Origin of the sequence: Sulfitobacter aquimarinus, assembly GCF_040149565.1 — a bacterium.
Taxonomy (GTDB): Bacteria; Pseudomonadota; Alphaproteobacteria; order Rhodobacterales; family Rhodobacteraceae; genus Sulfitobacter; species Sulfitobacter aquimarinus.
Window position 1 is genome coordinate 56,255 of sequence record NZ_JBEFLO010000010.1, and the last position, 57,671, is coordinate 113,925.

Here is a 57,671-nt window from a genome sequence, read left to right on the forward strand (position 1 = left end):
CCTCGGCGTGGGAGTGAATGTCGATTGCGCGAATTTTGTTCAGGTCAATCATTTTGATGTCTTCTCCATCAGAAGGGTCGCGGGGTCCGCGTCGTCATAAAGCCGTTCCAGAAGGCCCGCGCGACGCGTCATGAGTTTCTTGAAATTGATGCTGCCTTTTGCCGTCACTTCTCCGTCTGGCATCGACAGGGGTTCGGTCAGGATCAGGGCACGCGCAATGCGGGTCGAGCTGGAGCCGCCGATGGCCGACAGCCTGGTGCGCAGGTCTTCGGCAACCGAGGGGCACAGCAGCGCGCCGTCCAAATCAACCGTATCGGGCGCTTCGCGCATGGCGACAGACGGCACGATCAGCAGGCCGATGTCGCCACGGTCCGCACCGGTGATGATGATATCGCCGACAATGCCCGCCAACGCGCCCAGCACATCCATGCGCACGTTGGCCGCCCGCACCCATGTGCCCGACACCAGCTTGAACTCCTCCGAGATGCGGCCATCAAAGCGCATCCCCAGATCGGCGTTGTCAGGGTCGACAAACAGCATCGCATCGCCGGTTTTGTAAAATCCTTCCTCGTCGAAAGCATCCGCCGTTTGTTCAGGCGCGTTCAGGTATTCTTTGAACACGCTTGGCCCGCTGATGCGCACTTCGCAGCGCATGTCTTCGTCGGGGATCAGCTTGATGTCCACTTGCGGCAGCGGCACGCCCACAACGCCCGAACGGTTGGTGGGCTGGTACTGCAACAGGCCCGCGGGCGCTGTCTCGGTCAGGCCCCAAGAGGAGGTAAAGAGAGGGATGTCACCGCGCACTTCGCGGGCCATGTCCTCCAGATCGGTCCAGACGTCCTGCCCCAGACTGGCACCTGCGTAGAACAGCATGTCCAGCTCGGCAAAGAAACTGTAGCGCAGGGCCGCGTCCGCCTTGAGCGCATCGCGTAGCATCGCAAAGCCGAGCGGAACGTTGAACGCCATCGTGGCCGATTTCAGCTTCATATTCTCAAGCGTCTTGCCCACCAGATGCCGGACGGGTTTACCACTGTCGATATACAGTGCGCCGCCATTGGCCAGCATCATGTTGAAATTATGCGAGCCGCCAAAGACGTGGTTCCACGGCAGCCAATCCACAATTACGGGCGGGCGGGTTGTGAGGAACGGCAAACCATAGGCAATCTGCGCCTGATTTACGCACATCATGCGGTGCGTAGTCGGCACGCCTTTGGGCGCCGAGGTGGAGCCGCTGGTCATCAAAATCTTGGCCACCGTGTCGGGGCCTACCTGTGCGTGGGCGTGCGTTATATCGCCGTTCACACGGGCCAGCGCAGCAAGCGGCTTTGCATCGGCCCCACCGCCACGTCCCACCAGCTTGTGGACACCCACAAAAACATCCCGCGCCAGCACATCAGCCAAAGCATCGCCATCGTCGGCAAAGACGGCAGCGGGCTTTACCAGTCCCGCGACGAAATCAATCTGCACGCGGGCGTCCGGGATCAGGGCGTATTGCTCGGCCAGTGGGACAATTGGCGCGCCGATGTATTGCGCGGCCAGCGCCAGCAGCCCGTGGTTCACGCTGTTACCGGACACAATCAGGATCGGCGCATCAGGCCCAAGCCCAAGATCCAGCAACCCCGCGGCAAGTCCGCGCGCCTGCGCACGCGCGCTGGCGAAGGTCACCTCGTGCCACCCCGCGCCAGAGCGTTCGGCAAGGAACACCGCATCTGGCGTCACCTCAGCCCAATGATCAAGCCAGTCTGTCGTCCGCTCTGCAACACTGCCAAGCGTCCCGTTTGACCGCAGCAAGATCGTGCCGTCAGCGCGGTCAATGCGGGTCACATCATGGGAACGGTACTTAGTATCCATCCTCAGCCTCCATCATTTCCATGTTTGCAGTGATAACGCCAAGAACCCTGTCCAATGTGTCCAGCTCACTTTTGGACAAACCGTCGATCAGTGCCTCATCATATTTACGGACCTCCCTATGGGTCCTGCGGTAAAGCTGCACACCTGCCTGCGTCGGTTTCAGCGCGTAGGCGCGTTTGTCGTCCGGCGCCCTTTCGCGCGACAGCAAATTAGCCTTCTCCAACTCATCCACGATCTGCACGAAGTTGGGCCGCTCGATCGCAAGGGCTTCGGCTACGGCACCTTGGTGCAGCCCGGGGTTTTCAACGACGACTGCCAACGTGGCAAAGGTGGTGCGACGCAGCCCGTGATCTGCAAGAACAGCATTCAGCCGCGGAACGATCGCTCTGTTCGTGCGCCACATTCTGTAACTTCTCAGACGACGAAGGCATGCATCGAGGTGTCGCATCAGCGAAACTTGGGGGCGCGTTTTTCCAAAAACGCGTGCAGCCCCTCTTGGGCGTCGGGCGTTGTTTGGGAGAGCGCGGCACACAGGCTTTCGGTGAACAGCCCGTCGGATTTCGACATGTCTTCGATCCGCGTCAAAGCCTGCACCATGAAGTAATTCGACAAAGGTGCATTGCGTGCGATTTTGCCTGCCAATGTGCGGGCCAGCTCCATCGCTTCGCCTTCCGCGACTGCGTAATGGGCAAGGCCCAGCCGCAGGCCTTCGTCCGCGTTGTATTTCCGGCCCGTCAGCATCATTTCCGTCATCCGGTCTGCCCCCAGGATGCGCCCCACACGAACAGACGCTCCACCACCGATAAAGATGCCGCGCCGCCCTTCGGGCAGTTGGAAAATCGTCGATGGCTCTGCAATGCGCACATGGGTCGCGGCGGCAATCTCAAGTCCGCCACCAATGACCGCGCCGAACATCGCACTGACGACGGGCCGGCCGCCCAGTTGGATCTGGTCAAGGATGCGGTGCCAGTTTCGGGAATGGTAAATCCCCTCCTCCGCGCTGCGCTCTTTGTGTTCTGTCAAATCCAAGCCTGAGCAATAATGCCCCGCCGTCCCTGTCAGGATAACCACCCGCACCGCGTCGGGCAGTGTGGTAAAGGCCTCCTCGAGCGCGTCGATGAAGGCGTCCGACATGGCATTGCGTTTTTCGGGCCGGTTCATCGTGATCGTAGCGATGGCGCCGTCGATTTCCCGTTTGATCAAAGTCATTACATTACCTCGGAGGCAGGCGCACAGCGCCGTCTAGGCGGATCACCGTGCCGTTAAGATAGGCGTTCTGCACAATGTCAGCGGCAAGATGCGCGTATTCAACGGGTTGCCCCAAACGGTGCGGGAACGGGATGTTGGCCACGATGCCTTCGACCGTTTCAGGTGGCAGACCTTCCATCATCGGGGTGTGGAACAGACCCGGTGCGATGGTCATCACCCGCACACCCATCTTTGCAAACTCACGCGCCGCAGGCAGCGACATCGCCGCAATCGCACCTTTGGACGCGGCGTAGGCGGCTTGCCCGATCTGCCCGTCCTCATAGGCGGCAGAGGCGGTGTTGATGATCACGCCGCGCTCACCTGTATCCAGCGGGGGCAGGTCCATCATCGCTTGGGCGGCATAAGTCATCACGTTGTAGGTGCCAAACAGGTTCACCTCGAGAACTTGACGGAACAGCGGGGTCGAGACTTTGCCCTCGCGCCCGACGATCCGCGCCGCAACACCGATGCCCGCGCAGTTCACGATGATGCGCGGTGCGTCACCGAAATGCGCTTTGGCTGCTGTGACGCCCGCCGCGACGGCCTGTTCGTCGGTAATGTCGCATTGTTGCGAAAAGCCGTTGATGTCCGCGGCCACCTTGGCTGCGCGTTCGCCGTCACGGTCCAGAATGGCGACTTGTGCGCCAAGGGATGCCAGATGGCGCGCCGTGGCTTCGCCAAGACCGCTGGCCCCGCCGGAAACAAGGGCAACCTGTCCTTCGATATTCATGTTCAAAAACTCCTTTAGATAGGTAACAGGATCAACGTGATGATCGGAAACGCGACCAGCACAACAACGCGCAGCAGGTCAGAGCCGACAAAATACATGACGGCTTTATACGTCTCGACCATGGGGGTTTTGCGGTCCATCGCGTTAATGACAAACAGGTTCATGCCCACAGGCGGCGTGATCAACCCGACCTCGACCACGATCAGGACCAGAATGCCGAACCAGATCGCCGTGCGTTCGATGTTGATGCGGTTCAGCGCCCCTTCGGATACGCCGCGCAATTTTATCTCGCGGGTCATCTCGCGGCTAAGTTCTTGGCCATTGGCAAGCATGGCTTGCGCCTCGGCCAGCAGGGCGGCAGGGATTTCCTTGCCTGCCGCGATCATATCAGACAGGCGTGCCGATTGCAGATCGACCATGCTGACAAGGTTGAAATCAAGCTCCAGCACGATGGGCCAGAAGATCGGGATTGTCAGCAAGATCATCGAGAGGCTGTCCATCAGACACCCCAGCAACAGATAGAAGACAAGGATGATGATCAGCACGGTCCACGGGCTGAACCCGCTGTCGCCCACCCATGCCGCCGCCTCTTGCGGCAATTGGGTGAGGGCGAGAAACCCGTTGTAGAATGCCGCACCCAACACGATGAAAAAGATCATCGCCGTTGAACGGGCGGTAACGTAAAAGCTCTCGGACAGGGTGGCACGGGTCAGGCCGCCCCCAAGGAACGCAATAAGGCCGGTGCCGAACGCGCCAACGGCTGCGCCTTCGGTCGGGGTGAACACGCCTTGGTAGATGCCGCCGACGACGGCGATGAACACCAGCAAAACGGGCCAGACCGCGATGATGGCGCGCAGCCGCTCGGCGTAGGGCGCGCGCGGACGGGTGCCTGCAGAATCGGGGTGCAAACGCACATAGATTGAGATGGTGATCATATACCCCAGCGCGGCAAGGATACCGGGGATGAAGGCCGCCAGAAACAGCTTTGCGATATTCTGTTCGGTCAGGATGGCATAGATCACAAGCACGATAGACGGCGGGATCAGGATACCCAGCGTGCCGCCCGCCGCCAGCGTCGCGGTGGAAAATCCACCCGAATATCCATAGCGGCGCAGCTCTGGCAGGGCGACGCGGCTCATCGTGGCGGCGGTGGCAAGGGACGACCCGCAGATGGCACCAAACCCCGCACAAGCGCCCACAGCCGCCATCGCCACACCACCGCGGCGGTGGCCCAGAAAACTCTCGGCGGCTTTGAACAAGGCTTTGCTCATCCCGCCCAAGGTCGCAAAATGCCCCATCAGCAAGAACATCGGAATGATCGACAGCGAGTAGCTGGAGAAGGTCGTGAAGGTTTCAGACTTGAGCCGCGCAAAGGCCAGTGTCGTATCACCCGAAATAACGGTCAGCCCGACAAGCCCCGCCAAAAACATCGCAAGCCCGATGGGCATACGCAGAAAGATCAGAACAAGAAGGGCAGGAAAGGACAGCAGCCCGATGGTGATATCGCTCAATGCTCTGCCTCCAGTTCGGTGGGTAGGATCTGGCGGCCGAGGGCAAGCTCTGCTACCCGCGAGGCGGCGACGTAGACCGCGATGATCGCAGAAGCGACTGCCGCGATCAGGCTCAGCGCGTAGGGCCACCAGACCGGAAATTCGAGGATAAGGGTCGTTTGGCCCGTGCGCAGTTTGCTTAGCATTCCGTGCAACAATTGCCATGCGATGATCACGATGACCAAGGCAAAGATGACCTCGATTATTGCGCGCAGGAATGTGTTGATCCTTGCGGGCAGTCGGGAGGTGAAGATGTCGACCGAGGCATGCGCCCCGCTGATCTGGCACAGCGGAAGGAAGGCAAAGATCACAAAGGCCATCCCCGCCTCGACCATCTCGAACGCGCCGTTGATTGAGCTGACACCCGTAGACAGCAGCGCGGACGCGAGATCCGGTGCGGCGGCTTGCACGACATCACTGTGCAAAATGGTGTTAATGGTGCGCCCCAAAATCGACAGACAGGTCTGCACTATCAAAAGGGACAGAACAATTCCGCCGAGGATAGCGAAAAAGCGGGCAAGCCGGTCCATAAGCTGATACATCGTCGCCCCTCCCCCAAGGCAGGCCAATGGGCGCCGCAACCCGTTATGGGCTGCGGCACATTCTTTTCAAAGCGGCTTTTTACAGCTTGCCTGTGGCGCCGGCGCATTCGCCTGTCATCAGACCTTTGGCCTGATCAATCAGCGCCTGACCATCAAGGCCCTTGCCCTTCATGTCAGCCAACCACGTGTCATAAAGCGGGTTCACCAGCTCAGACCAGGCGGCCGTGTCGGTCACTGTCACGATGTTGTTGCCCATCTCGACCGCGACTTCACGCGCAGGACCATCCGCGTCCGACTGCACACCACCTGCGAAGACAGAAAAGTTCATGCCGGAGTTTGCTTCGACGATTTCCTGAAGGTCGGCGGACATGCCGTTGAACACGCCTTCGTTCATGGCAAGCACGAAGCCGAGGTTATACAGTGCGGGGCCTTCAAACTCTGTGTGGTTCTCTACCAGCTCTGGCACTTTCAACGCGCCGGTCACTTCCCACGGGATTGTTGTGCCGTCGATCACGCCTTTGGACAGGCCCTCAGGCACCGCAGGCACCGGCATGCCAACAGGTGTCGCACCCGCAAGCGTCAGCAACTGGTTCACCAGACGCGAGCCGCCGCGGATTTTCATACCTTCCAGATCGGCAGGTGTCTCAACAGGATCAGCGGTGTGGAACATGCCGGGGCCGTGGACCCATGTGCCGAGGATTTTCACGCCTTTGAATTCGGTGTCTTCCATGTGCTCTTCGAACATCGTCCAATAGGCGCAGGACGCAGCACGCGCATCTTCGACCATGAACGGCAGCTCAAACACTTCGGTAGACGGGAAACGACCCGGCGTATAACCGACCACGGTCCAGACCACATCGGCCACACCGTCAATCGCCTGATCCAGCAACTCCGGCGGCTTGCCACCCAACTGCATGGAAGGGAAGCGGTCAATCTTGATCCGGCCCTCGGAGGCGGCCTCGATCTTGTCGGCCCAAACGTCCAGGATCAGCTTTGGCACATTGGCCTGCGCGGGCAGGAACTGGTGCAGCTTCAGTGTGACTTCTTGTGCCATCGCGCCTGATGCCATGATCGCAGTTGCAGCAACGCCGCCCAGCAATCCCTTGATAAATTTCGTCGTCATGTAAGTTCCTCCCTAGAACCGCAGTGGATAACATTGCATCCTGTTGCCAAAGCCGTTTCGCCCCGGTCATTTTTGTGCCCGCAGCTTTTCCAAGCTAAGCGAATAAATAGATATATGGCATAACTATTTTTACAGGTCATCCTTTTTTTTGCCAGCCGCAACAGGGGGCCCTGTTTATCTAATCTTGTCAAACCGGCAACGGCGCATATTATCCTGACATGTCCGATATATACTCAATGCCCGGTAATTTGATCCGGCGCCTTCAACAAATATCGTCATCGGTATTTGCACAGCATATGAAAAGCGCGGGCACCGATCTGACCTCACCGCAATACGCCGCGTTAGCGACGATTCACGACCACCCCAACATTGATCAGGCAACCCTTGCCGGCGCGATAGCATTCGACCGCGCCACCATTGGCGGTGTGGTCGACCGTTTAGTGAGCAAAGGTTTCGTGGCGCGGACGACAAACCCCGATGACAGGCGCGCACGCGTCTTGTCGCTGACGACCGACGGGGCACATGTTCTGGAACAGCTCAGACCTGTTGTAGCGCAATGCCAGGCGGCGATTTTCCCCAGCCTTACCGAACAAGAGCAAAAGGAATTCATCCGCCTTGCTGCCAAGATTGCGAAGGCAGAAAACGACAAATCACGCGCCCCGTTACACGTCATCGACTAGGATCACACAGGCAAGTGGCACGCAGAAATCGTCGCTTTAGAGCGGGGCGATGGCGCGTTCGTCCACCAGATGACAAGCAACCTTGTGACCCTTTCCCACCTCGCGCAGCGCGGGCTGTTCAGAGCGGCAGCGGTCTTGCGCGACAGGGCAGCGGTTGGCAAAGCGGCAACCCGTAGGCAGGGCAAGCGGGTCGGGCGGATCACCTGGGATGAGGATGCGCTTGGTCGCCTCGCGGCGCTTTTTATCCACCGATGGCACGGCAGACAGCAACGCCACCGTATAGGGATGCAGCGGGTTGTTGAACAGCGACAGACGGTCCGCGTACTCCACAACCTTGCCCATATACATGACGGCGATGCTGTCGCACATGTGCTGCACCACGCCCAAGTCATGGCTGATAAACAGGAAGGTAAGCCCGAAATCCGCCTGCAACTTGCGCAGCAGATTGAGGATCTGCGCCTGCACGGCCACATCCAACGCCGAGACAGGCTCGTCACAGATAATCAGGTCGGGCTGGGTGGCAAGCGCACGGGCAATCCCGATCCGTTGCCGTTGCCCGCCCGAGAACTGGTGCGGGAACAGGCGCTGTTGCTCAGGGTGCAGACCCACCGCTTCAAAGAGTTTGTCCACGATCTCCTGACGCTCGGCCTCTGGCACAGTGTCGAGGTTGTCGAGCGGTTCGCGCACGATCTTTTCGGCGCGCACGCGGGGGTTCAGGCTGGAATACGGGTCTTGGAAAATGAACTGCATCTTGGCGCGGGCCTGACGCAGATCCTCCTCCTCCAGCTTCAGAAAATCGGTGCCGTCCAGATCGACGCGGCCTTTGTAAGCCTCAACCAGACGCGCCACGGCCAGCGCTGCCGTTGTCTTGCCCGAACCGCTTTCGCCCACAATCGCCAGCGTCTCGCCGCGCTTGATCTGGAACGAGATATCATCGACGGCGTAAAGGTACTTCGGCTTGCCGAAAGTCCCCCCGCCCCCTACGGAGAAGCGCACGGTCAGGTCTTGGACATCCAGAAGATTATCTCCCATCACACCTCCTCCGCATGCCAGCAGGCCGACATCTGGCCACCGTCAAAGGCAACCTCGGGCGGGCGGGCGTCCAGACATTTCTGGCTGACCATGGTGCAGCGCGATGCAAACAGACACTGGTTTTTGCCGAACTCGCGCAGCGACGGAACGATGCCCGCAACCTCGGTCAGGGGCAGGCGTTCTTCGGTCAGCGTGGCCATGATGTGCGGCACGCACGAAATCAGGCCCCGGCTGTAGGGGTGGCGCGGGTGGTCGATGATCTGCTCGACGGGGCCTTGTTCTGCGTTGCGGCCCGCGTACATCACGACCATGCGTTCCGCCATTTCGGCCACTGCGCCCATATCGTGGGTGATCATAATGATCGCTGTGCCTGTCTGACGTTTTAGGTCATTGAGCAAATCGAAAATCTGCGCCTGCACGGTGACATCCAATGCCGTCGTCGGCTCATCCGCGATGAGGATCTTCGGCTCGCACGCCAGCGCAATCGCGATCATCACGCGCTGGCGCTGGCCGCCCGACATCTGGAACGGGTAGTCGTTCACGCGCCGCTGCGCGTTAGGGATGCGCACGGCGTCCAGCAGCTCAATCGCTTTGGCCCATGCGGCGGGTTTGCTAAGGTTCTGGTGGGCGCGCAGCACCTCGGCAATCTGCTCGCCCACTGTATAAACTGGATTGAGCGAGGTCATCGGTTCCTGAAAAATCATCGAAATGTCATTGCCGCGTATCTGGCGCATGCGGGCCTCTGGCGCGGTGCTCAGCTCTTCACCGTTAAACGCGATAGAGCCTGATGCGATGCGCCCGATCTTGTCCGGCAGCAGCCCCATAATGCCAAGGGCGGTCATGGACTTACCGCAACCGCTTTCGCCCACAAAACTGATGCTCTCGCCCGCGCCCAGTTCGAACGACAGATCGTCGATCACGGGGGCCACACCTGCGCGGGTCGTAAGCTCGATCCGCAGGTTTTCGACTTTCAGCAAGGGCGCGGTCATCTCTGTCTCAGTTTCGGGTTAAGGGCGTCGTTCAGGCCGTCACCGACCAATGAGATCGCAAGCACGGTCACAAAGATCGCAATGCCGGGGAAGGTCACGGTATAGCCCGCGTCGAGGATGTATTGACGGTTCGATCCGATCACCTGCCCCCACGACACGACGTTGGGGTCGGTGAGGCCAAGGAAGGACAGACCCGCCTCGAACAAAATCGCCGAGCCGACCATGAGGGCGGCCTGAACGATGATCGGGGGCAACGCGTTGGGCAGGATGATGCGGAACATCAGCTTGGCATTCTTTGCGCCCGAAGCCCGCGAAGCGGTGACGTATTCAAGACCCCTGATCCGCAGGAATTCAGACCGCGTGATCCGCGCCACGGCGGTCCAGCTGACGACACCAATGGCAAGCGTGATCATGGGCAGGGACGCGCCGAAGAGGGCGACAATGACCATGGCAAACAACAGCGTGGGAAGCACTTGGAAGAATTCGGTTATGCGCATCAGAACTTCTTCGACCCAGCCGCGATAGAACCCCGCCAGTGCGCCTACGGTCACGCCAATGAACACCGACATCAGCGCCGCCGCCAGACCGATCAAGATCGAAACGCGGGCCCCATGGATGATAGCCGCCAACAGGTCACGGCCCAAATAGTCAGTGCCTAGAATGAAGCCGTCGACACCAGGGGGCGAGAACGGCGCCCAGACCATATCGAATGGATCGGTAGGATAGATATAGGGACCGAAGATCGCCACCAGAATAATGCCAAACAGCACAACAAGCGCGATCATCGCCGCATGGTTGCGGCGAAACATCTCCCACGCTTCGGCCGCAGGATGGCGAGCAACGGGGGGGGCCTCGGTCTCGATGTTTACACGATCGCTCATCCCTTGCCCCTCATCCGTGGATCGACAAATTTCAGCGCGATGTCCGTCAGGATATTGCCCACGATCACCACCAACGCCGAGAAGAAAAGGATGCCCAGAATAGTCGGCGTGTCGCGTGCGATGATCGATTGGAACGCCAGCGTGCCAAGGCCCGGCCAGCTGAACACCGCCTCGACCAGCACCGCGCCCGAGATCACGGCAGAGAACTGCAAACCCGCCAGCGTGATCACCGGCGACAGCGAATTTTTCAGCGCATGTTTATAGACGACCTCACGCTCCGACAGGCCCTTTGCCTTGGCCGTGCGCACATAGTCCGAGCCCAAAACCTCCATCATCGTGGCCCGCGACAGGCGCGAGTAGAGTGCGAGGAAGATCGAGCCGAGCGTGATGACGGGCAGGACCATATGGCGGACCACGTCGATGAAATGCCTGAAAAAGCCGCCCTCGATGGTGACGTCGCGCATCCCCGCAACAGGGAACAGCGGGATCTTAAGCGAGAATGCAATGAGCAACAAAATACCTGTCCAGAATACCGGTGCCGAATAGCCAAAGAGCGCGAGGATCGTGACGAAGTGGCTGGCGATGCCGTTGGGCTTGCGGGCCGAGATCACGCCAAGGATCACACCGATGAACAGCGCGAGGATTTGCGCCACAAACACCAGCAGCAGCGTGGCGGGCAACCTCTCGAGGATCAGCGCGGTCACGGGTTTGTTGTAGAAAAACGAATAGCCCAGATCGAACTGCAGCACGCCACCGATGTAGCGGCCAAGCTGCACGATGAAGGGCTGGTCCAGACCGTAATCTGCGCGGATCTGATTCAATAGCTCCTCATCCGCGCCGCCCATCGACTGGCTGATCGTGTCGGCCACATCACCCGGCGCCAGATGCATCATCGAAAAGTTGAGCACCAGCACAGCCAGCAACAGGATCGCGGCATAGAACAGGCGCGTGAAAAGGCTCTGGAAAGATATCACAGGGGCGGGTCTTTTCTATCAGACGAAAGATTGCGCGGCAGACCTGAGCCCGCCGCGCACCAATGGGTTACTTCAGGTAGGTCTGGTCAATCGGCGTTGACGTACCCCAAATCCCGATCGGTGGGTTGCCTACTTTTTCCGTGTTATAGATCGTGTGATAGGGCACGGTGTTGACGTGATACACTGGCAGCTCGTCAGCGACGATCGCTTGGAACTCTGCATAAAGCGCCGTGCGCTTGGCGGGGTCGGCCTCAACCGCCGCCATCGCCATCAGCTCGTCCACGCGGGGGTTGGCGTAACCTTGGGTATTGGACCACACGCCTTTGAACACGTTCGTGCTGTCATATGTGCGGTGCACCCCGATCACCGGATCGCCCCAGTTGAACACGGTATCCCACGACAGATCAAAATCGCCCGAGCCCATCTTCTTGGCCCATGTGGGGAAGTCGGCAGAGGCGCGCACTTCAACGTCGATGTTCACCTTCTTCAGCGCCGCTTTGACATACTCAACCTCGGCTTTCACGCCGGGCCAGCCGAAGTCGATGGTCAGCGACATGCGCGAGCCGTCTTTGACGGGAAAGCCTGCCTCGTCCAGCAGCGCGGCTGATTTCTCCAGATCAACGTCATAGCCTTCTTGCGCAGCATAGAACGGGCTATCGGGGTGGATGCCCGATGTGCTGTCTGCGGCGGTGCCTTGCATCAACGCCTTATGCACAAAGTTTTTGTCTACCGCATAGGCAATCGCCTTGCGCACTTTCACATCCGTTAGCGGACCTTTGGTCGTGTTCATCGCCAGCCAACTGATCGGACCAATGGCACCATAGCCGTTTGGCGTGACCGTCAGGCTATCGACTTTCTTGAGACGGTTAATGATGCGGGGCAGCGATTCAAACGCGCCCATGTGCAGCTCTCCGTTCTCGTACGCAATAGCGCGGGCCGCAGGATCCGTGATGATCCGCATAACGATTTTGTCGAGGTAAGGACGGCCATCGATAAAGAAGTCGTCGAACCGCTCGAGAATAACATGCTCACCGCTTTTGAATTCGGTCAGTTTGAACGGGCCGGAGCCTACGACGTTTTCATTGTTGCGCGGGTGCGCCTTGACGTCTGAGATCGCACCGTCGCCGTAAATATGCTTGGGGATGATCGACATCAACTGACCCGACATTGCCAGCATAATGGCAGGGTGTGGTTTGGAAAGGTTCAGGACGGCGGTATGCGCATCAGGTGTGCTGACGCTTTCCACAGGCGCGAACATGGATTTGAACGGGTGGTTCGCCTTTATCACGTCGACGGAAAAAGCGACATCTTCAGAGGTCAGCGGCATGCCGTCGTGGAACTTGGCGTTCTTCACAAGGTTCAGCGTGATGGTCAGGCCGTCCTCTGACGTCTCCCACGATTCCGCCAGATAGGGCTGCGGGGTCCAATCGGTGTCATAACGCATGGGCGACGCAAAGAGCTGCGCACCTGGAAATCCTGTCACAATCCCAGACTGCACGGCCGAGTTCAGGTTCCGCGGATTTGACCCCAAAGTGGTCACAAGCGTGCCGCCCATTTTCGGCTCGTCCGCATAGGCGCCGCCCGCAAAGGTCGCGGCAATCGCCGTGGCCATGGCAAGATTCTTTACGATTCTATTCATTGGTTTTCCCCTATTTTTAAACATTTTTTATGTAATTGGGAAAAGCCTAGCGTAGCCCCGTTCTATCACAAAACAGTTTTAATACATTTCGTTCAAATATTTCATGGGGGAAGGCAAACTGCCTATTTGATAGTAATTTCCTCAAAGACTCCCGCGTTTTTCAGGTCGATACACTGATCAATGAAGGCTTTGACGATGGGCGGCTGGCGCGTATCGGCCATGGTGACAATGCCGAAAACAGGCGCACGCGTCTTGTCGCGCACAGGCAAAGCGCGAAACCGCGTGTCATCGCCGCGCCCGTCAGGTGGGCAGATATTAAGCAGCGAATACCCGTGCCCGCCCGAGACCAAAGCGCGCACAATCTCGACCGAACGGGTGGAATGCACAAGGTTGGGCTTTAGGCCCGCTTGCTCAAAAATGCCGCCGAAGTAGGCTTTTGTACGCGGCAGGTCCAACAGGATCATCGGCTTGTCCGCCAGTTCGGCCAATGACACAGAGCTGCCTTGCGCCAGCGGGTCATCCGCAGGCAACAACGCATAAGGCGGGGCGGAAAAAAGCGGGGTGAAATCCTGACGCTCTTCGAGCGATTCCTCATAGGTGAACGACAAATCGGCCTCGCCGCTTTTGAGGTAATTGGAGGTTGCGTCCATGTTGCCCTCCAAAAACTTGATCGAAGTTTTCGGATAGGCCGCCTTAAAGGTCTTGAGGATCGGCGGCAGAAAGGAGGCCGCCGCCGTGGCATAACACGCAATCCGGACCGAGCCTGTGGCATCGCCGCCAATGGCCAGCACCTCTGCCTCGAACTGGCGGCTTTGGGTGATGAAGGTGCGGATCAACTTCAGCGTCTCATGGCCTGCGGGCGTCACGCTGATCCCTTTGGCGGGCGTGCGCACAAACATGTCGAAACCGATCTGGCTCTCGAACGATCCGATCGCCGCCGTGACCGAGGATTGCGATATGTTCAGCTCTGTCGCAGCATTGGCGATAGAGCCAAGCCGCCCCGTCGCTTCGACATATCGCAGCTGCTTGAGGGTGAAATTCAACACTGGCCGCCTTCCCGCATAAAATGGTGGGTATCCACCTACCTAAGCGCATTTTCCGCGATAAAGGAAGACGCAGCGCAATCTAGGTCTTTGGATAGGCGCGCAAGCCATCTGCCAAGCGGTTCAGCCCTTGCTCCAGCTTGACACCCGCGCCGCCGCCCACGCCCAAACGGATATGATGCGGCTGGCCGTATGCGCTGCCTGGCAAGACAAAGGTGCGGTACGGATCGGCAAGCATGAATTGCACAAAGGCGTCGCTGTCGATGCCCTGCGGCAGGCGGCCCAACCCGATCAGACCCGCACGTGGACGGACCCACTCCAGCCCCTCTTGGGCCGCGATCCAAGTCTCGAGCTTTGCCAGATGCGCCTGCCCGTCTGCCCGCGCTTGGGCAAGGGCGGTATCATAGCGTGCTTCGCGCAAAGCCACCTCGGCAATGACCTCGCCCATGATGTTCATGATCTCGGACGCGTTCTCACGCAGGATCACCGCATCGCGGATCAGGCCTGCATCGGGGCATATGATCCAGCCCGTGCGCAACCCCTGCAACCCCAACGCCTTGCTGACCGAGCCTGTGGTGATGCCCCGCGCATACATCCCCGCCACCGACGGCGCACGCGGGCCGTCCCACTCAAGACCTGCGTAAACCTCATCCACCAACAGCCACGCGCCCACGCGGTCGGCCATCGCCACAATCTGCTCCAGCTCGGACGCGTCCAGCATATCGCCCGTTGGATTGTTGGGATTGGTCAGAAAAATCATTCTGGTCTTGGGCGTGATCGCATCGGCCAGACGGTCCAGCGGGAGACGCCAGTCGTTGTGCTCCTCGCGGGCAACCTCGACCACCTTTGCGCCAATCGCCTCGGCCAGCACTTGGGCCTGCGGCCAGCCGGGCCGCTCGATCACGATCTCGTCGTCTGGTTGCAGCAGTTGCATGACTGCCAGATAGTTCGCCTCGGCAGCCCCTGCCGTGATCAGCACATCGGCGGGCGAGCAATGACCCGTCAGTCCTGCCTGGCGCAGGATGTGGTCTTTCAGCTCTGGCAGGCCGCTGAAGTCGCGGTTGTTCCAATCAAGCGGCATATCAGGGTCGAGATCATCCAAGAAATCACCCAACTTTGGCGATTGTGCCAAAGAGAAGCCGACAATCGCCTCGGGCGCGGCCTGCGTGGTTTCCAGCAGATATTCAAACAACCTGTGTATCTTGACTTTCATGCCTGCCCCCCGTTTGCTTTGCCCATGAAAAACCATGTGCGCCTCAAGGGCAAACCCATTCGTCTTGCCGTGCTGGATTATGGCCTGTTCCAAGTCCATGCCAATGGCCGCGTGATCGGGATTTGCGGATACGTGATCCAGACCGACGCGGATGAGACAGTGCTGATCGACACAGGCTTTCCCGCAAAATACGCCATCGACGCGCAGGCCGCCACGGATGAGGACGCGTTGGGGAGCTTTGGCCGCGTGCTGTCGGTCACGCCCGACAATATGCCAGCCGCGCAACTGGCCAAGCTGGGGCTGACCCCACGCGACATCACCCTGATGATCCAAAGCCACACCCACATCGACCACGTCGGCCACATGGACCTATGCCCCCACGCCCCCATCCTGATCGCGCGGGCCGAGCGTGATTTGCCAAAGCCGATGTATTGGTCGGGCAAACAGCCGCTCGACTGGCCCGATGCGGAGTATATCACGGTGACGCAGGACTTTGCCTTGGGCGACGGGTTCGACGTGCTGCTCTGCCCCGGTCATGCGCCCGGACAATTGGCTTTTATGTTGGAGTTACCGCAGACGGGTGCTGTCCTGCTCACCTCTGATGCGATCAGCCGTGCGTCAGAGGTGGACGAGGGCTTTGCGGGGTCATGGGACGTACCACTCGCCATCCACCACGGAGCGCGGATACTTGAGATGGCCCGCGCAAAGGATGCCATGGTGATCTATGGCCACTCGCCCGAGCAATGGCCAACCCTGCGCAAAGCGCCCGACTGGTTCACCTAACGCACATCGCGGCCTTGATTGAGGATGATCACATTCCCGCTGGAGACATCTCCGGCGGGTGAGATCAGAAAACTCACCCATGCGGCAATCTCGGACGGCTGCATCGCACGGCCATGGGGCATTTGCGCAATGGCATTGTCCAGCACCTCTTTGCTCACCACTCCGAACAGCGGCGTTTCCGTCATCGCGGGTGCAATAGAGTTCACGGCGATTTTCTCCGTGGCATAGCGGCGGGCAAGGTCTTTTGTCAGCGTATCGAGGGCGGCCTTGGACGCACGGTAATGCGGCGGATCAAACGCATCGAAATTATACGCCCCGTTGGACGAGATGTTGACGATTTTGCGCACGCCGTCCCGCTCCGCCATCAGCTTGATCGCCGCCTGACAGCAATGGAACGCGCCCGAGAAGTTGAGCGCCATCTGCCGCTCGAACTCATCCTCGGGAATGTCGGGAAATTCGGACATGAAACAAGTGCCGGCATTGTTGACCAAAGCATCGACCCCGCCGTGTTGCGCGGCGATCCGGGCAAAGGCAGCGGCAATCGCTGGCTTACTGGTGAGGTCCGTAACAATACCGTCAAAACCATCGCTCGCCATCTCGTCAAGACCGCCCGCATCGATATCAAGGCCGATTACATGCAAACCGTCTGCGATCAGCTTTTCCACGATGGCCCGCCCCATCCCGCCAGCCGCGCCCGTGACCACTGCAACTCTTGTCATCGAATATTCTCCCTTAACCTGCCGCACCCTACGCAGATGCAGCGCGTTCTTGAACCCCTGCGCTGCGCGGTCTAGGGGTTTATCATGAGCCATACCCCTGACCGAACCCTCACCCTGCGCGGCGCGTGCAATGTCCGCGACCTTGGCGGCTACCTCAATGCCGCTGGTGCGCCGATCCCGTGGCGCCATTTCCTGCGCGCCGACTGCCTGCACCAGCTTGAGCATGGCGAGGCAGAGCGGATGCAGTTCGAGGGCCTGCGCATGGTGATTGATCTGCGCACCGCCCGCGAGGTCCGCGATGCGCCCAGCCGGTTCGAACCGCTGCGCGGTATCGACTGGGTGAACCTGCCGCTGTTTGATGCGCTATCGCCCGCCGCGTTGGCTGAAGTCGAGGTGCCCGACGGCCACCCGCTGTTGACCATGTATATCACCGCGATCGAGACGCGAGGGCCGGCAATCTGTACCATCCTCACCCGACTGGCGCAGATCGAGGCAGGCACCGTGATGTTCAACTGCACCGCAGGCAAAGACCGCACTGGCATCATTGCCGCCCTGCTGCTGGGGCTGGCTGGTACCGCCCCCGCCGATATTATCGAGGACTACACCCTGACCGCCGCCCATATCCCCGACCTTGTGGCAGGCTTCCTCAGCCGTGCCCGCGCCAATGGGGGCGATGTGGAAAGCTACGCCACTTTGCTCGAAAGCCCCTCGGAAGCTATGGCGGGGATGCTGGCGCATATTGACGGCAAATACGGCTCTGTCATGGGGTATTTCGATGATATTGCCGTGCCAAACGATGTGCTGGCACGGCTTCAAGCGCGGCTGGGGCTGACAGGCTAAAGCGCCTGCCGCGTGACCGATACGGGGCCAAAGAACTGCCCGTCGATCTGATGCGCATGGGTGTCGTAGTTGAACCAGAAACGCTCGCGCCCCGTGTCGCGGCAGCGCAATCCGTCGGGCAGCACAGTGGTTTGCACCCCTGCCCCTTCGCAGATACTCGCCAGAATGCGGCACAGCGCGTCCATGTCACCCCAACCCGCGAGATAATTCAAATGCCCTTGGCGCAGCCACGCGGGCCAGCCATCGCCTGTTTGCTCGAGCACTTCGGCCTCGCCGCTCTCGATCATCTCGCGGTAGCTTACAAACGCGCCGCCCTGCGCAAGCGGGACGGGCGTTTGCAGCCTTATGCTTTCGACGGCCGTAACGGTGATGTCCAGACCCGACCACGCAGGGGGCAGCGGCACTGGAATCGACATCTCGGATGTGCGCGCACCTGTGCGCGGCCCCAAGACGACAGGAATTTCTGCCGCATTCAGCGCCGCTTTTAACGCGCCGCTTACATGCATCATCCCCGGCACCAGCACGAGGCTGTAACCCGAAAAATCCTGCGTGGTGGGCGGCACAATATCCACCGACAAGCCCAGCTTGCGCAGCGCGCGGTAGTGGGCAAAGACCAGCTCGAAATAACTGAGGCCTTGCGCGTGTGGCTGCACCTTCCACGCAAAATCAGCATCATAATCGAACATCAGGGCAACAGGTGCCTGAACCGCATGTGCATCAGGAGCCGAGGAAAGCTCCTCGGCGACGGCATAGACTTCGGCCATGCCAGCGGCCTCTTCGCTGTCGGGGCGCAAGAGGCCCGCGTGCATCTGCTCTTGCGCAAAAGGAGCCTGCCGCCAGCGGAAATAACACACCGCCTCGGCTCCGTGAGCGAAAGCTTCCCATGTCCACAGGCGCACCATTCCGGGCAAGGGCGCGGGGTTGTGCGGGGCCCAGTTTACGGGGCCTGGTTGTTGCTCCATCACCCACCATCGGCCACCGCCTGTTCCCGCCTTGCCAACGGCACGGTACAGATCATGGTGAAAGGCCTGAAAATCGGGATCGCCCTGCCGCGCATAGGCTTGCTTGTGCGCCGGATCAAAGCTGGTGCTTTCGTCCAGAAAGCCCAGCGGGTAGGCGTCCCAGCTTGCGATATCCAGATCAGCGCCCACGGCAAAGTGGTCAAAGTCGGTGATCTTACCCATGTAGTTATGGGCAATCGGCAGGCCCGAATGGGCGCGAATAATCTCGACCTGCGCACGGTTGAACGCCACAACCTGATCCGAGCTGAACCGGCGAAATGCAAGGCTGTGGGCTGGATTAGGCTCTGTTACGGTGAGGTTCGGCAATTCGATCTGGTCAAAGCTGTCATAGTCCATCGACCAGAACACATTGCCCCACGCCTCATTCAGCGCGGCGATGTCATCGCCATAGCGGCCCCTAAGCCAGTCGCGAAACGCATCGCGTGCGGGCACCGAATAAGAAATTGTCGTGGCGTGGCACCCGTATTCGTTGTCCGTCTGCCATGCCGCCACATAAGGGTTGCGGCCATAGCGTTCGGTCATCAGCTGCACAATTTTTGCAGCCTCCGCCTTATACCCTTCGTGACTGAAACAGTAATGGCGGCGCGAACCAAAGCCACGCGGCCGCCCGTCAACATCCACCGCCAGCATGTCGGGATGTTTGTCGACAATCCAGCGCGGCGGCGTGGCGGTGGGTGTACCCAAGACAACCTTCAGACCCGCCTTACCCAGCACCTCTATCGCGTCATCAAGCCAGCCAAAACGGTAATCGCCTTGTGACGGCTCCAGCCGCGACCAGGCAAATTCACCGATGCGGACCCACGTCAGGCCCGCCTCTACCATCCGTGCGGCGTCCTCTTCCCAGATTTTGCGGGGCCAGTGTTCGGGGTAATAGCACACCCCGAGGGTTCGTTTTTGTGTGGTCATAAAATCACCCTATGTTCGCGCTGGCCGCGTGCTTGCGTCTCTATTGCAAAGGTTTTGCCGTCATCCGTGCCCGCCGCATCTCCCATCCCCGCCGTTGCCGATGTAACGTAGAGCGTGCTGAGGTCGGGGCCGCCGAACGTGGGGCAGCTTGCTTGCCGTGCAGGGACGCTGACCGCGCCCATAAAATCGCCGTTGGTGTCATAGCGCGCCACGCGCGATGCGCCCCATTGTGCCACCCACAAACAGCCTTCGGCATCAACGACCGCCCCGTCGGGGTGCAGCTTTTCTGCGCTGGTGTTGACGAATTCCTCAGGCGCGCCTTTGGGCCAGCCTTCTGCATCCAATGAGACGCGCATCACTCTGCGCGTCGGTGTATCCGTATAGTGGGCAAACTGCCCGTCGGGCGAAAAGCAGATCGCGTTAGAGACTGTTATGTTGTCAAATAGCGTCTCCACCGTGCCGCGATAGTAGCGATGGATCGCCCCTGCCCCGCGCTCGGCCTGCTTGCCCATCGAGCCGATCCAGAAACCCCCATAAGGGTCCGCCCGCCCGTCGTTGGAGCGGGTCACGGGGTTTTCAGCCTCCAACGGGGCCACGTGATCTTGCGCTCCCGTCTCAAGGTTGTAGGTGAACAGCTGCCGCTCGGATGCGATCAACAGCCTGTCGTGGTCGATCCACCCCGCAGCCGAGACATGTTCGTCGAATTGCCGCACCTGCCCCTCGCCATACAGCCGCTTTTCGATGATGTCGAACCAGAACAGCGACTGGCGTTCAGGGTGCCACAGCGGCCCTTCGCCAAGGGTGCAAACGGTTGGATCGAAAATGCTCATGCCGCCACCAGCGCGTCATAGGCCGAGACGATGGTCTGCGCCCGCCGCGCCACCTGTTCGACGTCAAACCCTGCGCGGTAAAGCCCGCTGCCGATGCCAAACCCCGCGGCACCCGCCTCTAGCCAGAGGCCAAAGTTATCGGGCGCGGCACCACCCACGGCATAACACGCCACTTCCGGCGGCAAGACAGCACGCAGCGCCTTGAGGCCCGATGGCCCGATCAGATTACCGGGAAAGAACTTCAGCCCGTCGGCACCGTGACGCAGCGCGGCGAAGCTTTCGGTCGGGGTCATCACGCCGGGAAAGCTTTGCATACCCGCCGCTTTGGTGGCCTCAATCACGGCGGGGTTACAGTCGGGCGACACGACGATCTTCCCGCCGGCCTCGGCCACTTGGCCGACTTGGGTCACATCCAGAACTGTGCCGGCACCAATCAGGGCCTCCGCGCCAAATGCCTGCGCAAGCTTGCCGATCGACGTGAAGGGATCGGGCGAGTTAAGCGGCACTTCGATCGTGGTGATGCCTGCGTTGATAATCGCTTGACCGATGGGGACGACTTCGTCGGGGGTGACGCCACGCAGAATGGCGATCAAAGGGCGGCTCATATCTCAGCTCTCTTTCAAGGTGGCATGGGCGCGGCGCAGGCCGTGCAATGTCAGTTCATCCGCAGGGGCGCAGGCGGCGGTGACCCCTTGCGCAGACAGGGCGGCGGCGTAGGGCGACGTTACCGTTTGATCGCCGATCAACACAACCTCGCGGCCCAGCCAGTAGGGCCGCGCCGCCGCCAGCTCGACCCCGATGAGCGTGCCAGACAAACGCGCACGCGCTGTGGCGGGCGGCAAGTCTTCCAACAGCGATGCAGCCCGCAAGGAAAACAGGGAGGAGCCGATCCGTTCGGGCCGCGCCATTGCGTCCGTGACGGCAGTGGTGAATGCGTCATCGTCCCAACCATCGCCGCCAAGGCTGTGGCGCAGAACCGATTGTCCCGACAGCAGCGCAAACATCTCACCTGTCATAAAGGTGGCAAAGCTCACGATTTCGCCCGCGCTGATATGCGCCCATTTCGTATGGGTGCCGGGCAGGCACAGCACACCGTCAAAGTCGGGGCGGATGGCGATCAGCCCTGCAATCTGTGTCTCCTCACCGCGCATCACGTCGGCGGGTTTTGCCTGTGACATGCCGGGCAGGATATAGACCTCGATCCGTGGATCATCTGAGGCAACCCGCAAAGCTCCGTTCGCATCGGGCGGCGCGGCAGGCACAGGCGCATAGGCGGCCTCGGCCCAGCCTTGGCGTGCGCCAACCATGCCGCAGCAAATCACGGGCGTTACCTTATCTGCGCTCAAATACGGCTCAATCAAAAGGATGAGCGCTTTCTCGAAAGCGTCAGGCTCAAGCGTTCCCATCCCCGCATCAGAGCTGAGCGCGGTGACATCATCACCGTCATGCACCCAAGCGCGCAGGCGGCTTGTGCCCCAGTCTACGGCAACCCAGCTCATCCTGTGACGACCACGCCGCCATCGACGGCCATCAACTGCCCCGTCATCATTGCGGAGGTATCAGAGGCCAGAAACAGCACCGGCCCGACAATATCCTCGGGTGCGATAACACGCTTTAGACACTGTTTTTCAAGGTGAGCGTTTTGCACATCGACATCATCAAAGCCGTGTTCGCGGGCCTGTTTGTCGGTCTTGACCCACCCGGGTGCCAGCGCGTTCACGCGGATGCCATCCGGCCCCAACTCCCGCGCAAGGCCACGGGTCAGCGCGGTGATCCCGCCATTCGCCATAACGTACAGCGGGTAGTCACCATTGCCCATGATGTAGCTGATCGAGGACATATTCACGATTGCGCCGCCCCCTGCGGCACGCATATTCTGCGCAACTGTCTGACAGGCGAAAAAGTAGGGTTTCAGGTTCACGCCAGTGTTTTTCTCCCACATCTCCTCATCCACTTGTTCAGTCGTGTGGCGCGCGTCATTGGCGGCGTTGTTGATGAGGATAGTAACCGGGCCATGCGCCTCGTCCGCTTGGGCGATCGCGGCCTTCAGGCTGTCTGTGTTACTGATATCACAGGGCATAAACATCGGACGCTGGCCGTGTTTTTCTTCCATCGCGTCGCAGAATTCACCAGCGGGCGAGCGCTGTACAAACGCCACCTTTGCGCCTTGGGCCATAAACCCGTCGGTCAGCTCTGCACCGATGCCAGAGCCACCGCCCGTGATGAAAACGCTTTTATCTTTGAGATCGGGGAAAATGGCCTGCATCGGGGCGGCTCCTGTGTTTTGTGTCAAACTTTGCGGCCCTCGATGACCCACATGGTATCGGGGAACGACCACGGCAGCGTGATCCCGTGGTGCATCAGATATGCGCCGCTGATGTCGATGCTGCGCTCTTTTAGCAAGGGCATTCCACGCGACAGGCCCGGTGCATCCGCGCCATTGCGCAAGGATAGGCTGTATGTCGCCTCGGCCTCAAGCCCGCACAGCCGCAGCGGGCGTGGCACCATCTGCGCCGAGGTATCGGCAACGCCTGCGAAAACGACGAAACGCGACCCGTCGGCTGACTGTTGCTGCTCGGCAATCACCGCCGGATCCGCACTATCGAGACGCAGAATGTCCGCCCCGCTACGCCAGTCGCGGTTGTCTTTCCACCATTGCGTGACCTCGCGCAGAATGGCCGCTTCTTCGGGCGTCAACTCCCGTGGGTCCATCTCGAACCCCATGTGGCGTTGGGCGGCGACCCATGCACGAAACCGTATATCGAAGATGCGGCCCGAGGTGTGGCACTGGCGTGGGCCGACATGGCTGCCTGTTACATCAGCGGGCAAGAACAGCGCGGCGTTATGCTGGATGCGCAGCCGCTCGCGGGCGTCATTGCTGTCGGACAGCCAGACGCGGCCCGTTCGTGCAAGGATGCCAAAATCAATTCGGCCACCGCCCGAGGCGCAGCTTTCAATCTCGACCTGCGGGTGGGCGCGGGTTAAGCGGTCAATCAATGCGTAAGTGCCTGCCGCTTGGGCGGCATCCGCCACAGGCAGGACGCGGTTGTGGTCCCATTTGACATAGGAAATGTCATGCGCGGCCAATACACCGCTGATCGCATCAAAGAGGTGGTCACGCACGTCTTCGCGGGCCATATCCAGCACCATCTGCTGGCGACCCAGAAGCTGGTCAGGCGCGCCCAGAATCCAGTCGGGATGGGTGCGGTATAGATTAGAGACAGGGTTCATCATCTCCGGCTCGAACCACAGACCAAAGGACATGCCCAGCGATTTCACATGGTCGATGAGCGGGGTCAGCCCGTCGGGGTATTTGCGCGGGTCAACCTGCCAATCGCCCAGCGAGGTCGTGTCATCATCGCGCTGCCCGAACCAGCCGTCATCCAGCACAAAGCGCTCTGCCCCCAGATCGGCGGCGCGGGTGGCTAGGTCTTTGAGCGTAGCCATGTCGTGATCGAAATAGACCGCTTCCCAGCAGTTGTAGTGCACAGGACGCGGGCGGGTGTGGGCGGTTTTGGGAATGACGCGGTCGCGCAGATGGCGCTGAAAAGTCGTGGCGCAGCCATTCAGACCACGCGGGGAATATGTGGCATAAAGCGGGGCAGTCTGGAACTGCGTGGCGGGGGCGGTACGTGATCCGGACGCATGGCCAAACTGGATTTGGCGGCGCCCGTCGGGCAGCTCTTCCGCGATCATACGGTGGCCACCGGACCAGCCATAGTGCAGCGCATAGGTATCGCCGCCCGTGTTCGTCGACCCCAAGCACGGCACGATGAGCGCGGGAAAATGCGCGTGATCCGTGCGGCCGGTGCGGGATTCGCGCAGGCGGATGCCAGCACTCCACGGGATAGTATTGGTCTGGAACTCGCCCACCCAGCGGCCCGAGAAATCTATCATCTCGGCGCTGTGCTGCGGGGCGGGCAGAACGGGGGCGGCGAGCCAGTCGAGGCGCAGTGGCGTATCAGAGCTTAGCGCCGCTTGGGCCGTGATCATGGCCGTGTCGGGGTCGAGCGCGAAACTGGCCGTGTATCTTAGGCCAAGGGCGTCATCGGTATAGTGCAGCTTGACGCTTCCCTGCCCCTCTTCCGCGTGATGAAACGTAAACACGGGATGCAAGGCCGCGCCGTCAAAGCTGCGCAGGATCAGCCCCACCTGCCCCGGAAAATTGGTGTTGGCATCAGGGCAAATCGACAGGGCGGGATTGGCGTCAAGCATTCCGCCCGTCACGTCCAGCCCCCCTGCCCCAGCGACGGTTTGCAGATCGTCAGACGCAGGCAGAGCCGCCCCCCAATAGACAACCTCGGCCATGGCCGCGCCGCGCACGGCAATCACCAGCGTTTGCTCCGCCCCGTCCAACCGCCATGTCTGCATCATTTCACAGCGCCCAAGGTAAGGCCCGCGATGAAATGCTTTTGCATTGCAAAGAACATCAGCACCGGCGGCATCGCCGCGACGATGGACCCCGCCGAGACCAGATGCCACTGCGCCACCCACTGCCCGTTCAGCGAATAGAGCCCTGCCGTGATGGGCTGCGTATCTGCGCCTTGGGTCAGGACCGTGGCCCAGAAATAATCGTTCCAGATGAAGGTAAAGATCAGCACCGACAACGCCGCGATCGCGGGCTTCATCAGGGGCAGGACCACATACCAGAATATCTGGAATTCCGAGACTCCTTCGACCCGCGCCGCTTCGATCAACTCACGCGGCAGGGCGCGGATGAAATTGCGCATGAAGAGCGTACAAAACCCCGTTTGAAACGCGATATGGAACAGCGCCAAACCCGAAATGGTATTGTAGATCCCCAGATCCAGCGTGAGGTCGCGCACCGGCACCATGAGGATCTGGAAGGGGATGAAGTTGCCCGCGACGAACATGAAAAAGATCAGCAAGTTCGCCTTGAAACGATACACCCCCAGCGCAAATCCCGTCATGCACGACAAAGCCACAGCACCAATCACCGTGGGGATTGTCACTTTGAAACTGTTGAGGATGTATTTGCCGATGGGCGTATTCTCGAAAATAGCGGTGTAGTTGGCCAGCATGTTGAATGACGTAGGCCAGCCCCAATAGTTGCCCGCCGTGATATCGCCCGCCGAGCGGACCGAGGTCATCGCGACAGCAATCAGCGGCAGTAACCACAAGATCAGGACAAGCGGCAGCGCCACCTTGTACCCCCATTGCGCCCGCGCAGAGGTCTTTTCAATCGGCATCGGGAACATCAGTGGCCCCCCCTCTCGTCGCGATACATTTTGAACAGGAAGAAGGCGATATAGACCATCATGATCAGGAACAAGACCACGGCTATGGCCGCCCCGTACCCCATGCGGAAGCCATATTCGCTGAAGGCTTGTTCATACATGTAGAACGCCAGCACGCTGGAGGTGCCGTATGGCCCCCCGTCCGTCATGATCGAGATAAGGTCGAAGGACCGCAACGCCCCGATGATCGTGACGACGACGGCGATAAATGTCGCAGGCTTGAGCTGGGGCAGGATCACATACCACAGCATTTTGACCCCTTTGGCATTATCAAGGCGCGCCGCCTCGATCTGTTCGGGGTCCACGGCGTTAAGGCCGGTGAGATACAAGATCATGCAATAGGCCGTCTGCGGCCACAGGCCTGCGGCGATGATGCCGTAGGTCACATACCGCTCGTCCGCGAGCACGGCGATGGGATCAACGCCAAAGACGCCAAGGAAGATGTTCAGCAAGCCGTAGCTGGGGTCATAAAACCACGAGAAGACAAGGCCCACGACCACTTGGGAAATCACAAAGGGAAAGAAGAACAGCGATTTGTAGATACGGATGCCGCGCACGGTCTGGTTCAGGAACAGCGCCACAAACAGCCCCGCAGGAATCGCGAGCATATAGAGCACCAGCCAGATCACGTTGTTCTTGAGCGAGGTATAGAAGTCCTCGTCGTCCATCAGTTCGATATAGTTTTCGGCCCCGACATAGGTCTTTTCGCCCAAACCGTCCCATTCGTAAAACGACAGGCTGACCGACTGGAAGATCGGGAAGATCACATAGACACAGAACATGAATATGCCGGGGGCGAGGAATATCCACGGCGCCAAACGCTGCTGGTTGCGTTTCCAATAGCTTTGCATAGTGCCCCCCAAGACGTACAAGCGCCCCCGCCAGATCAGGCAGGGGCGCAGTGGTTGCTTACTTGTTCATGCGCTGGCGCAGTTTTTCCAGACGCTCGAGGATTTTGTCCAGACGCTCGGGCTTGACCATAAATTCCTGGAACCCTTCCATGCCTGCCTTGGCCATCTCGGCCGGTGCGTCACGGTCAAAGAATTGCGCGATGCCCCCGTCGGTATTGCTCAGCATCTCGTAGCCCGCTTTCAGGAACTTGTCGTCCCCAACGCTAGAGCCTGAGTTGATCGGCAGTTGGCCCAGAGTTTCGTTGATCTGGGTCTGCACATCGGCACGGGCAAGATAGGCGAGGAATTTCTTGCCGTTCTCTTTGTTCTTGCCGTTGGCTGTCAGGTGGATGGTGTCGGTGGGCGCTTCTTCGGCCATCGGCACATCGGGGTTGATCATCGGGAACTGCATAAAGCCCAGTTGATCGTCCGTCAGGCCCGCTTCGCGCAGCGGCGCCACGGCAAAGTTACCCATGACGTACATCGCTGCTTCGCCCTGCACCATCGGTGCCAGTGCTTCCTGCCATGAATAGGCGGCGTGGTTTTCGATGAAGAAACCCGCGTCCAGCAGCTCTTTCCAGTTGGCCATCGTCGCTTTGACGCGGTCATCGGTCCATGCGACTTCGCCTTTGGTCAGCGCCATGTGGAAGTCGTAGCCGTTGGTGCGCAGGTTGAGGTAGTCAAAGACACCGCCAGCAGTCCACAGATATTTTGTGCCAATGGTGATTGGTGTCACGCCTGCGGCCTTCAGCGTCTCGCCCGCTGCCTTGAACTCATCCCAGTTGGTCGGAACGGCGATGCCCTGCTCTTCAAAGATGTCTTTGCGGTAGTAGATGCCCCACTGGTAATAGGTGTACGGCACACCCCAAATTTTGCCGTCGATGGTCATCGACCCTTTGGCCGAGGCCAGCTGGTCGTGCAGGTTGTTTTCATCCCAAACGTCATCAACGGCCTCGAACAGACCCGCGTTGACGTAAGGCAACATGCGGTTGCCCGCGTACCAGTTGGCCAGATCAGGCGCGTCGGCTGTCAAAAAGTTGCGTATCGAGGTTTTGTAGCCCTCGTGGTCAAACAGGTTCCATGTGACGTTGATGTCGGGGTTCTCGGCTTTGAAGCCGTCGATCACTTCCTGAAACGCCTGTTTGGGCGCGGGGTCGGATGTGTCGGTGTTGATCACCAGCTCGCCTGCGAAAGCGGCGGCTGTCATGATGGTGCTTGTGGCCAATGCGGCGACAAGCGTCTTGGTTGTCTTGAACATATAGTCCTCCCTGAATTTCTGTTGCGCGGGGCGATTAAGTCGCCCTCGCAGCTTCCCGTTTGGTTCCACATAATGAAACCCAATCTCAACTATTGAAAATATGCGGCAGGAGACATAGCCTGTCAACGACAACCTTGGGGCCACACGCGCAGGCAACAGATGATCAAGGTGACACGCAGGGGGAGCGGGATGAACAGCCACGTGAAAAGCGACGGCACAGTGGGCAAGGCAATGGACGTTCTGGACGCCGTTGCAGGCTTTGGCCGCCCCGTGCGCTTTTCCGAGTTGCTGGAACACAGCCCCCACCCCAAAGCGACACTTTACCGGTTTTTGCAGACGCTGACCCACCAACGCCTGCTGGCCTATGCCCCGGAGACGCAAACATATCATCTGGGCTTGCGGCTGGTGCAGCTGGCCCATACCGCGTGGGGGCAAAGCTCGCTCGCGCCGCTGGCCGCCCCCATGGTCGAGGCGCTGGCCGATGAGGTGGGCGAAACCGTGCATCTGGCGCAGATCGACAACGGGCAGGTGATCTTTGTCGACAAACGCCGCGCCAGTCCGATGTTCGAAACACTCGCCCAACCCGGACGCGTGGCGCCTGCCTTCTGCACCGGCGTGGGCAAAGCGATCCTTGCCTTTATGTCCGAAGAACGCCGCGACCGCGCCCTGCAACAACAAGCTTTCCTTGCCTACACGCCACACACGCATACGAGCAGCGACAGCCTTCTCACAGAGCTGGACCAGATCGCCCGTGACGGCGTGGCCTTCGACCGCGAGGAACACCAGCTTGGCATTATCTCGATCGCAGCGCCCATTTTGGGCAAATCAGACCGCGTGATCGGCGCGCTGTCTATTGCGACATCAACCACCCAGAACACCCTTGAGGATTTGACGGCCTTCCGCCCTGCCCTACTGCGCAGCTGCGCACACGTACGGCAAGTGGCGCAAGACTGGCAATTTCCCGCACACCCATAGGAGCCCTCCCCCATGTCCGGCGTCACCCTGCACAATGCGATCAAAAAATACGGCGAGACCCAAGTCATCCACGGCATTGACCTGGAAATCGAACACGGAGAGTTCTGCGTGTTCGTCGGCCCTTCGGGCTGCGGTAAATCCACCCTGCTGCGCATGGTCGCGGGGCTGGAGGAAACCAGCGGCGGCACCATCCACATAGGGGACCGTGACGTGACCCATGCGGAGCCTTCGGACCGCGGTGTGGCGATGGTGTTCCAGACCTATGCGCTTTATCCACATATGAGCGTTGAAGAGAACATGGGCTTTGGCCTCAAGATGAACGGCGTGCCCAAGGCCGAGATCAAGGAGAAGGTGGCGCGGGCGTCGGCGATCCTGCAACTCGACGATTACCTAAAGCGCAAGCCCAAGGCCCTGTCGGGCGGGCAACGCCAGCGTGTTGCCATTGGACGCGCCATCGTGCGCGGCCCCGATGTGTTCCTGTTCGACGAGCCGCTCTCGAACCTCGATGCCGAATTGCGCGTCGACATGCGGGTCGAGATTGCCCGCCTTCACAATGAAATCGGCGCGACCATGATCTATGTCACTCATGATCAGGTCGAGGCGATGACGCTGGCCGATAAAATCGTCGTGCTGCGGGCGGGGCGGATCGAGCAGGTCGGCTCCCCCATCAGCCTGTACAACGATCCCGACAATAAATTTGTGGCTGGCTTCATCGGCTCGCCTGCGATGAACTTTTTGCGCGGTGTTGTGACGCACGGCAAACTGTCCGTGCCGGCATTAGGAAGCGAGCTTCTCGATGCGCCGGTCACCCTGCCTCCGAATGGCACCGAAGTCTTTGTCGGCCTGCGTCCGCAAATTCTGTCAACGACTGCGGCACCCGACAGCCCCATCACGCTCGACATCCGCGAACATCTGGGCGGCGTGTCCTATGACTACCTCACCACCCCGACCAAAGAGCGGATCGTGGTCGAGACACGCGGCGGCGATGAAACCCCCGAAAAAACTGGCCTGAGCCTGCAATTCGACACGTCTGATATGATTTTGTTTGACGCAAAATCCGAGGCCCGAATTCGCTAACGCCCAACTAGATGTCGGCCTCCACAAGATTAGTCATTGCGTTTTGCACGAAACCTGACCTAATACAGGGACTAAGAGGGGATACACCCTCTCAGAGGCAGTCGGCACATCATCGCACATGAAAAATCATGGCTGGTGGGCTTGTAGGTAAAACCGGTCATGGAGGAGCAGCGCATCCAGCATACACCATAAAACAAAAGGCTCGAATGGTTGCAGCCATCCGAGCCCCTCTCGTCAATGTCGTCTTTGACACTGTCCGATTTCTTGTACCCGACAGTATCATCGCGCCCGAATCGCCGCAAGCCCTGCCTGCGGTGCATGGAGCTTTTATGTCTAAAAATATTGATTGCGATCCAAGCAAAGGCTTCGTTGCCTTTCCTGTCGCCCTGTTTGATCTGGATCTATCCCCCGGTGCCTTTCGCACATTGGCCGAGCTTTGCCGCATGGCTAATGTTTCAGGCCAATGCTGGCCCTCCCTCGCACAACTTGGTCGCCGACTGGGCAGATCCCGCGCTGCCGTGTCCGGCTATATCGCCGAATTGCGCGAAGCCGACGTGCTAACCACACAAGAGCAGAAGATGGCAAACGGCTACAACTACCGCCTGCGCTACACAGTGACTTTCTGGAAAGAGTGGCGCGCAGGGCTGGGCAAGGAACGCAAGGTCGCCGCACCCGTCCAAAAGCCTGAACGCAGAGTTCAGCCCAGTGAACGCCCGTTAGAAACTAAAAATCATATTCATAAAAACAAACAGGGTTTGGGTAAATTCGCCTGTTTAGTCTCTGATTGGAAGCGTGCCGTGGGCAACGCGCCCTACCCTACGTTTGATACCTGGCCCAGCGAAGCGCTGGTTGCCAGCACAGAGGAGGTGCCTGATGGAATCGAGCCTGCGCCGATTATATCCGCGGATATTGACGCGGCGATAAAGCAGTTTTGCGACGAGCGCGGTCTCAATTCTCCTACAGGTCTCGGACAAACGCTAAGCTCGGCCATCACATCCGGCGCCACGCTTTCCCAGTTGATGTCGTGCTTGGCCGCGCAATGGCAGCCGCATTGGAAAAACCCTCCGAATGCGTTTCAGTTGAAGCGGCTGCTTGATGCAATGCCGCCTGCCTGTGACGTCGCAACCGAACATAAACTCCTGAAATCCTATCTGCGGCGGTGGAACCTCCACTTGCGGAGCTTGCCCTCATCGGCGATACGCTCCACTGTCGCAGCATAGCAATATCCGCGGATATAAAGAAAATGGCATACGGGCAATTCGAACAGTTCATCCGCAACATGGGTCGCGTGATGACGCAGGTAAATACCAAGCTTCAGCGCGATCTGACGATGCGGGCGCGTGTGTCGCGAAGGTTCTCACAGACCGAAGTGGCAGAGTTCTTGGGTGTCGACACGACCTACCTCACGCGCATCGCCAAGGATGAGCCGCACTACCCCGAGGGGGAGCGCACGGGGCGCGAGCGCAGCTTTTCGCCTTCGGAGATCCTGACCATCCGCGGAATTCTGGCCAGCAGGCCGGGTGCGCGCCGTGACCACCTGCATTGGCGACAGGCGGGAGATCCGCTGAAGGTTGTGACGTTCGGCGCGCAAAAGGGCGGCACGGGCAAGTCTCTGACGGCGGCGCATTTTGCGCAGTACCTATCGCTTTTCTATGGTCTTCGTGTAGGCATCATCGACGCCGACCCGCAGGCCACGGCCAGCCTGTATTTTGCAGATGCCGATCTGCCCCTCTTTGCGCCAGACACGCCCACACTGGCCGAGTTTATGGGCGTTGATGATCCCGGTGCGGATGATTTGACCAAACGGACAGCGGCCGAGCTGAATGACATCTGGTGCCCTACCCCGTGGCCTGGTGTGAGGCTGATCCCCGGCGGTGCGAACATCCAGAACGGCGACATCAGCCTGTTCTTTATGTCTCAGCGTGGCGGCGTGCCTGTCTACCGCGTGCTGCGCGATGCAATCACCGCGTGGGGCGATGGCAACCAGCCTGCCACCTCCATGTCCGATCTGCGCGACGAAAAGGGCGCGTTCGACCCTGCCCGCTTTGATACCGCCTTGACCGAGACGCTGGACGTGATTGTGATCGATCAGCAGCCCTCGCTGACCCTGATGCAGTTGAACGGGTTGATCGCCGCCGACAGTGTGGTCGTGCCGCAAACGATGAAGGGCTTCGACCTTGCGACGCTGGCCACATACATCGGCAATATCGGCGAGTATCTGGAGTTCATCATGGGCTTTGAGGGCGATCTGGAAATCGGCAACGGCAATCATGTGGTCCTGCCAACGATCGTGCAGGAGCAGAATAATCAGGACACCGACCAGATTGCAGACCTCTACCGCCGCGCCCCCCGCGAGATTTCGCAAGTGTGGTACACCCGCTCGGACGCCATCGCCAATGCGGCGGAGGAGTACAAGAGCATCTATGAATATCTGCCGCCACGCACACGGCGCACGTCGGCCAAGGCGTTTATGGCAAATGCGAATGCGGTAAACGACAGCCTTGTCGGGCGGGTGTTGCCGCACCTGCCGACACGCGGCTTCGCGGATGAGTTTATCAAGGAAAGGTGGGGCTGATGGCACGCAAAAGAAAGTTGAACGCGACTGTGATCGGGGATGACGCATCCGCCGTGGATACCCCCGAAACCGGCAAGCCGGGCATGGGCGGCATGTGGGGCGGCACCGCGATGAACATGCTGCGGCAAAGGTTGGACGACACCCGCGCAACACTCAGCAACGGAATTCTGAACGGTACGGTCGCGATTGAACTGGCGCCGGATCAGGTCGAAGACCCCACAGGCAGTGACCGCCAAGACGGCTGGCAGGACGAGCCGGAATTCAAAGCCCTAATTGAAAACATTGAACGGCGTGGCCAGACGCAGGCAATTCGCGTCCGCCCTGTTGATCCCGCGTGGCGGCCCGATGCGGATGCGCCGCTGGAAACCTCGCAGCGGTTTATCATCCAGTCGGGCCGCCGCCGCCTTGCCGCCTGTCAGGCGTTGGGCCGCAAGGTCATCGCGGTTATCGCCACAGTCGAGGGCGAGGCCGCGCTTGCCGATCTGGAGGAGCGGTTTCACGAAAACACGATGCGCAAAAACCTCAGCGGGTTCGAAGAGCTTTTGTCCGTTGGCCTGATCGCTGACGCACTTGGGGATCTGAGCCAGCAAGAAATCGCAACCCGCCTGTCAGTGAGCCAGAATGACGTCTCACTCGGACGTGCCTGCGTCGAGTTGCACGACACGATCATCGCGAAGGTGGACATTGCCAACACCCCCAAACGCGCCTTCCGCGAGATCATCCCAAAGCTGCGCGGCACCAGTCCCAAGGCACCGCCAAAAAGCGCGGCACCGGCGGTGAAAGCCTCCAGTGGCGCCGTGAACGTTGCGGTTAAATCAGGTGCTGGCGGGGCCATGACGCTGACGCTCAAAGGGGCGGATGTGGATGCGGAATGGCTGGCAAAAGCTGTGGCCGATCTGGTTGCGGACAAGACAAATCAATAAGGGCATCAGGCCCGAAAGGACATTTCAATGACACAGACAACCCTGCGCCAGCATTTGCAGAACCAGACGACTGATGCGGCTCTAACCCGCATCATTGAGGATATCTCCACCGCCTGTAAGTTGATCGCAGACCGTGTGCGGCACGGGGCGTTTGCAGGTGTTCTGGGCGCTGCGGAAACGGAAAATGTCCAAGGCGAGACGCAAAAGGAACTCGACGTTATTTCAGACGAAATCTTCCAGCAGATCGTAGGAACCAACCCCGACCTCGCCGCGCTGGTGTCCGAGGAAGTGGACGAGGTGAACTGGCGCAAGGAGGCTCCGAAAGCGGGCGACTTTGTTGTCTATTATGATCCGCTCGACGGGTCGTCGAATTTGGATGTGAACCTGTCTGTGGGGACCATTTTCTCCATCGTACAGCTTGAGGCGGACGTCGCCCCCAGCGCCGAAGCGGTTCAAATCGACGGGACCAAGCAGATCGCGGCAGGTTATGCGATTTACGGGCCGTCCACGGGATTGGTGCTCAGCGTGGGGCAGGGTGTTGACGGGTTCACCCATCACCCGGGGTCGGGTGAGTTTCTGTTGACCCAGGCGGCAATGATCATCCCCGCGCAGACGCAAGAATTCGCGATCAACGCGTCGCGTTATGACCTGTGGGACACGCCTGTGCGCCGTTATATCGATGACTGCTTGCGGGGTGCCGAAGGTCCACGAGGTAAGAAGTTCAACATGCGGTGGTGTGCCTCTATGGTGGCAGACGTTCACCGTATCCTGACGCGGGGCGGCGTGTTTTTGTATCCCAAGGACAGCGGCAATGCGGGGCAGGGTGGCAAGCTGCGATTGATGTATGAGGCTAACCCGATGGGCATGTTGGTCGAGCAAGCGGGCGGGGCGTCCTCAACGGGGACGGGCCGTATTCTGGAGGTCGCGCCGACAGGCCACCACCAGCGTGTGTCGGTCATCCTTGGGTCGCGGGACGAGGTGGCCGTGATCGAAGAGTATCACGAAAAAGCCTAGTCGGCGTCGTCCAGCCCTTGGGCGATGTTGGAGTGGCCTTGCAGGATGTCGTTGTGGATGGCTTCGCCTACTGCTTCATAGTCCTGATCCCGCAGCGCGGCGAGGGTCACGGCGTGCATGTCGGGCAGGGGGCTTATGCTGTTCTGCTCGACCACGACGCGCAGCGAGGGGCCAACGCGCAGCCAGTGGGCGGCGGCGGTGGCCATCAGTATTTCCGCCTCCGAGTGGGCGTAAAGGGTCCAGTGGAATGCGTGGTTGTGCCGCAAATATCCGCGGATATCGCCTGCCGCCAGTGCGGCGTTCAACTGCTCGTCGATGCGCTCAAGTGCGTCAATATCCGCAGGCTCCACCCCGACTGCGGCCAGCCGCGCAATCTGCGGTTCAATCCCTGTGCGGGCATAGGTCAGTTCTTGCAGCTGTTGGATCGTAAGCGGCGGGACAACCAGACGGCGGTTGTCGCTGGCATGCAGCGCGCCTTCTGCGGTTAGACGGCGGATCGCTTCGCGGGCAGGGGTCACGCCCGCGGCCAACCGCTCGACGATACCATTGATCGTGACGGCCTCGCCAGGGGCCAGTTCACCAAACAGGATTAGATCACGGGCATTGCGGTAGGTAACTTCGTGCGTGGGCAGTTGGGCGGAGGTGGGCATGGGCAAAGCCTTGGCAAAGTGGAAAACGGACACCCATCATGGCAAGGATTGAGCCCGTTGACCATGGCCCTAATCCGCGCGCAGCCGTTCGAGCGCATCAATGATCTCCTGATGATGCTGATACAACACCAGCTGCCCCGTCTCATCCAATCGGGTCAGACGGGCGCGGTTGCCCAGACTGCGGTGGTAGGTTTCCACCGAAGCAAAGCTGACAACGGGGTCGCCCACCCCGTGCAACAGCTCGATCGGGTGATCGGTGGCTTGGGCTATATCGCTCCAGTCGCGGACCACATGGTAGCTGTCAGTCTCAAAGGCGCGGTGCCCCTGCGCCACGGTAAAGTGGTAGCCCGAGATGATGATGTCGCTGATCTCTGGATCGGCGGCGGCCTGCATGTCAGAGGGGCTGTTTTGATACAGGGATTGCAGGAACTGCCGCTCGCCCGCGTTATCAAGCTGGCTGATGCCTGCACGGATGATGAACGGCAAAATGCGCGGCGTGTAGCGCGCCGTGAGGGCAACCACGCGCTGTCTGGGCGACATCGATGCGAATTGCGCGGCAGAGACGATGGGCACGCCGCCAGACACGGACAATATTCCCCGTACGCGATCTTGCAAATGCGCCGCGGCGTGCATCGCGTAAACCGATCCTGCCATATGGCCCAGAAAAATCGGATGCTTGATCTGCATATGATTCATCAGAGCTTCTATGTCGTGCGCCAGCCGCCGTGGCGCGGTGCGGACGGGGCCGGTCGTATCGGGCGGCGCGGTCCCGAACGAGGGCCGCACAGGACAGATGAAGTGGAAACCGCTCTCGTGCAGCATCTCGCGCAGGCCGTTGGTCATGGCGTTGCCATCCAGCATCCCGTGGAAAAATATCACGGGCGTGCCGCTGGGATCTCCGAATGTCTCGACGGGCATGATGCGGCTTGGCAGTTGGATGTTGATCACGCTGTCGGGGACTTTTGCCTTCGGGATATTCTTGCTCGGGTCAGTATCGGCCAGCCGCATCGTTGCGTGCAGCAGGCTGACCAGCTCTACCTGACCCGAGCAATCGGTCTTCTGTAGTATCTTCTTGATCTGGGTTTGCACCGTGCCTTGGGCGCTGTTGCGATGGGCGGCAATATCGGCGGTGGTGTTGCCCGCAGCCAATAGGGCGCAAATATCGACTTCAGACGCGCTGAGCCCGAAGCCCGAGGTCATCAGCTCCCCCGCTTGCGCGGTCCAGTTCTGGCGCAGTTGGGTTGCCATGAACAAACGCTCGTTCGCGGAAGCAGTCGACAGTTGGAAGGATAGGGGCAGGGGTTTGCCCCCGTCCTGTGGCGTCATCCGAACCAGCACAATCCGGGCCGCGCCAATGCCCGCAAGCAGGTCGTTCACCTGTGCGCGGTGATCGGGTGTCAGATCAAAGTCATCGATATGCGCACCGTGTCGCATGCCAAACGCCTGTTCGGCCGCGTTGTTGTGCCACACCAACGCGCCCTTGGTGGTGAACAACAACTGCGGCAGAAGGGTGCTCTGGGCGGTTTGCGTGTCGTCGCCCTCTGGTCTGCCGGCCTGTTCAAGCAGTTGCATGGCGATGGCAAAGTGGTTCGCAATTTCGGAGGCGTCTACCGTCTCCTCCCCAAAGTCGGCACCCTCTTGCAACGCGCTGAGCTTGGTCACCTGCGCCAAGATGAAATCATCCCAATGCCCCATGAAGCTATCATAGGTCTGCGGTTCCAGCGCGATGCGGTAGATGCTTTCTATCAGCTCGCTTTTGCGCGAGGGGGGATGACGATCAGGCGTTCCGGACATGGGAACGGTGTCCTATTACTAAAATGGTATTCACGCCCTACGGTTCATGAAACCCCCGCGCTCTGCAACGGGTTTCACGCTACACATTGAGGGCAAATTGGCGGAGCATGCACGCAACCCGGGGGGATGTTTTACAGATTTATGTTGAAAGTCTTGACGTTACCCCACGCGCAATTGGGCCGAGATCATCCCGAACCGCTGCAAAGAATCGCTGAATTTGGTAAATTGTCGCGGTCAATTTGATGCAACTCTGCCGCAGGCAACTGTGGGGATGCCCGTTATCGGGGAATTCTGCAACAGGTCGACCACAATGCATCAGATTCGGCTGATTTGCGCGGAGGTTCCCCTTGCCCAGGTTTCGGCCTCTTTTGCATAAGGGGGTGGGGAGGTGTGTTTTGCCGCTCGCGCTACGCGTGCCCGACATCCTCTGTGTTGATTGGTGGACTGATGACAAAATTCTCTTTGATGAGCAAATTTCTGTTGCTTGGGCTTGTAATGGTCCTGACGATTGCTGCGGGCAAGCCCGCGCAGGCGACGCCCTTTACACGCAACGTGCCTGGCACGACATTGTCATTGCCGACACAGTATCCAGAGGCGGGCGGCATCGCCTTTGTTCTGGTCGGTGTGAACGGCAACGTCTATTATCAATTCTCGAATCCAACCGGCGCGTTTCGCGGTTTCCAGAACAACGGCACACCAGCCGCTTTTAATGGTAACCCGTTTACCATCAATAACCCCTTAACGCTGAATTGTGGCTTTTCGTCGTGTGCCGACTATTTCGGCGGTGCGCTTTCAAACGTCTATATCCGCTTCTCTGCATATGACGGGGATACGCAGGTTAACGGCTTTGACGAGGATGACATCTCGCTCCGGCTGAACGGGTTTGATGTTGGAAACTGGTCCGATGTGACCACGGACATCACCAACACCGATGGCACAACCAGCTTCGGGCTGGTGCAGGGCTTTGGGAACAACACGTTCAATACGGGCTGGTTCAGCTCCACAAACTCGGCACTTCTGTCGAATATCCTGACAACGGGTCAAACGACCACGCAGGTTTTTGATGCAGACCCGAATGACAACTATTGGGATTTCCGTCGCGGTCCGACGCTTGCCAACAACAACATCATCACAGTGGCCCCCGGCTATACCATGCTGAAAGAGGCCGACCGCACGACATTTGCCGCTGTGGGCGAAGTTGTGAACTATACCTATACGGTGACAAACGTTGGTTCTGTGCCGATCCGCCAATTGGCGATTTCGGATGATAGAATCCCAAATGTTGTGTGTCGCAATGGCAAGACGACGATTTTGGATACAGATCCCGGCGGCACGGCTGACTTCGTAATTTGTGACGGCCAGTACACAATCACCCAAGAGGACTTTGACCTACAGCAAGTAACCAACATCGCATCAGCGGTAGGTGTGCCGGATTTCGGCAACCTTGGTACATTGTCGGATACTGTGACGATCACAGGCCCCAGCGCCAGTCCGCTGCTGACTGTTGAAAAGACCTCGCCTTTGTCGGCATTCGGGAATGCGGGAACGACCGTTCCCTACAACTTCCTGATCCGTAATGACGGGGACGTCACCCTCAGCAATTTCACGGTCAGCGACAGCCTGATCCCGTCGCTTGTGTGTAACGTGCCTGATCTGGCCCCGACCGAAGATTTCACCTGCGCGGGCAGCTACACGGTACTGCAATCTGATGTGGACGATTTTGCCGCCAATCCTGCAAACGAGTTGAGCAATACGCTCACCGTTTCGGCGGACACCCCCCAAGACGGCCGCCTGACCGAAACAGACACCGTTGACCTGCCAGGGCCCACAATCAATGTGGCGCTGGATCTGACCAAGACGGCGCTGACTGCCGATTATGACACGGTCGGCGATGTGCTGACCTATAATCTGGTGGTCACGAACAACGGTAATGTTTCATTCCCCGCCGCACCGACTGTCACCGATAATAACGCGGATACCGTCAGCTGCCCCGCAGGCGCCGTTCTGCCCGGCAACAGCGTGACCTGTACGGCCAGCTATGCCGTCGATCAGGATGACATCAACGCGGGCGAAGTGCTCAATACCGCCACGGCAGAAATCACCGTGGGCGGCGTAACGGGCAGCGATACAGATAATGCAACGGTAGATGCCGTGCGCACTGTTGGCCTGACGCTGGACAAGCAGCTTGATGCTGCGTCGCCCAGCCAGTTCGACGCAACGGGTGTCGGGCTTGAGTATGACTATATCCTGACCAACACCGGCAACGTCGAGCTACTGACCCCCGTGGTGTCAGATGACCGCGTGGCCGTGACCTGTACCGAGGCCGTGATACCGCCGATGTCGTCAATCACCTGTCAGTCGGCTGTCTATGCGACGCTGCAGGACGATCTGAACAGCGGCGGCGTGACCAACACTGCCACAGCCAGTGCGACCGAAGCAGGTCCGGACGCAAACACGATCACGTCCAACACGGACAGCGTCACCGTGCCCGCAGACCAGATGCCCGAGATTGCATTGACCAAAACAGCGCCCGTTCTCACCGCAGCGCAGTTCACGGCAGGCAATACGGTCACCTACTCTTTCGAGGTCGAGAACACAGGCAACGTACAGATCGGGGCCAACATCGGCGTGACCGAGATTACGATCACAGATGACAAGATCGGCACCTTCACCTGTTTCGCCGCACCGCTGAACACCAACCAAACTCTTGGCTGTACGGCAGATTACATCCTGACGCCCACCGACATTGCGGCGGGTGTTGTGGTGAACACGGCCACCGCTGCGGCTGGGCCGACTACCTCAAACCAAGTCAGCGCGCAAATTTCGCCCAACTTTAATCCGCAGGTGTCACTGGCCAAAGTGGCCGACACGGCCTCTGTTACGGCGTTGGGCGACAGCATCAACTATACCTTTACAGTGACCAACACAGGCGACCGCGTTCTGCGCAACCCCGAAGAGCTGGTCACGATCAACGATACGCTTTTGTCTGGCGCGGCTATTTGTAACCAGCCCGCAACGCTGGCAATCGGCGCCAGCTTCACCTGTACCGGCACGCGCAACGGCATCACGCAGGCAGAGCTTGACGCAGGCGAGGTCGTGAACACGGCCACGGCCAGCTTCCCGTTTCTAAGCAATGGCGTCACGACAACGGTCACGTCAGACGCGGCAGATGCAACCGTGCCCGTTGTTGCCACCCCGATGGTCGAGTTGGACAAACAAGGCCCCGCAACCTTCAACGCGGTGATGCAACAACTCACCTATACCTTCGTTGTCAGCAACCCTGGCAACGTGACGCTGCGCTCCGCAACCGTGACCGACCCGCTTATTCCCGCGCTGAACTGTAGCTTTACCGATATTCCACCTTTGGGCAGCGACAGCTGCACCGGCACTTATGCCGTGACCCAACCCGATGTGGACATCGAGAGCATTCCAAACACGGCCACTGTCACCGCGCAGCCCGCCCAAGGCGCGCAGCAGACAGACACCGACACCAGCACAGCAACCCTTGCCCCCGGTGCAGGCACCAAGGTCGCCACCATCGACAAACAGGCAAACCGCGCCACGTTTGACGCCGTCGGCGACCAGATCACCTATGTCTTCGAGGTCGAGAATACAGGCACGCAAACCCTTAGCAATCTGCAGGTCACAGACAGCCTTGATGCAGGTTACAGCTGTACCATCGTCTCGCTTGCGCCGACTGCAATCGACCGCACCTGTAGCTATGTGCATACGGTCACGCAGGATGACATCGACGCGGGCGAAGTGCTTAATACTGCCACGCTCAGCTCGGCCGAGATTGCGACCGACACGGATAATGCGGATGTGGACGGCCCCGTGCGCAATGCGGACTATACTTTTGTGAAATCCGCTCCAGCGGCCTTTACGGCTGCGGGCCAGACGGTTGATTTTGTCTTTGCCGTTGCGAACACGGGCAATGTGACCCTGACCAATGTGGTCGTAACCGATCCGTTCTTTGGCGCGCCTGTCAGCTGTACCATTCCGACCATCGCCCCCGGTGCAACGGACCGCACCTGTGTGGCCAGCTATGTCACGGATCAAGACGATGTGAACGCGGGCGAGATTACCAATACCGCCAGCGTGACGGTTGATGCCCCTGCGGGCGTGGGCGACCCTGCGGACCAATCCTCCACCGTGGTGATTGAAGGTCCCGACGAAATCGCGGCGATCACTGTCGAGAAGCAAAGCACCGACGGCACCTTTGCCAACGCCACAGATTCCGAAATCTATACCTTCAGTGTGACCAATACGGGCAATGTGACCCTGACCAATCTGGTCCTGAACGACCCTGATCTGGCGTATACCTGCCCGCTGGCGGATCTGTTGCCGGGGGTGACGACGACAACCTGCCTGGACAACTCGCCGCTGACCGCAACGAAAAACTTTGACCAGACGGACGTTGACCGCGGCAGCTATACCAACACAGTCGGCGTCACGGGACAGTCGCAGGGTCAAAGCACGCCCGTCAGCGCCGAGGACATGGTCACCGTCAGTGGCCCCGCGCAGGTTCCCGCGCTTGAGATCATCAAGACAACGCCATTTGCGGGTGAATTCGACACGCTGGGTCAGACGCTCAGCTATGAGTATCAGGTCTTTAACCGCGGCAACATTACACTGACCGGTCCGATCACGGTGGCCGATGACAAGATCGCCAATGTTATGTGCCCCGCGTTGCCTGCCACGGGGCTGGCGGTCAATGCTTTCATCACCTGTACGGCCACCACATCTGTCACGCAGGCCATGCTTGATGATGGTGTAATCGCGAACGAGGCGACGGCATCGGTCACGCAGCCGATCATCCCGCAGACCTTGGGCGGGCCGACAACGGCCACTGCGACCTCGGCGCCCGACACGCTGGAGATTTTTGCGGATCAGGCCCCCGATCTGGCCATCGACAAACGGGTCAAAACCGGATCAAGCGCCAGCTATTCGGCTGTCGGCGACCAGACCATTTTTGAATATGTTGTGACCAACACGGGCAACGTGACATTACTGCTCCCCATTGATGTGAGCGACGACAAGATTGCAGGCACGCTGACCTGTGGTGCGCCCCCTGTGGCCCCCGGCGCATCGGTGACCTGCGAACAGGAATATACCGCGGATCAGGTCGCGCTGGATGACGGGTCTGTCACCAATGTCGCCTTTGCGACAGCGGATTTCGTTGACGACCAAGGTACCACACTCACGGCGACATCGCCCAATGACAGCGTTACGATCAATGCGGTGCAAAACCCGTCGCTTGCGATCGAGAAAAACTTTACCGGTCCTGCGGGCGCGACCTTCAACGAGGGCCAGCCGCTTGAATATACCGTGGTTGTGACCAACGACGGCAACGTCACCATCGGTGCGCCGTTCACGTTTAACGACAGCCTTGTGCCTTTCCCATCAGGCTTTACCTGTGATCAGGACCTGACCACCTACCAGTTGGCACCGACAGATTCGATCAACTGTACGTCAGGGCACTCTGTAACCCGGAACGACCTTGAACTCGGCTCTGCCACCAATGTGGTGACAGTCACGGGCCAATTTGACGGGATGTCTGTCACCTCGCCCAGCGATGATGCGATTTTCCCGATCAATGCGGAACCCGCGCTGAGCCTTCAGAAGGAAGCGCTGCCCGTTTCCGGCACGCCTGCCGACGGGACTGCGGCTTACGACAGCACCCAAGACGTGGTGACCTATCGCTATACCGTCTCCAACACCGGCAACGTCGGCCTGACGGGCGAGATCACGATTGTGGATGATACGATCCCCGGTCCGCTGGTGTGTAAGGGACCGAATATCTCCCTGCCCAGCAGCCCCAAACCTGGTCCGGTCCTGCCAGCCAGTATCGTCACCTGCGACTTCGAATATACGTTGAAGCAAGAAGACCTCGACCTTGGCTCGGTCACCAATAACGCGACGGCGCAGACTGTCTTTGCACCCAATGGCCCCGCCACGCAGGTTGTCTCGCCCAATGCCGACGAAACAGTCGTGATCGAGGAAGACCCCTCAATCGCGCTGCTGAAAGAGATGATCACACCGATCCCGAATGGCGCGGCCGTGGATCAGGAATTGACCTATCGTTTGACCGCCACCAATGACGGGAATCAGACGCTGTTCGGCATCATGCTGACCGACCCGCTGGTGCCTGATTTGACCTGTGTGGTGAACCCCGGTGCAACGCCTGCGCCTGCCAATGTGACCTTGCTGCCTGCGATGGGTGCGACCCCTGCGCAGTCGCTTGTCTGTGAGGGTGTATACACAGTTACGCAGACCGATGTGGACGACCAGACGCTGGATAACACCGCCACCGTCACCGCCACCGATCCGCAGGGTACGACCCTGCGCGAGACGGCGATCAACTCGGTCATAATCGAGGACCCCGTGGTCGAGATGATCGTCGAGAAGACAACGCTGCGTCCTACCGGCCCTGACAGTGATTTCAGCACGCCAGGCCAAGAGGTCACATTTGTTGTCGCGGTTGAGAACACCGGCAATATCACGCTGCAATCGGCGTTCATCACGGACGACCGCCTTGTGACTCCGCCCAACTGTACCGTCGGCCCGATTGCGCCCGGTGACACGGACAGCTCGTGTCAGTTTGTCTATACAGTCACGCAAGACGATATCGACAACCTGAATGTCGTGAACGGCCAGAACATCGGCGGGTTTGTCAACACGGCCACGGCTGTTGGCACGCCTGTGAACCCCGACCTTGCCGCGATCACGCGTAGCGATGACGTCTTTGTCAACGGCCCCGAGCAGGAGCCAGCGCTGGCGCTGTCAAAAACCGCTGATCTGGACACGATTAATACGTTCAACCAGCTTGTGACCTATACCTATACTGTCGCAAACCTCGGCAACGTAACCCTGACCGAAGTGCCGCAGATCGACGATGACAAGATCGGCATTTTTGCCTGTAACCCCTTCCCCGCAGGCGGGATCGCTCCGTTGGAGGATTACACCTGCACCGCGACCTATAACGTCACCCAGGAAGATCTGGACAGTGGCGGCGTCACCAATATTGCGACTGTCACCAGCTCTCAGGTGCCACAGGATGCGGATGACACGGCCACGCACACAATCGAGGCCGCGCGCGCGCCGGGTCTGAGCATTGTGAAAACGCCAACTCCAGCTGCGGTTGTGGCTGTCGGTGCGGAAATCACCTATGAATATATGGTCACCAATACGGGCAACGTGACCCTCACGGATGTCGAAGTGACCGACCGGCATCTATCCGCCAGCGGCACGACAGAGCTGAGCGTGGGTGGCGATACGTTGACCGCAGATAACGAAGAGCTGAATACTTCAACCGATAACGCGGCAGCGGGCACATGGGGGTCGCTTGGCCCCAAGGATGTTGTGACCTTCACCGCGACTTATACGGTCACTCAAGGTGACATTGACGCGCAGCGACCGCTGACCAACATCGCCACGGTTGAAGGGGACGGGCCTGCGGGGACCGACCCTGCAACCGCGCAGGACGATGCCTCTGTCTCGGTCGCGCCAAAGACACCGTCGATTGTGGTGGCGAAAACGGCGGATGCGACGGCTGTGACCACGCCCGCCGTTGTGGGCCAGACTGTGACCTTTGAAATCACGGTTGCCAACACGGGCAACCAGACACTTGGGGTGCCGCAGCTTACCGATACGCTTACGGATATTGATGGCAATCCGCTGACGCTCACGGCGCAGCCCGTGCGGGCGGCGGTCAATGATGGCGATGACAACAACAATGACTTGCTCGATGTGGGTGAGACTTGGGTCTATGAGGCATCGTTTGATATCACCCAGCCTGCGATCGACGCAGGGGGAATCCGCAATGCGGTTGCGGTTACGGCGACTGATCCGCAGAACGTGCCCGTTCCCGGTGATGCGACCACACCCGATGTGGTGCTGAACGGGACACCTTCGATTGCAGTGGTGAAAACCGCCGTGATCGATGATGGCGGCGACGGTGTGCTGGATGTGGATGACACAATCACCTACACCTATACGGTCACAAACACCGGCCTTCTGGATGTGCTGGATGTCGCTGTGAGCGAAACAGCATTCCTCGGAGATGGCATCACGCCGACACCCGTCTATGCCACAGGCGGCAGCGCATTGGGCGGTGATCCTGCCGTGATGGATTTGCCCGTTGGCGCAGGCGCGATCACCTTCACCGCGACCTATGCGCTGACCCAGGCCGATCTTGACGCGGGCAGTGTCAGCAACCAGGCGACTGCAACAGGCGCAAGTGCTGCGGGCGTCCCTGCAAGCGATGTGTCGGATGACGACAGCGCAGCGGAGGGAGAGCAGGACCCGACTGTGACACCGCTGGCACGGGCAGGGGCGCTTGATGTGCAAAAGCGCGTGGGCACGACGACCCTTTCGACACCTGCGCAGGTGGGTGACACGGTCAATTTTGTGATCACCGTGACGAACACAGGCAACCAGTCGCTGACCGCGCCTGTGTTGACCGACACATTACTGGACGCCGATGGGCAGCCTTTGGTGATGACCGTCGCACCCGCGTTCGACAGCAGCGATGGTAACGCGGATACCACTCTCGATGTGGGTGAGACGTGGACCTATCTTGCCAGCTATGATCTGGACCAGCAGGCGCTGGATGCGGGGGGTGTATCAAACTCGGTCCGTGCAGTGGCGACTGATCCTGACGGCAATGAAGTGGCCGATACTTCGGACGATGATGCGGGCGCTACAGATGCGTCGGGTGACAATGACGCGGGCAATGACCCTACGCCATTCGCGTTGACCCCTGCACCGCAGATGACGGTTGAAAAGCGTGCGGATACCTCCTTGCTTAGCGATCCGCCAGTCGCCGGTGAGGTGGTGAACTTCCGTATCGAAGTCACCAATACGGGCAACCAGACATTGGGCGCGCCTGTCCTCACCGACACCCTTCTGGATGCAAACGGAGACGCGCTGACCCTACCCGCAGCGCCCGCGTTCGACAGCGGCGATACCGTTGACAATGATCTGCTGGATGTGGGGGAGACTTGGGTCTACCTCGTGTCCTATCCGCTGCAACAACAGGCACTGGATGCAGGCGGCCTGACCAACAGCGTGAGCGCGACAGCCACCGACCCCGACAACAACCCCGTCACGGATGTATCGGATGACGATGCGGGTGCCACGGACAGCGACGAAGACACGATCACCGATAATGACCCCACGGTTGTACCTTTCACGACAGCGCCTGCTTTGGTCGTTGAGAAACGCGCGGATACATCCGCACTCAGCACGCCCGCGGTTGTTGGCGATATCGTCAGCTTTACCATCACTGTGGACAACACAGGCAACCAGACGCTGACAGCGCCCGTGCTGACGGATACGCTGTTGGATGCGGATGGCGTGGCGTTGACGTTGACGACTGGTCCGACGCTTGTAGCGGCCAGCGATGCAAACGCGGATGGCGCACTGGGTGTGGACGAGACTTGGGAATACACCGCCAGCTTCGCGCTGGACCAACAGGCGATGGATACAGGTGGGCTCAGCAACTCTGTCGTGGCTGCGGCGCAGGATCCTGACGGCAATCCGGTTAGTGATGTGTCCGATGACGATGCAGGGGCAAGCGACGGGCCCGATGCAGGGACCGAAACGGACGACGACCCCACATTGGCTGATTTCGGGACCGACCCCGATCTGGACGTGCTGAAGACGTCGGTAGTCAACCCCGGGGCCGATGGGCGCGTGGATGTGGGCGATACGATCACCTACACCTATATTGTCAGAAACACAGGCAACCAGACATTGTTCGACGTGAGTGTCTCCGAGACCACGTTTACAGGCACCGGCACATTGCCCGATCCCCAATACCTAAGCGGCGGAACCGAACTGGGCGGCGATGCTGCTGTGGTCGACCTGCCCGTCGGCACTGCGACGATCGTGTTTACCGCTGACTATGCGCTGACCCAAGAGGACATCGACGCGGGCATCGTAGACAACCAAGCCACGGCATCGGCCAATGACCCCGACGGCAACAGCCTGTCTGATTTGTCCGATCCCGCCGATCTGGACGGTGATGCGCCGACACAAACGCCGATTGTGCGTGCGCCATCGGTGCGGACGGTGAAAACCGCGACACCGATCCTCAGCACGCCTGTGCAAGTTGGTGACGTGATCAACTATACCATCGCCTTGGCCAACACAGGCAATGTCACGCTGACCGCGCCTGCGATTGTGGACACGTTTGAAGATGCCAATGGCAATCCGCTTAGCCTCACCATCGCGCCTGCTTACGACAGTGGCGACCTCAACTCCGACGGGGAGTTGGACGTGGGCGAGACGTGGATTTATCTGGCGCAGTTCGTGCTGACCCAGCCCGCGATTGACGCGGGGGGCGTGGCGAACTCGGCTGTGGGCAGTGCGGTTGACCCCGAGACGAACACGGTCAGCGATGCTTCGGACGACACGGTGGACAACCCGGCGGATCAGGATCCGACAGTGACCGAACTGGATGCCGCCCCAGCGGTTGGCCTTGTGAAAACCTCGGTGCTTGATCTGGGGGCCGATGGCGTTGCGACCGTCGGAGACGAGATCACCTATACCTTCACCCTCACCAACGAAGGCAACGTATCGGTCTATGATCCTGTCATCTCCGAGACAGTGTTCAGCGGGACAGGCACGCTTCCCGCGCCGACATTGCAAAGCGGCGGCGTGGCGATTGGCGGGGGTGCGGCGCTTGATCTGCCCGTGGCTGGCGCGGCGATGGTCTATACTTCTCTCTATGCGCTGACCCAAGCGGACATCGACGCAGGCGTCATCAGCAATGAAGCGTTGGCCAGCGGCGGATTGCCGGGTGGCGGCTCCGTGAGCGACCCCTCGGACGATGCAACAGCAGGGGCAGGCAACGACGACCCGACCGTGACCGCGATCCCTGCCGATCCTTCGCTTGTGGTCACAAAAGTTGCGGACACCTCTGGCTTGCAAAGCCCGGTTGTCCCCGGAAACACGATCACATTTGTGATCACCGCGTTGAATGACGGCAACGTATCGCTAGATAACGTCGTGCTGGACGACACGTTCACCCGCCGTGATGGCACCGTGCTGAGCCTGTCGCCCACGCTGACCGCAGGGGACGGTGCCACGGTAGGCACAATCGACGTTGGCGAAACATGGGAATACCGCGCGACCTACGCGTTGACCCAAGCGGACATTGACGCCGGCGGCGTGCGCAACTCTGCCGAAGTCACCACAACTGCGCCTGATGACACACTTGTTGCGGATACCTCCGACAACGGCAACGACGCAGACGGTAACACCGAGGACGACGAGACGGTTGTGAACCTTCAGGGCACGCCCGGCGTGTCACTGGTGAAAAGCCTGAATGCTGCCGCCTCCGTGCCGTTTACGACACTGGGGCAAGTCATGCCGTTCGATTTTGTCGTGACCAATTCGGGCAACATGACGCTGACCGCGCCGATTACCGTTAGTGATCCGCTGATTGATGCGCAGGGCTTGGGGGGCGTTGCATGTCCCGCGCCGCCACTGGCACCGGGCGCCAGCCTGACCTGTACGGGCAGCTACACCATTACCCAAGACGATCTGGACACAGGCACCGTAACAAACACCGCCACAGCCAGCGTCACGCAACCCCTGCTGCCTGTAGCACCAGGTGATCCGACAGAGGCCACCGCGACCAGCGATCCCTCCTCGGTTGAGATTACTGCAGACCAAGCGCCTTCGCTTGCGACCGCGAAAGCCATCGCACCAGCATCGGCAGGCAGCTTTGCAGCAGTGAACGATCCGATCACCTATGTTTATACTGTCACCAACACCGGCAACGTCACCTTGGCGGGTCCGATCACGGTTGATGATGACCAAATCGGCCTTGGCCTTGCCTGTGCGGCTGGCCCGCTTGCGCCTTTGGCCGAAGTCACTTGTGAGCATACATGGACCGCGACCCAAGAAGACCTTGATGCGGGCGAAGTCACCAACATCGCGACCTCGGCGGCGAGTTTCGACAACACGCCTGTCGTGTCAGATGAGGCGACTGTCACAGCGCCTGCAATCCAGACAAAAACGCTGGCGATGACCAAGACGCTGACCAGCGCCACGCCTGACTTGTTCGATGTGGGTACCGTGCTGGCCTATGACTTTGTTGTTGTGAACACGGGTAACGTGACCATTGATGGCCCGATTACCATCAACGATACGCTTGCCGCAGACGCCAGTTGCCCTGCCTTGCCAAATGGCACGCTTGCGCCTTTGGGTGAAGTGACCTGTACTGGCAGCTATACCCTGACCGCGAGTGATCTGGCGCTGGGGGCAACGAACAACACAGCCTCCGCTACAGGTACTTTCGACGATGAACCCGTGACCTCACCCAGCGATAGCGCGATTTACCCTGTGGATGCTGTGCCTTCGCTGACCTTGACCAAGGATTCTGTGCCAAGCGACATTACCTTTGCCGCCGTGGACGACCCGATCACCTATACCTACAGCGTCACGAACAATTCCGCCGCGGGCTTTACCGAAGACGTTTTGGTTGTCGATAACCGGATCGCAGATCCGATCGTGTGTCACCCTGCGAGTGATGGCGTGTTTGGCGTGGGCGATACGGCGACCTGTACGGCGATCTATCTTATCACTCAGGATGATCTGGACGCAGGCTTTGTCACAAACGAGGCGATTGCCCAGACCACCTTTGCCCCCGACACTCCGAACGAATTGCCCGTTCTGTCTCCGTCTGTCACCAAGACGGTTGATGCAGTTCCCGCCCCGGCGATTGCCCTGCTCAAAGAGATTGCGGACCCTGTTGGCCCCGTCGCTGAAGGCGAGGATATTACCTATCGTTTGACGGCCACCAACACGGGCAACCAGACCATCAGCGGTGTCACCATCGTGGATGCGATGTTGCCAACGCTCACCTGTACGGTTGACGATGTGGCCGCTCCTGCGAATGTGGTGCTGGCACCCGATGATATGCTGGTTTGTACGGGCACCTATACCGTCACGCAGGCCGAGATCGACGCGCAGTCGTTGATCAACACCGCCGATGTCACGGGCCAAACCCCGCAGGGCGATACGGTTGAAAACACGGCCACGGTCCCTGCCGAGTTGGCAGCCCCTGCGCCTGTACTGGAAGTTGTGAAAACGCTGGTCCCCGCACCCGCTGAAGGGCAGCCTGCCTTTACCGGCCCGAACCAGACAATCCAGTTCCGTCTGACGGCTGCGAACACGGGCAATGTCACGCTGAATGCGGTCAATGTCTCGGATGCACGCACCACCACACCCGCCAGCTGTGATCTGGGCACGCTTGCCCCAGGCGAGGAAAACGCCAGTTGTATCGTGTCCTATGTCACGACCCAAACGGATGTGGACGCGCTCAATGGCGGCGCAGATCCGTTTGGCGGTTTCTTGAATGTGGCCAATGGCACTGCCGTGACCGCAACACCTGATGCGTCCGATGTGACAGGCACGGGCGAATTGTTCGTGCGCGGCCCTGACCATGCGCCATCGTTTGCGATGGTGAAATCGGCGGATGTTGAGCAAGTCACCCTCGCGGGCGACGTCATCACCTATACCTATCTGGTGACCAACAGCGGCAACATCACATTGACCGCCCAGCCGCAGATCACCGATGACCGCATCGCGAACGTTACCTGCGCGCCAATCCCCGCGGCAGGCCTTGCGCCAGGCGGGCAGCTGACCTGCGAAGCGCCCTATACCGTGACCCAAGCGGACATGAACGCGGGCGAGATCACAAACATCGCCGCCGCATTCTCGGACGAGGCACCCGTGCCGGATGTACCGGGCGACGAGACCGACAGCGTGACCGTGCCCGCCATCGCCAATCCGCAAATCGTGGTCGAGAAGTCTTCGGATGTTGTTGCGGACGTCGCCGTGGGCGAGGTGGTGACCTATACTTACACCGTCACCAACACGGGTAACCTTACGCTCAGCAATGCGGCAGTGACGGATCAGCATACCTCGGCTGCGGGCACCGTTGCCTTGCCCGTCAGGGGTGAGGCACTGCTGACGGATGCGGCCACTGCAAGCGATAGCACTGACATCACGGCCGATGACGGCACATGGGATACGCTTGCGCCGGGCGATGTGATTACTTTCACCTCCAGCTATGTGATGACCCAAGCGGATGTGGACGCGCAGACCGTAATCAGCAACACCGCCACGGTAACAGCGATCAGCCCGGACGGCACATCGCCGACCTTCAGCGATACGCATGAAGTCACGCCGGAAGTGAATGCGCCAGAGCTGAACGTGATCAAGCTGGTGGACGAGTCCGGCCTGTCGCAGCCACCCGTTGCAGGTGATGCGCTGAACTACAGCATCAGCGTCACGAACACGGGCAACCAGACCCTGCGCAACATCTCCCTGATCGACACGCTGCGCCGTTTGGACGGCACGGTTGTCACGCCATCACCCTTGCCAGTGTTCGAGGGCGGGGACGCGGCACAGATCGACGTGATGGAAGTCGGCGAAGTCTGGACCTACAGCGTTTCTTATACCCTCAGCCAGACCGACATCGACGCGGGCGGCATCAGCAACCAAGTCACCGCACGCGGGATTGCGCCTGACAACGCGCTGGTACTTGATGCTTCGGATGACGGGGTAGAGGGCAACGGCACCGATAACCCGACCGCCACGTTGATCGACGCGCAGCCCGCCATCGAGGGTGAGAAAACCATCGTCTCGGGCGAGCCTGTCGTGGGCAGCACAATCGGGTTCGAAATCGTGATCCGCAACACAGGCAACGTCACGCTGTCCGATGTGGCCGTGGCCAGCGATACGCTGACCCGCGCCAATGGCGATGCACTGACGCTGACATCGCAGCCGGTGTTTGTCGGCGCGTCCGCAGGATCTTCTGCTGGTGTTCTGGCGCCGCAGGAATTTGCCACTTACCGCGCCTTCTATACGCTGGTCCAAGCCGATATTGACGCGGGCGGGATCGAAAACACGGCCCGTGTGACAGGCACGCCGCCTGTTGGCTCTCCGCTCACCGATATTACAGACAATGCGGATGATACCGATGGTAACACGGTCAATGATCCGACCGTCCTTGTGGTGCCGCCAACGCCCGAGCTTGGCTTGCTTAAACGGCTTGGCGACACGGCGCCTGCCAGCTTTGATACCGTGGGCCAGATTATCCCGTACGTCTTTGACGTGACCAACAGCGGCAATGTGACCATAGCAGGCCCCATCAGCATCGCCGACGCGCTGATTACAGACGCCGGTGGCGGGATCACTTGTGCGGCTGTGCCCGAGGGTGGCCTTGCACCGCAGGGCATGATCAGCTGCGAAGGCAGCTATGCCGTGACCCAAGCCGATATTGACGCAGGTCAGATCGACAACACGGCGACAGCCAGCGCGGATGGCACCACGTCCGAGCCTTCCACCGCGACCATTCTGGCGCTGCAAACGCCGTCGCTTGAATTGGACAAAACTGCGGACCCGGTCGCGGCTGTGGATTTTGTCACGGGCGCAGTCGTCTCGTATACTTTCACCACAACGAACACAGGCAACGTGACGATCACAGCGCCGATCACAGTGACAGACAACCTGATCCCCGCGTCAGCGTTTACCTGCGACGCCTTCCCCGCCGAGGGACTGGCGCCCGATGCCGAATACGTCTGCCGCGCTGATTATACCGTGACAGCCACAGATGTTGATTTGGGCAGTGTGACCAATCTGGCCAGCGCCAGCGACGGGACCACGACATCTCCGCTCGCGTCCGAGACGATCCCCGAACAGGGCATCCCCGCGCTGAGCATCGTCAAGACCGTGGCCGATAACGCGACATTCTCTGACGTTGGAGACCTGCTGGAATACAGCTTTGTCGTGACCAACTCGGGTACGCGGGCCTTTGCGTCTGACGTGGTCGTGGTTGATTTGCTGTTTGGCGAAGTCTCGTGCTTTGTGCCAACCGCCGATGATCCCGATCTGCGCGCGGGTGAAACCGCAACCTGTGGCGGCAGCTATGCCGTGACGCAGGCCGATCTGGACCGTGGCGATGTGTTTAACCAAGCTTATGCGCAAACGTTGTTCGGCATTGACGACACGCCCGTGACATCGCCACCCTCCGACGTGAGTGTGAACGCCGATCTGGCACCTGCACTGACGCTGGCGAAATCTGTGGCGACATTGCCTGTATCGGGTGTGGGCCAGACGCTGACCTATACCCTGACGGCAACCAACTCCGGCAACCAGACGCTGCGCGGCGTGAATGTCGTTGACCCGATGCTGGCAGGCTTTAGCTGCTCGCAAGACACGCTTGTGCGTGGTGCAAGCCTGGCCTGTGAGGGCACGTATGTCGTGACCCAAGCTGACATTGACGCGGGTAGCCTCAGCAATACTGCCGATGTGCGTGGTGTCTCCCCGCAAGGTGGCGCGGTTGACGCGACCGATACGCTGGTCGTTGACATGCCGCTTGGCGCGCCTGCTGTGGCTCTGACAAAGACGGCAACGCCCGATCCGTTCGGCGATGTCGGCAGCACGCTGACCTATCTGTTTGGTGTCCAGAACACAGGCAACGTCACGCTGAGCAATCTGATCGTGACCGATGTGATGGACGCGGACTACACCTGCACAATCGCAACGCTCGCCCCTGGCGCGACTGACAATACCTGCTCGATCGCACGCCTGATTACGCAAGAAGATGTGGACGCGGGCGAGATCGTCAACACGGCCTCTGTTACCGCCGATGCGCCGGGTGGTCTGGATACTTCCGACACCACCACGATCACGACACCAGGACCGGAACGCCTTGGCAGCCTTGAGGCGACCAAAGTCGTGGCACCTGCTGCATCCGTACTGGGGGCCGAGGTCGTCTTTACCCTGCTGGTCGAAAACACAGGCAACGTGAGCCTGACCGAGGTTGGTGTGACCGATGTGATGACGGACGCAAACGGCAATACCATAACTTTGGATGCGCCATTTGCGCTGATCGCTGCAAGCGACAGCAACGGTAACGGTGTGCTGGATGTGGCCGAGACGTGGGAATACACTGCCACGCGCACGCTGCGCCAAAGCGATCTGAACGCAGGTGGCCTGCGCAATCAGGTCACTGTCGAGGCCCGCGATCCGCTCAACCAGCCTGTCTCGGATCTGTCGGATGACGGCATCGACAGCGACGGCGACACCACTGGTGACGTGACCGAATTCAACGTCGCAACCGAGGCCGCGATCACGGTCGTCAAAACAATCGCCACCACCGCAAGTCAGGTCGGCGAGACAGTGACATTCGAGATTGCGGCCCTCAACACGGGCAATCAGGACATCACCGATCTGGTGCCCGCCGATACAATGACCCGCGTGGACGGCACGCAGGTGCCCGCAGACGTGTTCGAGATCGACGTGCCGGAAACCTTGTCCCCGGGCGAGACTGCGCGTTGGGGCGTGAGCCATGTGCTGACCCAAGGGGACATTGACGGCGGCGGCCTGTCCAACAGCGCCCTCGTCAGCGGCCGGGACGTGGACGGCGATGTTCTGTCGGCCTTGTCGAACAACGGGATCGATACGGACGGCAACGTAACCGACGACCCCACCATTCTGCCGATCGAGATTGAACCGAGTTTTGAAGTCATCAAGACATCACCTGTTGCGGGTACAGCCGCAGGCGAAGCCGTGGAATATCTTGTCACGGTGCGCAACACGGGCAACGTAACGCTTGGCGGTCTCAGCCTGACTGACACGCTCACCGATATCGAGGGCGAAAACCAGCGCAGCTTGCCGCTGCGGTTTGTCAGCGCGGATGGGGATCCTGCCTCGGTTGAGGGTGTGCTTGTTCCGGGCGAAGTCGCAACCTATGCGGCCACCCTTACCCTGACGCAGCAGGATGTGGATGCGGGCGGTGTGGTCAACACGATCACAGCCGTTGCACGAACGCCGTCAGGCGCCAGCATACTTGATGTCTCGGATGATGATGGTGACGGGCTTGATGATCCGACCGTGATCGCCATCTCACCTCTGCCCAGCTTTGACATCACCAAGACGGCTGGCCAGAACGAGTTGGTCTTCCCAACGATTGAGCGTGCGACATTCACGATCACAGTCACCAACACCGGCAACATCAGCCAGTCGGGCATTCAGGTGCGCGATGATCTGGTGGCCTTCTTGGCCCCTGCAACATTGCTGGCCGAGGTCTATCCGCCGCAAGTCAGCATCGAAGGCTTCGACGGCGGGGCGGCCAATGCGGCCTATAACGGCAGCACCGTGACGGAACTGTTGGAGGGCGACGCAACACTTGCGCCGGGTGCCACGGGGACGATTACATTGGCGACCGTTTACGGCACGGCTACGGGGCAACCCGGTGCGCCCAACACGGCCTCGGTTGTGTCTACGCAACTGGCCGTGCCCACGGATGGCCAAGCCACGGTTCAAACCACCGATGCGGACGGGGACGGCATCCCCGACTATCTGGAATCGCCCACCGCGGACCGCGATGGCGACGGCACGCCCGACCGCTTTGACTATGACCCGACGGGCACCTTCTATTGCGAAGACGATGGCCGCATCATGAGCGGTGGCCAGATCACCGTATCCGGCGGGGGTGTGACGCAGACAGGCACGGGCACCAACGGGCCGATCATCATTGTGCGTGATGGTACGGACGGGAATTATCAGTTCTATGTTACGGCACCCGGCACCTACACGCTGGGCGTCAGCTACCCTGCTGGCACCTCCGCGTCGGATACACGTCTGAGCAGTGGCAACACAGATGCCACCGGCTTCTCGCCCGCGAACCCCGGTGTGATCGGGTCGCTGCCTGCGGGGCAGACGGGTCAGCTGACGGATGGCGCGGCGGGTGCAAACCCGTTCTTCACCAGCTTCACAATCGAGGCAGGTGACCCGATGCTGATCGGTAATAACATCCCGATCCGCGACTGTTCTGGCATCACGGATGTTGTGGCGACCAAAACCGCCGACCGCAGCACCGCTGTCTTTGGCGAGACGATCAACTACACGTTGACCTTCACCAACAGCACGGTGCTCAATTACCCCAATGCGCGTATCGTCGATATGCTGCCTTCGGGTCTGCTCTATACGCCGGGCACGGGCCGCGTGAATGGCGCAGCGGTTGAGCCTACGTCGCAGGGCCGCCGTCTGGAATGGCGTAGTGACCTGAACGCGGGTGGTACGCTCGTTGTGCGCTTTGCTGCACGGGTGGCGCGCACGGGCGAGTTCGGGAACCGCACAAACCGCACCTTCCTTGAGGATCGTTTCGGCCGGACAGTGTCCAACGTGGCCGAGGCCGTGGTGCGAATTGATCCGGAGCATGTGTTTGATTGCTCGGATGTGATTGGCCGCGTGTTCAACGACCGTAACGGCAACGGCTATCAGGACGGACCGGGCACGCTGCCCGAACCGATCATCGACGACAGCTATGTCGGCAACGGCAAGTTCGGCAAACTGGACCGCGCCCCACAACGCGAGGACCAGTCAGAGCCGGGCATTCCGGGTGTGCGTCTGGTCACGCCGGATGGCATCCTGATCACCACGGACGAGCATGGCCGCTACTCGCTGCCTTGTGCCGCCCTGCCGCGCAACATCGGGAGCAACTTCATGCTCAAACTCGACACGCGGACCCTGCCCACAGGGTTCAACGTGACGACTGAAAACCCCCGCGTTGTACGCCTGACGGCTGGTAAATTCGCCAAGCTCAACTTTGGCGCGCGTCTAGGTAATGTTGTGGACATCGATCTGACCGCGACCGCCTTTGTGAACGGCAAATCCGCGCCCAAGCCGGTGTTGTCGGGGGCTGTTGACGGGTTGATCGGCCAGATCGCCACCACGCCGTCAGTGCTGCATCTGACCTATATCCTTGGCCGTGGTGAGCCGCCCGAAATGGGCCGTGCACGCCTGCGCACGATGGAGAAACTCATCCGCAAACGGTGGCGTGGGAAAGGCAAGTACAAGCTTGCGATTGAAAAAACAGTGACGAAAACGAAGTGAGTGAAGTAATGCGTAGAACAGTAAAATTTCATCGCCTCGCGTTTCTGGCTGGCGTTTCGGTTATGGCTCTCGGGGTTGCGTCGCAGGCGCAGGAAGGGACGGGCTTCAGCATCTCGATCGGGGGGAAGACCGTGTCGGGCGATCCGCGCCTGTCCACGACGAAAGCACGCAAGGACCGCGTGCTGGAGCGGGCCAAGCTGCAGGTCAAATTCGACGGACTTGAGGTCAAGCCGCGCCTGACGGCGATTGTCACCAATGCCCGCGCTCCGCGTGCAGGCGAGGTGCTGAATGTGCAAAGCCAGATGAACTATCCGGCCTATGTAACCAGCGGCGAAATCCGTGTGATTGATACAGCCGCCCGTGGCGGGCCCAAGATGCTGGCCAAAGCGCCGATTGCGCCCAATGGCACCGCCAGCCTGCGGTTGCCCGAAGGCGATAATCTCGTGATGACCTACCGCGTCTATGACGCCAAAGGCCGTTTTGACGAAACACAGCCCCTGCCGCTGCGCCCCGCCGTTGTGGGCGAGACGACAGACATCGACGCGCCGCCGCCCGAATTGGGTGTGGACGCCGCAGGCATCCGCCGCATTCCCGTTTACGGTGGTGCCGTTACGGTCAGCGGAACAGACGTGCGCAAAGGCGCTGTTGTGAACACGCTGGGCGAAACCATCCGCCCCGACCCCTCTGGTGCGTTTGTGCTGCAACGCATCCTGCCTGCGGGCGATCAGGCCGTGGCCGTGCG

Annotated in this window: 37 protein-coding genes and 1 pseudogene (2 of these 38 running past the window's edge); 11 read left to right on the plus strand and 27 right to left on the minus strand. The window is 59.9% G+C overall.

The genetic code is table 11. The annotated features are described in order from the left end of the window. The 8 genes from ABMC88_RS15935 to ABMC88_RS15970 all read right to left on the minus strand — a co-directional run. Window positions 1-52: the start of an amidohydrolase family protein gene (locus ABMC88_RS15935; protein ID WP_349577873.1), read on the minus strand. 824 nt of this gene lie to the left of the window's left edge; the window shows 52 of its 876 coding nt (coding positions 1-52); its start codon is at window positions 50-52; the stop codon falls past the left edge of the window. Then, window positions 49-1,851 carry an AMP-binding protein gene (locus tag ABMC88_RS15940; RefSeq protein ID WP_349577874.1) on the minus strand — a complete coding sequence of 601 codons (1,803 nt, stop codon included), beginning with the start codon at window positions 1,849-1,851 and terminating at the stop codon, window positions 49-51. The genes ABMC88_RS15935 and ABMC88_RS15940 overlap by 4 nt, the downstream gene beginning before the upstream one ends. After that, complete coding sequence (locus ABMC88_RS15945; RefSeq protein WP_349577875.1) at window positions 1,841-2,254, minus strand: MarR family winged helix-turn-helix transcriptional regulator; 414 nt, start codon at window positions 2,252-2,254, stop codon at window positions 1,841-1,843. Before ABMC88_RS15945 ends, ABMC88_RS15940 begins: the two co-directional genes overlap by 11 nt. 44 nt (window positions 2,255-2,298) lie before the next feature. After that, window positions 2,299-3,060 carry a crotonase/enoyl-CoA hydratase family protein gene (locus ABMC88_RS15950; protein ID WP_349577876.1) on the minus strand — a complete coding sequence of 254 codons (762 nt, stop codon included), beginning with the start codon at window positions 3,058-3,060 and terminating at the stop codon, window positions 2,299-2,301. A 4-nt stretch (window positions 3,061-3,064) separates the two neighbouring features. Next, complete coding sequence (locus tag ABMC88_RS15955) at window positions 3,065-3,829, minus strand: SDR family NAD(P)-dependent oxidoreductase (protein ID WP_349577877.1); 765 nt, start codon at window positions 3,827-3,829, stop codon at window positions 3,065-3,067. Window positions 3,830-3,843: 14 nt separating this feature from the next. Further along, complete coding sequence (locus ABMC88_RS15960) at window positions 3,844-5,340, minus strand: TRAP transporter large permease (protein ID WP_349577878.1); 1,497 nt, start codon at window positions 5,338-5,340, stop codon at window positions 3,844-3,846. Further along, entirely contained in the window at window positions 5,337-5,921 is a 585-nt protein-coding gene (locus ABMC88_RS15965; RefSeq protein ID WP_349577879.1) for a TRAP transporter small permease, read from the minus strand. Before ABMC88_RS15965 ends, ABMC88_RS15960 begins: the two co-directional genes overlap by 4 nt. 79 nt (window positions 5,922-6,000) lie before the next feature. After that, complete coding sequence (locus ABMC88_RS15970; RefSeq protein WP_349577880.1) at window positions 6,001-7,044, minus strand: TRAP transporter substrate-binding protein; 1,044 nt, start codon at window positions 7,042-7,044, stop codon at window positions 6,001-6,003. Window positions 7,045-7,340: 296 nt separating this feature from the next. Between ABMC88_RS15970 and ABMC88_RS15975 the strand changes: the two genes are divergently transcribed. After that, window positions 7,341-7,724 carry a MarR family winged helix-turn-helix transcriptional regulator gene (locus ABMC88_RS15975; protein ID WP_349577881.1) on the plus strand — a complete coding sequence of 128 codons (384 nt, stop codon included), beginning with the start codon at window positions 7,341-7,343 and terminating at the stop codon, window positions 7,722-7,724. A gap of 36 nt (window positions 7,725-7,760) precedes the next feature. On the opposite strand, the gene ABMC88_RS15980 is transcribed toward ABMC88_RS15975, so the two are convergent. The 7 genes from ABMC88_RS15980 to ABMC88_RS16010 form a co-directional block, all read right to left on the minus strand. Next, on the minus strand, window positions 7,761-8,756 hold the full coding sequence (locus tag ABMC88_RS15980) for an ABC transporter ATP-binding protein (RefSeq protein WP_349577882.1): 996 nt from the start codon (window positions 8,754-8,756) through the stop codon (window positions 7,761-7,763). Then, on the minus strand, window positions 8,756-9,745 hold the full coding sequence (locus ABMC88_RS15985; protein WP_349577883.1) for an ABC transporter ATP-binding protein: 990 nt from the start codon (window positions 9,743-9,745) through the stop codon (window positions 8,756-8,758). The genes ABMC88_RS15980 and ABMC88_RS15985 overlap by 1 nt, the downstream gene beginning before the upstream one ends. After that, complete coding sequence (locus ABMC88_RS15990; protein WP_349577884.1) at window positions 9,742-10,626, minus strand: ABC transporter permease; 885 nt, start codon at window positions 10,624-10,626, stop codon at window positions 9,742-9,744. The genes ABMC88_RS15985 and ABMC88_RS15990 overlap by 4 nt, the downstream gene beginning before the upstream one ends. After that, a complete protein-coding gene (locus ABMC88_RS15995) occupies window positions 10,623-11,600 on the minus strand; it encodes an ABC transporter permease (RefSeq protein ID WP_349577885.1) in 978 nt (325 codons plus the stop codon). The genes ABMC88_RS15990 and ABMC88_RS15995 overlap by 4 nt, the downstream gene beginning before the upstream one ends. A gap of 67 nt (window positions 11,601-11,667) precedes the next feature. Further along, window positions 11,668-13,239, minus strand: a complete 1,572-nt coding sequence (locus ABMC88_RS16000; RefSeq protein ID WP_349577886.1) for an ABC transporter substrate-binding protein — start codon at window positions 13,237-13,239, stop codon at window positions 11,668-11,670. Between the two features lie 122 nt (window positions 13,240-13,361). Next, window positions 13,362-14,282: a LysR family transcriptional regulator gene (locus ABMC88_RS16005; protein WP_349577887.1), complete on the minus strand. Its 921-nt coding sequence runs from the start codon at window positions 14,280-14,282 to the stop codon at window positions 13,362-13,364. 82 nt (window positions 14,283-14,364) lie between these two features. After that, window positions 14,365-15,495 carry a pyridoxal phosphate-dependent aminotransferase gene (locus ABMC88_RS16010; RefSeq protein WP_349577888.1) on the minus strand — a complete coding sequence of 377 codons (1,131 nt, stop codon included), beginning with the start codon at window positions 15,493-15,495 and terminating at the stop codon, window positions 14,365-14,367. A 24-nt stretch (window positions 15,496-15,519) separates the two neighbouring features. On the opposite strand from ABMC88_RS16010, the gene ABMC88_RS16015 reads away from it, so the two are divergent. Next, window positions 15,520-16,278, plus strand: a complete 759-nt coding sequence (locus tag ABMC88_RS16015) for an MBL fold metallo-hydrolase (protein ID WP_349577889.1) — start codon at window positions 15,520-15,522, stop codon at window positions 16,276-16,278. Here the strand turns inward: ABMC88_RS16015 and ABMC88_RS16020 are convergent. Beyond that, complete coding sequence (locus ABMC88_RS16020; RefSeq protein WP_349577890.1) at window positions 16,275-16,997, minus strand: SDR family NAD(P)-dependent oxidoreductase; 723 nt, start codon at window positions 16,995-16,997, stop codon at window positions 16,275-16,277. The two genes, ABMC88_RS16015 and ABMC88_RS16020, sit on opposite strands and share 4 nt — an antisense overlap. An 84-nt stretch (window positions 16,998-17,081) precedes the next feature. Between ABMC88_RS16020 and ABMC88_RS16025 the strand changes: the two genes are divergently transcribed. Continuing rightward, entirely contained in the window at window positions 17,082-17,837 is a 756-nt protein-coding gene (locus tag ABMC88_RS16025; RefSeq protein WP_349577891.1) for a tyrosine-protein phosphatase, read from the plus strand. On the opposite strand, the gene ABMC88_RS16030 is transcribed toward ABMC88_RS16025, so the two are convergent. From ABMC88_RS16030 to ABMC88_RS16070, 9 genes are read right to left on the minus strand one after another with little or no spacing between them, the layout of a single operon-like run. Then, entirely contained in the window at window positions 17,834-19,765 is a 1,932-nt protein-coding gene (locus tag ABMC88_RS16030; RefSeq protein ID WP_349577892.1) for a beta-galactosidase, read from the minus strand. The two genes, ABMC88_RS16025 and ABMC88_RS16030, sit on opposite strands and share 4 nt — an antisense overlap. Continuing rightward, complete coding sequence (locus ABMC88_RS16035; protein ID WP_349577893.1) at window positions 19,762-20,595, minus strand: SMP-30/gluconolactonase/LRE family protein; 834 nt, start codon at window positions 20,593-20,595, stop codon at window positions 19,762-19,764. Before ABMC88_RS16035 ends, ABMC88_RS16030 begins: the two co-directional genes overlap by 4 nt. Beyond that, the gene (locus ABMC88_RS16040; protein ID WP_349577894.1) at window positions 20,592-21,200 is read right to left on the minus strand and encodes a 2-dehydro-3-deoxy-6-phosphogalactonate aldolase; all 609 of its coding nucleotides are present in this window, start codon (window positions 21,198-21,200) and stop codon (window positions 20,592-20,594) included. Before ABMC88_RS16040 ends, ABMC88_RS16035 begins: the two co-directional genes overlap by 4 nt. Window positions 21,201-21,203: 3 nt before the next feature. After that, window positions 21,204-22,094, minus strand: coding sequence for a 2-dehydro-3-deoxygalactonokinase (locus ABMC88_RS16045; protein WP_349577895.1), 891 nt, complete (start codon window positions 22,092-22,094; stop codon window positions 21,204-21,206). Further along, window positions 22,091-22,861, minus strand: coding sequence for an SDR family NAD(P)-dependent oxidoreductase (locus tag ABMC88_RS16050; protein ID WP_349577896.1), 771 nt, complete (start codon window positions 22,859-22,861; stop codon window positions 22,091-22,093). The genes ABMC88_RS16045 and ABMC88_RS16050 overlap by 4 nt, the downstream gene beginning before the upstream one ends. A 23-nt stretch (window positions 22,862-22,884) precedes the next feature. Then, window positions 22,885-24,969 carry an alpha-galactosidase gene (locus tag ABMC88_RS16055; protein WP_349577897.1) on the minus strand — a complete coding sequence of 695 codons (2,085 nt, stop codon included), beginning with the start codon at window positions 24,967-24,969 and terminating at the stop codon, window positions 22,885-22,887. After that, a complete protein-coding gene (locus tag ABMC88_RS16060; RefSeq protein WP_349577898.1) occupies window positions 24,966-25,814 on the minus strand; it encodes a carbohydrate ABC transporter permease in 849 nt (282 codons plus the stop codon). Before ABMC88_RS16060 ends, ABMC88_RS16055 begins: the two co-directional genes overlap by 4 nt. Further along, entirely contained in the window at window positions 25,814-26,704 is an 891-nt protein-coding gene (locus ABMC88_RS16065; protein ID WP_349577899.1) for a carbohydrate ABC transporter permease, read from the minus strand. The genes ABMC88_RS16060 and ABMC88_RS16065 overlap by 1 nt, the downstream gene beginning before the upstream one ends. 58 nt (window positions 26,705-26,762) lie before the next feature. Further along, the gene (locus tag ABMC88_RS16070; protein ID WP_349577900.1) at window positions 26,763-28,001 is read right to left on the minus strand and encodes an ABC transporter substrate-binding protein; all 1,239 of its coding nucleotides are present in this window, start codon (window positions 27,999-28,001) and stop codon (window positions 26,763-26,765) included. Between the two features lie 189 nt (window positions 28,002-28,190). On the opposite strand from ABMC88_RS16070, the gene ABMC88_RS16075 reads away from it, so the two are divergent. From ABMC88_RS16075 to ABMC88_RS16100, 6 genes are all read left to right on the plus strand, one after another. Beyond that, window positions 28,191-28,976 carry an IclR family transcriptional regulator gene (locus ABMC88_RS16075; RefSeq protein ID WP_349577901.1) on the plus strand — a complete coding sequence of 262 codons (786 nt, stop codon included), beginning with the start codon at window positions 28,191-28,193 and terminating at the stop codon, window positions 28,974-28,976. A gap of 12 nt (window positions 28,977-28,988) precedes the next feature. Then, window positions 28,989-30,053, plus strand: coding sequence for an ABC transporter ATP-binding protein (locus ABMC88_RS16080; protein ID WP_349577902.1), 1,065 nt, complete (start codon window positions 28,989-28,991; stop codon window positions 30,051-30,053). A gap of 128 nt (window positions 30,054-30,181) precedes the next feature. Continuing rightward, window positions 30,182-31,273 carry a helix-turn-helix domain-containing protein gene (locus ABMC88_RS16085; protein ID WP_349577903.1) on the plus strand — a complete coding sequence of 364 codons (1,092 nt, stop codon included), beginning with the start codon at window positions 30,182-30,184 and terminating at the stop codon, window positions 31,271-31,273. Window positions 31,274-31,296: 23 nt separating this feature from the next. Continuing rightward, entirely contained in the window at window positions 31,297-32,628 is a 1,332-nt protein-coding gene (locus ABMC88_RS16090) for an AAA family ATPase (protein WP_349577904.1), read from the plus strand. After that, window positions 32,628-33,551 carry a ParB N-terminal domain-containing protein gene (locus ABMC88_RS16095; protein ID WP_349577905.1) on the plus strand — a complete coding sequence of 308 codons (924 nt, stop codon included), beginning with the start codon at window positions 32,628-32,630 and terminating at the stop codon, window positions 33,549-33,551. Before ABMC88_RS16090 ends, ABMC88_RS16095 begins: the two co-directional genes overlap by 1 nt. 27 nt (window positions 33,552-33,578) lie before the next feature. Continuing rightward, window positions 33,579-34,565 carry a class 1 fructose-bisphosphatase gene (locus ABMC88_RS16100; protein ID WP_349577906.1) on the plus strand — a complete coding sequence of 329 codons (987 nt, stop codon included), beginning with the start codon at window positions 33,579-33,581 and terminating at the stop codon, window positions 34,563-34,565. Here ABMC88_RS16100 and ABMC88_RS16105 read toward each other — a convergent pair. Continuing rightward, window positions 34,562-35,215: a GntR family transcriptional regulator gene (locus ABMC88_RS16105; protein WP_349577907.1), complete on the minus strand. Its 654-nt coding sequence runs from the start codon at window positions 35,213-35,215 to the stop codon at window positions 34,562-34,564. The genes ABMC88_RS16100 and ABMC88_RS16105 overlap by 4 nt on opposite strands. 69 nt (window positions 35,216-35,284) lie before the next feature. Further along, a complete protein-coding gene (locus ABMC88_RS16110) occupies window positions 35,285-37,009 on the minus strand; it encodes a bifunctional helix-turn-helix transcriptional regulator/alpha/beta hydrolase (RefSeq protein ID WP_349577908.1) in 1,725 nt (574 codons plus the stop codon). 447 nt (window positions 37,010-37,456) lie between these two features. Here ABMC88_RS16110 and ABMC88_RS16115 point away from each other — a divergent pair, with 447 nt between their 5' ends. Together ABMC88_RS16115 and ABMC88_RS16120 are read left to right on the plus strand one after the other, a co-directional pair. After that, window positions 37,457-56,929 (plus strand): CLIPPER-2 domain-containing protein, encoded by a 19,473-nt coding sequence (locus ABMC88_RS16115; protein ID WP_349577909.1) that lies wholly within the window; start codon window positions 37,457-37,459, stop codon window positions 56,927-56,929. Window positions 56,930-56,937: 8 nt separating this feature from the next. After that, window positions 56,938-57,671, plus strand: a pseudogene (locus ABMC88_RS16120) (hypothetical protein) (its annotated part continues 307 nt past the right edge of the window); the annotation flags it as partial.

Coding starts and splice junctions, on each gene's coding strand:
- ABMC88_RS15940 (WP_349577874.1), bottom strand. CDS start 1,851: ATGGATACTAAGTACCGTTCCCATGATGTGACCCGCATTGACCGCGCT.
- ABMC88_RS15945 (WP_349577875.1), bottom strand. CDS start 2,254: ATGTGGCGCACGAACAGAGCGATCGTTCCGCGGCTGAATGCTGTTCTT.
- ABMC88_RS15950 (WP_349577876.1), bottom strand. CDS start 3,060: ATGACTTTGATCAAACGGGAAATCGACGGCGCCATCGCTACGATCACG.
- ABMC88_RS15955 (WP_349577877.1), bottom strand. CDS start 3,829: ATGAATATCGAAGGACAGGTTGCCCTTGTTTCCGGCGGGGCCAGCGGT.
- ABMC88_RS15965 (WP_349577879.1), bottom strand. CDS start 5,921: ATGTATCAGCTTATGGACCGGCTTGCCCGCTTTTTCGCTATCCTCGGC.
- ABMC88_RS15970 (WP_349577880.1), bottom strand. CDS start 7,044: ATGACGACGAAATTTATCAAGGGATTGCTGGGCGGCGTTGCTGCAACT.
- ABMC88_RS15975 (WP_349577881.1), top strand. CDS start 7,341: ATGAAAAGCGCGGGCACCGATCTGACCTCACCGCAATACGCCGCGTTA.
- ABMC88_RS15980 (WP_349577882.1), bottom strand. CDS start 8,756: ATGGGAGATAATCTTCTGGATGTCCAAGACCTGACCGTGCGCTTCTCC.
- ABMC88_RS15985 (WP_349577883.1), bottom strand. CDS start 9,745: ATGACCGCGCCCTTGCTGAAAGTCGAAAACCTGCGGATCGAGCTTACG.
- ABMC88_RS15990 (WP_349577884.1), bottom strand. CDS start 10,626: ATGAGCGATCGTGTAAACATCGAGACCGAGGCCCCCCCCGTTGCTCGC.
- ABMC88_RS16000 (WP_349577886.1), bottom strand. CDS start 13,239: ATGAATAGAATCGTAAAGAATCTTGCCATGGCCACGGCGATTGCCGCG.
- ABMC88_RS16010 (WP_349577888.1), bottom strand. CDS start 15,495: ATGAAAGTCAAGATACACAGGTTGTTTGAATATCTGCTGGAAACCACG.
- ABMC88_RS16015 (WP_349577889.1), top strand. CDS start 15,520: ATGAAAAACCATGTGCGCCTCAAGGGCAAACCCATTCGTCTTGCCGTG.
- ABMC88_RS16020 (WP_349577890.1), bottom strand. CDS start 16,997: ATGACAAGAGTTGCAGTGGTCACGGGCGCGGCTGGCGGGATGGGGCGG.
- ABMC88_RS16025 (WP_349577891.1), top strand. CDS start 17,082: ATGAGCCATACCCCTGACCGAACCCTCACCCTGCGCGGCGCGTGCAAT.
- ABMC88_RS16030 (WP_349577892.1), bottom strand. CDS start 19,765: ATGACCACACAAAAACGAACCCTCGGGGTGTGCTATTACCCCGAACAC.
- ABMC88_RS16035 (WP_349577893.1), bottom strand. CDS start 20,595: ATGAGCATTTTCGATCCAACCGTTTGCACCCTTGGCGAAGGGCCGCTG.
- ABMC88_RS16040 (WP_349577894.1), bottom strand. CDS start 21,200: ATGAGCCGCCCTTTGATCGCCATTCTGCGTGGCGTCACCCCCGACGAA.
- ABMC88_RS16045 (WP_349577895.1), bottom strand. CDS start 22,094: ATGAGCTGGGTTGCCGTAGACTGGGGCACAAGCCGCCTGCGCGCTTGG.
- ABMC88_RS16050 (WP_349577896.1), bottom strand. CDS start 22,861: ATGCAGGCCATTTTCCCCGATCTCAAAGATAAAAGCGTTTTCATCACG.
- ABMC88_RS16055 (WP_349577897.1), bottom strand. CDS start 24,969: ATGATGCAGACATGGCGGTTGGACGGGGCGGAGCAAACGCTGGTGATT.
- ABMC88_RS16060 (WP_349577898.1), bottom strand. CDS start 25,814: ATGTTCCCGATGCCGATTGAAAAGACCTCTGCGCGGGCGCAATGGGGG.
- ABMC88_RS16065 (WP_349577899.1), bottom strand. CDS start 26,704: ATGCAAAGCTATTGGAAACGCAACCAGCAGCGTTTGGCGCCGTGGATA.
- ABMC88_RS16070 (WP_349577900.1), bottom strand. CDS start 28,001: ATGTTCAAGACAACCAAGACGCTTGTCGCCGCATTGGCCACAAGCACC.
- ABMC88_RS16075 (WP_349577901.1), top strand. CDS start 28,191: ATGAACAGCCACGTGAAAAGCGACGGCACAGTGGGCAAGGCAATGGAC.
- ABMC88_RS16080 (WP_349577902.1), top strand. CDS start 28,989: ATGTCCGGCGTCACCCTGCACAATGCGATCAAAAAATACGGCGAGACC.
- ABMC88_RS16085 (WP_349577903.1), top strand. CDS start 30,182: ATGGCTGGTGGGCTTGTAGGTAAAACCGGTCATGGAGGAGCAGCGCAT.
- ABMC88_RS16090 (WP_349577904.1), top strand. CDS start 31,297: ATGGCATACGGGCAATTCGAACAGTTCATCCGCAACATGGGTCGCGTG.
- ABMC88_RS16095 (WP_349577905.1), top strand. CDS start 32,628: ATGGCACGCAAAAGAAAGTTGAACGCGACTGTGATCGGGGATGACGCA.
- ABMC88_RS16100 (WP_349577906.1), top strand. CDS start 33,579: ATGACACAGACAACCCTGCGCCAGCATTTGCAGAACCAGACGACTGAT.
- ABMC88_RS16105 (WP_349577907.1), bottom strand. CDS start 35,215: ATGCCCACCTCCGCCCAACTGCCCACGCACGAAGTTACCTACCGCAAT.
- ABMC88_RS16110 (WP_349577908.1), bottom strand. CDS start 37,009: ATGTCCGGAACGCCTGATCGTCATCCCCCCTCGCGCAAAAGCGAGCTG.
- ABMC88_RS16115 (WP_349577909.1), top strand. CDS start 37,457: ATGACAAAATTCTCTTTGATGAGCAAATTTCTGTTGCTTGGGCTTGTA.